General features: G+C 40.5%; 51 protein-coding genes, 4 tRNA genes and 1 pseudogene (1 of these 56 running past the window's edge). 31 read left to right on the top strand and 25 right to left on the bottom strand.

What is annotated here, in order from left to right; translation table 11 throughout:
* Positions 1-256 precede the first annotated feature (256 nt).
* Complete coding sequence (locus tag E4T92_RS07060; RefSeq protein WP_135094036.1) at positions 257-919, bottom strand: TfoX/Sxy family DNA transformation protein; 663 nt, start codon at positions 917-919, stop codon at positions 257-259.
* 488 nt (positions 920-1407) lie between these two features.
* Here E4T92_RS07060 and recA point away from each other — a divergent pair, with 488 nt between their 5' ends.
* Both recA and recX read left to right on the top strand, forming a co-directional pair.
* Entirely contained in the window at positions 1408-2463 is a 1056-nt protein-coding gene (gene recA / locus E4T92_RS07065; protein WP_077543109.1) for a recombinase RecA, read from the top strand.
* 69 nt (positions 2464-2532) lie between these two features.
* Positions 2533-2991, top strand: a complete 459-nt coding sequence (gene recX, locus E4T92_RS07070) for a recombination regulator RecX (RefSeq protein WP_135094038.1) — start codon at positions 2533-2535, stop codon at positions 2989-2991.
* Position 2992: 1 nt separating this feature from the next.
* Here the strand turns inward: recX and crcB are convergent.
* The 7 genes and pseudogenes from crcB to E4T92_RS07105 form a co-directional block, all read right to left on the bottom strand.
* Positions 2993-3371: pseudogene (crcB, locus tag E4T92_RS07075) on the bottom strand (fluoride efflux transporter CrcB).
* Positions 3371-4189 carry a Cof-type HAD-IIB family hydrolase gene (locus E4T92_RS07080; RefSeq protein WP_135094040.1) on the bottom strand — a complete coding sequence of 273 codons (819 nt, stop codon included), beginning with the start codon at positions 4187-4189 and terminating at the stop codon, positions 3371-3373. The pseudogene crcB and the gene E4T92_RS07080 overlap by 1 nt, the downstream one beginning before the upstream one ends.
* A 150-nt stretch (positions 4190-4339) precedes the next feature.
* Entirely contained in the window at positions 4340-5524 is a 1185-nt protein-coding gene (gene tuf / locus E4T92_RS07085; protein WP_135094042.1) for an elongation factor Tu, read from the bottom strand.
* A 106-nt stretch (positions 5525-5630) separates the two neighbouring features.
* Positions 5631-5706, bottom strand: a tRNA-Thr gene (locus E4T92_RS07090).
* A 3-nt stretch (positions 5707-5709) separates the two neighbouring features.
* Positions 5710-5784: transfer RNA gene (locus tag E4T92_RS07095), tRNA-Gly, on the bottom strand.
* Between the two features lie 42 nt (positions 5785-5826).
* Positions 5827-5911: transfer RNA gene (locus E4T92_RS07100), tRNA-Tyr, on the bottom strand.
* A gap of 30 nt (positions 5912-5941) precedes the next feature.
* A tRNA-Thr gene (locus E4T92_RS07105) sits at positions 5942-6017 on the bottom strand.
* Between the two features lie 212 nt (positions 6018-6229).
* Between E4T92_RS07105 and coaA the strand changes: the two genes are divergently transcribed.
* The 5 genes from coaA (at position 6230) to ilvA (ending at position 12961) form a co-directional block, all read left to right on the top strand.
* Positions 6230-7165, top strand: a complete 936-nt coding sequence (gene coaA / locus E4T92_RS07110; protein WP_077541436.1) for a type I pantothenate kinase — start codon at positions 6230-6232, stop codon at positions 7163-7165.
* 244 nt (positions 7166-7409) lie between these two features.
* Positions 7410-9065 (top strand): acetolactate synthase 2 catalytic subunit, encoded by a 1656-nt coding sequence (gene ilvG, locus E4T92_RS07115; protein ID WP_135094049.1) that lies wholly within the window; start codon positions 7410-7412, stop codon positions 9063-9065.
* Position 9066: 1 nt separating this feature from the next.
* On the top strand, positions 9067-9285 hold the full coding sequence (ilvM, locus tag E4T92_RS07120) for an acetolactate synthase 2 small subunit (protein WP_077541433.1): 219 nt from the start codon (positions 9067-9069) through the stop codon (positions 9283-9285).
* 85 nt (positions 9286-9370) lie between these two features.
* Positions 9371-11209: a dihydroxy-acid dehydratase gene (gene ilvD, locus E4T92_RS07125; RefSeq protein WP_135094051.1), complete on the top strand. Its 1839-nt coding sequence runs from the start codon at positions 9371-9373 to the stop codon at positions 11207-11209.
* A 210-nt stretch (positions 11210-11419) separates the two neighbouring features.
* A complete protein-coding gene (gene ilvA, locus E4T92_RS07130) occupies positions 11420-12961 on the top strand; it encodes a threonine ammonia-lyase, biosynthetic (RefSeq protein WP_135094052.1) in 1542 nt (513 codons plus the stop codon).
* Between the two features lie 227 nt (positions 12962-13188).
* Here the strand turns inward: ilvA and E4T92_RS07135 are convergent, their stop codons facing one another.
* From E4T92_RS07135 to ansB, 3 genes are all read right to left on the bottom strand, one after another.
* A complete protein-coding gene (locus tag E4T92_RS07135) occupies positions 13189-13824 on the bottom strand; it encodes a hypothetical protein (RefSeq protein WP_135094054.1) in 636 nt (211 codons plus the stop codon).
* A 113-nt stretch (positions 13825-13937) separates the two neighbouring features.
* The gene (locus E4T92_RS07140) at positions 13938-15260 is read right to left on the bottom strand and encodes an anaerobic C4-dicarboxylate transporter (RefSeq protein ID WP_135094056.1); all 1323 of its coding nucleotides are present in this window, start codon (positions 15258-15260) and stop codon (positions 13938-13940) included.
* Positions 15261-15412: 152 nt separating this feature from the next.
* Complete coding sequence (gene ansB / locus E4T92_RS07145; RefSeq protein ID WP_135094057.1) at positions 15413-16462, bottom strand: L-asparaginase 2; 1050 nt, start codon at positions 16460-16462, stop codon at positions 15413-15415.
* Between the two features lie 229 nt (positions 16463-16691).
* Between ansB and E4T92_RS07150 the strand changes: the two genes are divergently transcribed.
* Genes E4T92_RS07150 through E4T92_RS07170 form a run of 5 tightly spaced genes read left to right on the top strand, consistent with a single transcriptional unit; the run spans position 16692 to position 20350 of the window.
* Positions 16692-17138, top strand: a complete 447-nt coding sequence (locus E4T92_RS07150) for a rhodanese-like domain-containing protein (protein WP_077541421.1) — start codon at positions 16692-16694, stop codon at positions 17136-17138.
* 11 nt (positions 17139-17149) lie between these two features.
* Positions 17150-17662: a protein-export chaperone SecB gene (gene secB, locus E4T92_RS07155; RefSeq protein ID WP_135094059.1), complete on the top strand. Its 513-nt coding sequence runs from the start codon at positions 17150-17152 to the stop codon at positions 17660-17662.
* Between the two features lie 53 nt (positions 17663-17715).
* The gene (gene gpsA / locus E4T92_RS07160) at positions 17716-18720 is read left to right on the top strand and encodes an NAD(P)H-dependent glycerol-3-phosphate dehydrogenase (RefSeq protein ID WP_135094061.1); all 1005 of its coding nucleotides are present in this window, start codon (positions 17716-17718) and stop codon (positions 18718-18720) included.
* A gap of 9 nt (positions 18721-18729) precedes the next feature.
* Entirely contained in the window at positions 18730-19527 is a 798-nt protein-coding gene (cysE, locus tag E4T92_RS07165; protein ID WP_077541415.1) for a serine O-acetyltransferase, read from the top strand.
* Positions 19528-19534: 7 nt separating this feature from the next.
* Entirely contained in the window at positions 19535-20350 is an 816-nt protein-coding gene (locus E4T92_RS07170; RefSeq protein WP_135094063.1) for a shikimate 5-dehydrogenase, read from the top strand.
* Between the two features lie 56 nt (positions 20351-20406).
* Here E4T92_RS07170 and udp read toward each other — a convergent pair whose 3' ends face one another.
* Positions 20407-21165 (bottom strand): uridine phosphorylase, encoded by a 759-nt coding sequence (gene udp / locus E4T92_RS07175; protein ID WP_077550280.1) that lies wholly within the window; start codon positions 21163-21165, stop codon positions 20407-20409.
* A gap of 51 nt (positions 21166-21216) precedes the next feature.
* Positions 21217-22716 (bottom strand): helicase HerA-like C-terminal domain-containing protein, encoded by a 1500-nt coding sequence (locus tag E4T92_RS07180; RefSeq protein WP_135094065.1) that lies wholly within the window; start codon positions 22714-22716, stop codon positions 21217-21219.
* Between the two features lie 119 nt (positions 22717-22835).
* On the opposite strand from E4T92_RS07180, the gene E4T92_RS07185 reads away from it, so the two are divergent.
* The 5 genes from E4T92_RS07185 to citC are packed head-to-tail and all read left to right on the top strand — an operon-like array spanning position 22836 to position 26295.
* Entirely contained in the window at positions 22836-23510 is a 675-nt protein-coding gene (locus tag E4T92_RS07185) for an MOSC domain-containing protein (protein WP_135094067.1), read from the top strand.
* On the top strand, positions 23500-23973 hold the full coding sequence (locus E4T92_RS07190; protein ID WP_135094068.1) for a YchJ family protein: 474 nt from the start codon (positions 23500-23502) through the stop codon (positions 23971-23973). Before E4T92_RS07185 ends, E4T92_RS07190 begins: the two co-directional genes overlap by 11 nt.
* Positions 23970-24785: a virulence factor BrkB family protein gene (locus tag E4T92_RS07195; RefSeq protein ID WP_228063575.1), complete on the top strand. Its 816-nt coding sequence runs from the start codon at positions 23970-23972 to the stop codon at positions 24783-24785. The genes E4T92_RS07190 and E4T92_RS07195 overlap by 4 nt, the downstream gene beginning before the upstream one ends.
* 9 nt (positions 24786-24794) lie before the next feature.
* Entirely contained in the window at positions 24795-25229 is a 435-nt protein-coding gene (dtd, locus tag E4T92_RS07200) for a D-aminoacyl-tRNA deacylase (RefSeq protein ID WP_135094072.1), read from the top strand.
* A gap of 4 nt (positions 25230-25233) precedes the next feature.
* Positions 25234-26295 carry a [citrate (pro-3S)-lyase] ligase gene (gene citC / locus E4T92_RS07205; protein WP_135094073.1) on the top strand — a complete coding sequence of 354 codons (1062 nt, stop codon included), beginning with the start codon at positions 25234-25236 and terminating at the stop codon, positions 26293-26295.
* An 81-nt stretch (positions 26296-26376) separates the two neighbouring features.
* On the opposite strand, the gene E4T92_RS07210 is transcribed toward citC, so the two are convergent.
* Positions 26377-27012: a tellurite resistance TerB family protein gene (locus E4T92_RS07210; RefSeq protein ID WP_135094074.1), complete on the bottom strand. Its 636-nt coding sequence runs from the start codon at positions 27010-27012 to the stop codon at positions 26377-26379.
* Between the two features lie 152 nt (positions 27013-27164).
* Between E4T92_RS07210 and E4T92_RS07215 the strand changes: the two genes are divergently transcribed.
* The 3 genes from E4T92_RS07215 (at position 27165) to E4T92_RS07225 (ending at position 29315) form a co-directional block, all read left to right on the top strand.
* A complete protein-coding gene (locus tag E4T92_RS07215; RefSeq protein WP_135094075.1) occupies positions 27165-28682 on the top strand; it encodes a sodium-dependent transporter in 1518 nt (505 codons plus the stop codon).
* A 1-nt stretch (position 28683) separates the two neighbouring features.
* A complete protein-coding gene (locus E4T92_RS07220) occupies positions 28684-28782 on the top strand; it encodes a methionine/alanine import family NSS transporter small subunit (protein ID WP_077541387.1) in 99 nt (32 codons plus the stop codon).
* Between the two features lie 98 nt (positions 28783-28880).
* Positions 28881-29315, top strand: a complete 435-nt coding sequence (locus E4T92_RS07225) for a hypothetical protein (RefSeq protein WP_135094076.1) — start codon at positions 28881-28883, stop codon at positions 29313-29315.
* Positions 29316-29388: 73 nt separating this feature from the next.
* On the opposite strand, the gene cpdB is transcribed toward E4T92_RS07225, so the two are convergent.
* From cpdB to pepE, 4 genes are all read right to left on the bottom strand, one after another.
* A complete protein-coding gene (gene cpdB / locus E4T92_RS07230; protein ID WP_135094077.1) occupies positions 29389-31362 on the bottom strand; it encodes a 2',3'-cyclic-nucleotide 2'-phosphodiesterase in 1974 nt (657 codons plus the stop codon).
* Positions 31363-31615: 253 nt separating this feature from the next.
* The gene (locus E4T92_RS07235; protein ID WP_135094078.1) at positions 31616-32902 is read right to left on the bottom strand and encodes a M20 family metallo-hydrolase; all 1287 of its coding nucleotides are present in this window, start codon (positions 32900-32902) and stop codon (positions 31616-31618) included.
* A 68-nt stretch (positions 32903-32970) separates the two neighbouring features.
* Positions 32971-34266 carry a C4-dicarboxylate transporter DcuC gene (gene dcuC / locus E4T92_RS07240; protein ID WP_135094079.1) on the bottom strand — a complete coding sequence of 432 codons (1296 nt, stop codon included), beginning with the start codon at positions 34264-34266 and terminating at the stop codon, positions 32971-32973.
* 19 nt (positions 34267-34285) lie between these two features.
* Positions 34286-34990 (bottom strand): dipeptidase PepE, encoded by a 705-nt coding sequence (gene pepE, locus E4T92_RS07245; RefSeq protein WP_135094080.1) that lies wholly within the window; start codon positions 34988-34990, stop codon positions 34286-34288.
* A 244-nt stretch (positions 34991-35234) separates the two neighbouring features.
* Here pepE and speFL point away from each other — a divergent pair, with 244 nt between their 5' ends.
* The 3 genes from speFL to potE all read left to right on the top strand — a co-directional run bounded on the left by speFL (position 35235) and on the right by potE (position 39214).
* Positions 35235-35447, top strand: a complete 213-nt coding sequence (speFL, locus tag E4T92_RS11330) for a leader peptide SpeFL (RefSeq protein ID WP_135094165.1) — start codon at positions 35235-35237, stop codon at positions 35445-35447.
* Between the two features lie 224 nt (positions 35448-35671).
* Positions 35672-37834: an ornithine decarboxylase SpeF gene (gene speF, locus E4T92_RS07255; RefSeq protein WP_135094081.1), complete on the top strand. Its 2163-nt coding sequence runs from the start codon at positions 35672-35674 to the stop codon at positions 37832-37834.
* 60 nt (positions 37835-37894) lie between these two features.
* The gene (gene potE, locus E4T92_RS07260; protein ID WP_077541373.1) at positions 37895-39214 is read left to right on the top strand and encodes a putrescine-ornithine antiporter; all 1320 of its coding nucleotides are present in this window, start codon (positions 37895-37897) and stop codon (positions 39212-39214) included.
* 148 nt (positions 39215-39362) lie between these two features.
* Here potE and E4T92_RS07265 read toward each other — a convergent pair whose 3' ends face one another.
* The 6 genes from E4T92_RS07265 to E4T92_RS07290 all read right to left on the bottom strand — a co-directional run bounded on the left by E4T92_RS07265 (position 39363) and on the right by E4T92_RS07290 (position 48360).
* Complete coding sequence (locus tag E4T92_RS07265; RefSeq protein ID WP_135094082.1) at positions 39363-41876, bottom strand: GIY-YIG nuclease family protein; 2514 nt, start codon at positions 41874-41876, stop codon at positions 39363-39365.
* Positions 41877-41982: 106 nt separating this feature from the next.
* Positions 41983-42705 (bottom strand): hypothetical protein, encoded by a 723-nt coding sequence (locus E4T92_RS07270; RefSeq protein ID WP_135094083.1) that lies wholly within the window; start codon positions 42703-42705, stop codon positions 41983-41985.
* Positions 42698-44299: an Eco57I restriction-modification methylase domain-containing protein gene (locus E4T92_RS07275; protein WP_135094084.1), complete on the bottom strand. Its 1602-nt coding sequence runs from the start codon at positions 44297-44299 to the stop codon at positions 42698-42700. The genes E4T92_RS07270 and E4T92_RS07275 overlap by 8 nt, the downstream gene beginning before the upstream one ends.
* Positions 44296-44952 carry an SAM-dependent DNA methyltransferase gene (locus tag E4T92_RS07280; protein WP_135094085.1) on the bottom strand — a complete coding sequence of 219 codons (657 nt, stop codon included), beginning with the start codon at positions 44950-44952 and terminating at the stop codon, positions 44296-44298. The genes E4T92_RS07275 and E4T92_RS07280 overlap by 4 nt, the downstream gene beginning before the upstream one ends.
* Positions 44953-45271: 319 nt before the next feature.
* Positions 45272-47509 (bottom strand): TonB-dependent hemoglobin/transferrin/lactoferrin family receptor, encoded by a 2238-nt coding sequence (locus tag E4T92_RS07285; protein WP_135094086.1) that lies wholly within the window; start codon positions 47507-47509, stop codon positions 45272-45274.
* Positions 47510-47637: 128 nt separating this feature from the next.
* Entirely contained in the window at positions 47638-48360 is a 723-nt protein-coding gene (locus E4T92_RS07290) for a lysine/arginine/ornithine ABC transporter substrate-binding protein (protein ID WP_135094087.1), read from the bottom strand.
* Positions 48361-48584: 224 nt separating this feature from the next.
* Between E4T92_RS07290 and rbsD the strand changes: the two genes are divergently transcribed.
* From rbsD to E4T92_RS07335, 8 genes are all read left to right on the top strand, one after another.
* Positions 48585-49004 (top strand): D-ribose pyranase, encoded by a 420-nt coding sequence (rbsD, locus tag E4T92_RS07295; RefSeq protein WP_135094088.1) that lies wholly within the window; start codon positions 48585-48587, stop codon positions 49002-49004.
* 13 nt (positions 49005-49017) lie between these two features.
* Positions 49018-50499: a ribose ABC transporter ATP-binding protein RbsA gene (gene rbsA / locus E4T92_RS07300; protein ID WP_135094089.1), complete on the top strand. Its 1482-nt coding sequence runs from the start codon at positions 49018-49020 to the stop codon at positions 50497-50499.
* Between the two features lie 60 nt (positions 50500-50559).
* Entirely contained in the window at positions 50560-51528 is a 969-nt protein-coding gene (gene rbsC / locus E4T92_RS07305; RefSeq protein ID WP_135094090.1) for a ribose ABC transporter permease, read from the top strand.
* A 19-nt stretch (positions 51529-51547) separates the two neighbouring features.
* Positions 51548-52426, top strand: coding sequence for a ribose ABC transporter substrate-binding protein RbsB (gene rbsB / locus E4T92_RS07310; RefSeq protein WP_135094091.1), 879 nt, complete (start codon positions 51548-51550; stop codon positions 52424-52426).
* Between the two features lie 74 nt (positions 52427-52500).
* Positions 52501-53421, top strand: coding sequence for a ribokinase (gene rbsK, locus E4T92_RS07315; RefSeq protein ID WP_135094092.1), 921 nt, complete (start codon positions 52501-52503; stop codon positions 53419-53421).
* A 28-nt stretch (positions 53422-53449) separates the two neighbouring features.
* Positions 53450-54451: a substrate-binding domain-containing protein gene (locus E4T92_RS07320; RefSeq protein ID WP_135094093.1), complete on the top strand. Its 1002-nt coding sequence runs from the start codon at positions 53450-53452 to the stop codon at positions 54449-54451.
* Between the two features lie 339 nt (positions 54452-54790).
* The gene (tnaA, locus tag E4T92_RS07330; protein ID WP_135094094.1) at positions 54791-56212 is read left to right on the top strand and encodes a tryptophanase; all 1422 of its coding nucleotides are present in this window, start codon (positions 54791-54793) and stop codon (positions 56210-56212) included.
* An 88-nt stretch (positions 56213-56300) separates the two neighbouring features.
* Positions 56301-57533 (top strand): aromatic amino acid transporter, encoded by a 1233-nt coding sequence (locus E4T92_RS07335; RefSeq protein WP_135094095.1) that lies wholly within the window; start codon positions 56301-56303, stop codon positions 57531-57533.
* Positions 57534-57575: 42 nt separating this feature from the next.
* Here the strand turns inward: E4T92_RS07335 and E4T92_RS07340 are convergent, their stop codons facing one another.
* Positions 57576-57671: the final stretch of an ABC transporter ATP-binding protein gene (locus E4T92_RS07340; protein WP_135094096.1), read on the bottom strand. It continues 1563 nt past the right edge of the window; 96 of the gene's 1659 nt are visible here — the last part of the coding sequence; its start codon lies off the right edge, out of view; its stop codon occupies positions 57576-57578.

The following is a 57671-nucleotide window of genomic DNA, read 5'->3' on the forward strand; positions in this document are numbered from 1 at the left end:
ATAATAATACATCACTTAAAGTAATATGAATTTCTAGTTTCAGCACCTATTAAGACTTCAAAATTAAAATATTTTAATAAGTCAATCAACAAGTGCCCACACAGATTGTCTGATTCGTTGTTAAAGAACAAAAAATAACGACGCACTGCAAAATTCATATCTTTCACAACAGCGCGTCGTTGTGTGAGGTGCATTATAGGAATTTTTTAATTCTTTGCAACTCTTTTTTTTTAAACATCATCTAAAAGGTCAATTTTTACTCATCATCGAGCTTTCTGTACTTCCTGAAACCAGCCTCATACAAGGCATTATTTAATTTCTTTAGCAAAATCTCTTTTTGTTGTTTATTTAAAAACTCACTCTTTTTATTAGACAATGCACAAGATAGTTTCCAATACGTATCTAGCGTAGCCGGAACACCGGATTTCCTAAGCCTAACAATCGCATTTTCAGCGCCCACAATCTTTAGAGTTTTCACATCATGGATATCAATTTTCTTTAACATTCTTTCATACTTTATCGAAAGATTGGGAAGATCTTTTAGACGATTTGCTTTTGATAATGCAATTTCATTCTTTCTCTCTTGGATTTGTTTAATGGAAAGCATAAGCAATTTACGCAATAAATTTTTGTCACTTAATACATCATTAGGAAGACAATAATAATCAGATAGCAAAAACTTAGCATCAGTCTCATTTTTTGCAAAGGGTATACTCCCCTTACTTATCAACTGATTAGCCAACTCAGCTTTTGCTTGAAGATAAAACTTTCCATTTAACCAAAGAGCAAACATAAGTTCTTTTTTATAGAACAGTCCGTAGCCAGTAAAAAGATTTTTTGATGTTACATGACCAATCAGCTCATTTATAGAATTGCGAATACCATCAATATATTCATCTTTAATATTTAGTGCTACCATAAGACCTCCTTATCAAAGTAAAAATAAGAGCGTTTTCTGTTATAGCACCATTCTCACAACAATAAAACAATCCATTTACAAAATTGTGACATAGATCGTAAATTTATAACTTATCTTCTTAAAAAACTAATGAAGTAAAGTTTTGTAATACCACAAAAACTCATTCTCTTATACGCAAATACAGATTTAGGAGACTTTATCACCTCAATATTCCCCTATACTAGAGTCTAGCTATAAAAAAGTGTTATACCCGCCTATTAAGCTAATAAACTAAAAATTAGTAAACTCATCCTTAACCCAATACCCAAACTAAGAAACAGTAAATTAAATAATCTTAAGAACTATCTTACCCACGAATTTCTAATTGGAACTCTTTCGATTTTACGTCCCGAATCACATTTTTTATATAAAAATAAAATTTCACTTGATACTGTATATCAATACAGATAAAATCTAGAAAAGTCATAACATATAAGTAAGGTTAAAAAATGGCAACTCAAGAAGAAAAACAAAAAGCACTTGCTGCGGCATTAGGACAAATCGAAAAACAATTTGGTAAAGGTTCTATTATGAAACTAGGTGATACCAAAACCTTAGATGTAGAATCAGTTTCAACAGGTTCAATCGGCTTGGATGTTGCATTAGGTATTGGTGGCTTACCCATGGGGCGTATTGTTGAAATCTTTGGCCCAGAATCTTCCGGCAAAACAACGCTCACTTTATCTGTCATTGCACAAGCACAGAAAGCCGGTAAGACCTGTGCATTCATTGATGCGGAACATGCTCTTGATCCTATCTATGCTGCAAAATTAGGTGTGGATGTAAAAGAATTATTAGTTTCCCAACCAGACAATGGTGAACAAGCACTAGAAATCTGTGATGCTCTTGTACGTTCAGGAGCGGTAGATGTTATCATTGTTGACTCTGTCGCCGCCCTTACGCCAAAAGCTGAGATTGAAGGCGATATGGGAGACTCCCATATGGGCTTACAAGCACGCCTAATGTCTCAAGCACTACGTAAACTTACCGGTCAAATTAAAACCGCTAACTGCCTAGTAATCTTTATCAACCAAATTCGTATGAAAATTGGAGTAATGTTTGGTAACCCAGAAACAACAACTGGAGGTAATGCACTTAAATTCTATTCTTCCGTTCGCTTAGACATTCGTCGAACCGGCTCTGTAAAAGATGGCGAGGAAATCATTGGCAATGAAACAAAAGTAAAAGTGGTAAAAAATAAACTTGCCGCCCCATTCCGCCAAGTTGATTTCCAAATTCTTTACGGGGAAGGAATTTCCAAAATGGGCGAATTAATCGAATTAGGTGTAAAACATAAGCTAGTAGATAAATCTGGCGCTTGGTATGCTTACAACGGTGAAAAAATCGGTCAAGGTAAGGCAAATGCCATGAAATGGCTACGTGAAAACACAGAAAAAGCGGAAGAGTTAGAAACTAAACTTCGTGCTGAATTAGTTGCAAATCCTGAGCAATCATTAATGGCCGATATTGAACAATCTGAGGATAAATCTTCAGATGAAGAATAAACATTAAAGTGAACAAAATGCGGTCAAATTTCTCTTTAAATTTTGACCGCACTTTTAAGGGAAGTAAACATGTCTTCAATTGCGTTAAATTATGTTTTGAGTTTATTGGCTCGCAGGGACTATAGCGAATTTGAACTTCGTAATAAAATGCAAGAAAAAACATTTTCAGAAGAGCAAATTGACAATACACTGGCGTATTGTCAAAAGAAGAACTGGCAAAATGACAAGCGTTTTGCAGAAAACTATATCTATGCACGATCACAACGAGGCTACGGCGTTAATAGAATTAAACAAGAGCTTCGACAATTAAAAGGTGTATCAAATGAAACTATTGATGAGGTTCTATGGGAAATAAGTATTGATTGGCAATCATTAGCACTTACTGTATTAAGAAAAAAATTTCCAGACTATATGGAAAGACAGTCTCCTAAAATGAAACAAAAAATCTGGCAATATATGCTTTCACATGGATTTTATAGCGAAGATTTTGCTAATCTTATCGGCTCAACTTCTGAAGAAAATTTCTAGTCTAAGGTAATAATTTACATAATAAAATACCCAATGTCGTACTGATTAATCCACCGATTAAATGAAAGGCAATAACACTAAGGGCATTAAACCATTTGTCTGACATTAGAAGCTCAATCACTTCAATTGAAAAAAGATGAGAATGTAGTAAACGCACCAAGAAAACCTGTCACGAGAAACAATTTCCATAAATCATTAACTTGTGGATGTTGCCAAAAAAATGCCATCAATACACCGACTAAAAAGCAACCTATAAGATTAGCAAGTAATGTTCCTAAGGCAAAAGTAGAGAAAAACAAGTTAAAGCTAGAAGCGAGTCCCCATCTTCCTAAAGCACCGAATACAGCACCACAACTAATACATAATATGGCTTGGAGCATTACTTCATTCCGAATTGAAGTTGAAGATATTTTGCGACAGATTCATTTTGATTTGAGCCTATTTGCTCTAATTGTGGGCAGGCTTGTTTTAAGCGTTCATCCGCATTCTCCATAATACAACCTTTTCCAACACTGGAAAGCATCTCTACATCATTCATCCCATCACCAAAAGCGATACAGTTTTCCAAACCGTAATCTCGTTGTGCTAATACATGTTTTAATGCCTCCCCTTTGGAGACATTCTTGTTCATCACTTCCAAACAAGATAATGCAGAATAAACAATGGTTGTTTTATCACCAAAATGTTCACGTAAATATTTTTCCACTTCGATTAAATCTTCAGGACTCTTTCCAATAAAAAAGATTTTCTCCACATTACGAGCGTGATGTTTAGAAAAATCAACTACTTTATACATAAAACCTGAATCTTGATGAAATTTTTGCAATGCCGGAACGTCTTTATTAATAAACCAGCCTTCATCTTGATAGCTATTCAAACAAACCTTAGTCTCATCAAATGGCGTTTTATAAAGATCAAATACAATATCCTCAGGTAAGCTATTGCTGTAAAGCAGATTTCCTGCCATATCCCGTACCCTTGCGCCATTTGAGGTAATCATTACTGCACGCTCTGCACCAATTTTTCCAAGAATAGAACCTACATCAGTATGGTTTCTTCCCGTAGCAAGGATAATATCAATGCCACTTTGTTCCAAGCGATTCAGCGTATCAATGGTAAAGTCTCCAATAACATGATTCGCATTTAATAATGTACCGTCTAGATCTGAAACGACAGCTCTATAAAGTTGTTTTGACATAAAAAGATTCTCTAAAAGTTTTCTGAACATATCAAAATTAAGGCATAAAATAGCCTCTCTTTTTGACTGAAATCTAAAATAGACTAAATTATAAAATAAAAAGGCAGATCTATCGATCTGCCTTTATACTCATTTAATTCATCAAATGAATTATTTAATAATTTTCGCAACAACACCCGCACCAACGGTACGACCACCCTCACGGATAGCAAAACGTAAACCTTGGTCCATCGCAATCGGGTGGATTAAGGATACAGTCATTTTGATGTTATCACCAGGCATTACCATTTCCACACCTTCCGGTAACTCGATAGTACCGGTTACGTCTGTTGTACGGAAATAGAATTGTGGACGGTAACCTTTGAAGAATGGCGTATGACGACCACCTTCATCTTTTGATAATACGTACACTTCTGATTCGAAGTCAGTGTGTGGCGTGATTGAACCCGGTTTCGCTAACACTTGACCACGTTCGATTTCTTCACGTTTGGTACCACGTAATAATGCACCGATGTTTTCACCTGCACGACCTTCGTCAAGTAATTTACGGAACATCTCAACACCGGTTACAGTTGTTTTCGCGGTATCTTTGATACCTACGATTTCAACTTCATCACCGGTACGGAGAATACCACGCTCTACACGACCGGTAACTACTGTACCACGACCTGAGATTGAGAACACGTCTTCAATTGGAAGAAGGAACGGTTGGTCAATCGCACGCTCAGGTTCTGGGATGTAAGTATCTAAGTGGTTAGCTAACTCAAGAATTTTCTCTTCCCATGCAGCATCGCCTTCTAACGCTTTTAATGCTGAACCACGTACGATTGGGGTATCATCACCAGGGAAGTCATATTGAGAAAGAAGTTCACGAACTTCCATTTCAACTAATTCTAATAACTCTTCATCATCCACCATATCGCATTTGTTTAAGAATACGATGATGTAAGGTACACCTACTTGGCGACCTAATAAGATGTGCTCACGAGTTTGTGGCATAGGACCGTCAGTTGCTGCTACAACAAGAATAGCACCATCCATTTGTGCCGCACCGGTAATCATGTTTTTAACATAGTCGGCGTGTCCCGGACAGTCAACGTGTGCGTAGTGACGGGTTGGGGTATCGTATTCTACGTGTGAAGTATTGATGGTAATACCACGCGCTTTTTCTTCCGGTGCGTTATCAATTTGGTCAAATGCACGAGCTGAACCACCGTAGTGTTTTGCTAATACTGTGGTGATTGCAGCTGTTAAAGTTGTTTTACCGTGGTCAACGTGGCCGATTGTACCCACGTTTACGTGCGGTTTTGTACGTTCAAATTTTTCTTTAGACATTTAAAGAGTCCCTCTAAATAGACACGGTTATCGATGGGTAAATAAACCACATTAACCAATAAAATTGTTTACTATTTAATTGAAGGAAGAGAATTTTAAGGCTGGCTGGTGCTGATAGGCGGATTTGAACCGCCGACCTCACCCTTACCAAGGGTGCGCTCTACCAACTGAGCTATATCAGCGTTTGGAGCGGGCAGCGGGAATCGAACCCGCATCATTAGCTTGGAAGGCTAAGGTAATAGCCATTATACGATGCCCGCAAGTCCTAAATTCATCTGTCCCATCAGAATTCATCTAAAAGATGGTGGAGGGAGAAGGATTCGAACCTTCGAAGGCTGAGCCAACAGATTTACAGTCTGCCCCCTTTGGCCGCTCGGGAACCCCTCCACGCTAAATGAATGCTTGTTTACGAAAGAATGGTGCCGACTATCGGAATCGAACTGATGACCTACTGATTACAAGTCAGTTGCTCTACCTACTGAGCTAAGTCGGCGTGTCGTAAGCAAGTGAGGCGTATTATATGGAAAAAAGCCTGCCTGACAAGTCTTTTTTCTAAAAAAATTTATTTTTTTATTTGTTCGTCTAATTTGCAAGCAAAATCGATTGTTTTTGCCGTAATTTTCATCAATTTTAAGAAAAACAATGCACAACAACACATTATAAGGTATATTTTTTGGTATTCTTCAATACCCTCTATATTAAATCGTGGAAATTTCTAATCAACTGACCCCATTTCTATACTTTGATCGAACACAATGGGCAAACTTACGAAAATCAGTTCCCCTAAAATTAACCGAACAAGATCTCAAACCTTTGCTTGGTTTTAATGAAGAACTTTCCCTTGAAGAAGTCAGCACTATTTATTTACCACTTACCCGTTTAATCAATTATTACATTGAGGAAAACCTTCGTCGACAAACCGTGTTAAACCGCTTTCTTGGCGGACAGAATCCTAAAGTTCCTTATATTATTGGCATTGCCGGCAGCGTTGCGGTAGGGAAAAGCACCTCAGCACGGATTTTACAATCTCTTCTCTCCCACTGGCCAAACGAAAGAAAAGTCGATCTTATCACTACCGACGGATTCCTCTATCCTCTTGAAAAACTTAAACAAGATAACCTTTTGCAAAAAAAAGGGTTTCCTATCTCTTATGACACAGCAAAATTAATTCGCTTTCTCGCCGAAGTGAAATCCGGTAATAAAAACGTCAAAGCACCGATTTATTCCCACTTAACTTACGACATTATTCCCAATCAGTTCAATATCGTAAATCAACCTGATGTATTAATTTTAGAAGGATTAAATGTACTACAAACTGGAGGAAATAAAAGCACTCAGACCTTCGTCTCTGATTTTGTAGATTTTTCGATCTATGTCGATGCAGAAGAACATCTATTAAAAGAATGGTATATCAAACGTTTCTTAAAATTTCGCCAAAGTGCATTTAAAGATCCCAATTCTTACTTTAAACACTATGCTGCCCTTTCAGAGCAAGAGGCAATTACCACTGCAACTCAAATTTGGGAAAATATTAATGGCTTAAACTTACGAGAAAATATCCTTCCAACCCGAGAACGAGCCAATCTCATTTTAACGAAAAGTGCAGATCATGCCGTTGAATTAATCAAATTAAGAAAATAATAAGTGCGGTTGAAAATCACTCTATTTTGTTGCGTACTTTGGAAAAGTGTATGAAAAATTTGACTCAATCAAAAAGATTATCCAAGGATACATTTACTACCCTCCCCGATAAAACCGGTTAGCCAAAAGTAATTTGCTGCGCTTTTTTTGTTTTTTTCACTTTTTGACCCTACCAATGCGACAAAATTTCGCTACAATGAAAACCTTATCAAAAAAACAACAATAAACATAGGATGCAAACACGATGACAGGCGCACAACTCATTATGGCGTGTTTGAAAGCACACCATGTCACCACCCTTTTCGGTTATCCCGGTGGCGCAATTATGCCCACCTATGATGCTCTTTATGATGCAGGACTCGATCATCTTCTTTGTCGCAATGAACAAGGCGCAGCAATGGCTGCCATTGGTTATGCACGTTCTACGGGGAAAGTGGGTGTCTGTATTGCCACTTCCGGCCCCGGGGCAACGAACTTAGTAACCGGACTTGGCGATGCCATGATGGATTCTATTCCTGTGGTGGCTATTACCGGTCAAGTGGCCTCGCCCTTAATCGGCACTGATGCTTTCCAAGAAGCAGATGTACTCGGGCTTTCGCTTGCTTGTACGAAACACAGTTTTATTGTGCAAAGTGCGGATGAATTAGCGGATGTTTTCGCACAAGCCTTTGAAATTGCACAGAGTGGTCGTCCCGGCCCGGTATTAATTGATGTGCCACGCGATATTCAAGTAGGCGAAGTGCCTGAGCATATCAAAGCTTATGTCAAAACTCCCGCAAAACCGACCGCACTTTGCAATGAGAATCTTGCGCAGGCAAAAGCGCTCTTAGCCGCCGCCAAAAAACCGGTACTTTATGTGGGGGGCGGCGTAGGTATGGCAAAAGCCGTGCCTGCATTGCGTGATTTTTTAGCACAAACCAATATGCCCTCAGTTTCCACTTTGAAAGGATTGGGCACGATTCATCCTGAAAATGACGTTTATATGGGAATGATTGGTATGCACGGTACAAAGGCAGCCAATTTTGCCGTGCAAGATTGCGATTTGTTGCTCGTTTGCGGCGCCCGTTTTGATGATCGGGTGACGGGAAAACTTGATACTTTCGCTCCGCATGCCAAAGTAATTCATTGCGATATTGATGCAGCTGAAATTGATAAACTGCGCCATGCGGATGTGGCTTTACAAGGTGATTTAATTCAGGCTTTGAATGCACTAAAACAACCGCTTGATATTGAACCTTGGCGTGAGTACATTCGAGAACTCAAAGCAAAATTAGATTTTACTTATATGGATAATGCGGGTGATCGCCCGATTGATCCTTGGGCGTTACTTAACACCCTATCCAAGCGTAAACCGCAAAATGCGGTTGTTTGTACCGATGTCGGGCAGCACCAAATGTGGTCGGCGCAACATATGCAACATTTTGCACCGGAAAATTACCTCACTTCCGCCGGCTTTGGCACCATGGGATTTGGTTTGCCGGCAGCGGTGGGGGCGAAAAAAGCCCGTCCGCAAGATGAGGTGATTTTAGTCACCGGTGATGGTTCTTTAATGATGAATATTCAAGAGTTAGGCAGCATTAAACGTGGCAATTTAGCAGTGAAAATTTTACTGTTGGATAACCAACGTTTAGGTATGGTGCGCCAATGGCAAGATTTATTTTGGAGAAGACGCCGTAGCGAAACGATTTTAGAAGACAACCCTGATTTTGTGATGCTTGCCAAAGCATTCAATATTCCTGCCGAACGTATTGAACGGGCGGATGAAGTGGATGCGGCACTCACAAGATTGCTTGAAAGTAACACTGCTTATTTATTGCAAGTGTGTATTCCGCCCGATGATTGTGTGTGGCCTTTAGTACCGCCGGGTGCCTGTAATGCGGATATGGTGGAGGAAATGTAATATGAACAACTATCAAATTGAATTGAACGCCCGCCATCGCCCTGAGGTATTGGAACGCATTTTACGTGTGATACGCCACCGTGGTTTTACCGTTACCACAATGCAAATGGAATTAATTGAAGATAAAGTGCGGTTAAAAATCACCGTAAAATCCGACCGCACTTTGAATTTGTTGGTGAATCAATTGGTGAAGTTGCCGGATGTGATGGAGATTAAATAAATGAATACGTGCGTGGATTGTCCCAATCCTAGCTCATACGAAGAATTTAAACGAACTTTAAAAAATTTACTTGGAGAGATTATTTATGCCAAAACTACGTTCGGCGACCAGTACACAGGGTCGTAATATGGCAGGTGCGCGCGCTTTGTGGCGTGCGACAGGAATGAAAGAAAATGACTTTGGAAAACCCATTATTGCGGTAGTTAATTCCTTTACCCAATTTGTACCGGGACATGTGCATTTAAAAGATATGGGACAGCTTGTCGCCAAAGAAATTGAAAAAGCGGGCGGTGTCGCAAAAGAATTTAATACGATTGCGGTGGATGACGGCATCGCCATGGGGCATGGTGGGATGTTGTATTCTTTGCCTTCCCGTGATTTGATTGCGGATTCTGTGGAGTATATGGTGAATGCTCACTGTGCTGACGCCATGGTGTGTATTTCCAACTGCGACAAAATTACTCCGGGAATGTTAATGGCGGCAATGCGTTTAAACATTCCGACCATTTTTGTTTCCGGCGGCCCAATGGAAGCGGGCAAAACCAAACTTTCCGATCAACTGATTCGTTTAGACTTAGTGGATGCGATGATCGAAGCGGCAGATCCGAAAGTGTCTGACGAGCGCATTGATGTTATTGAACGCAGTGCCTGTCCGACTTGCGGTTCTTGTTCGGGGATGTTCACAGCGAACTCAATGAATTGTCTAACAGAGGCTCTTGGGCTAAGTTTGCCGGGGAACGGCTCAATGCTTGCCACCCACGCTGACCGTAAAGAGCTCTTCTTAAAAGCCGGCCGTCAAATTGTGGAATTGTGCAAACGCTACTATGAACAAGATGACGAAAGCGTGTTGCCACGTTCAATCGGTACCTTTGAAGCCTTTGAAAATGCGATGAGTTTAGATATCGCCATGGGCGGATCAAGTAATACGGTTTTACACCTATTAGCCGCCGCACAAGAAGCCGGTGTGGATTTCAAAATGGCGGATATTGATCGCCTCTCCCGTGTGGTGCCTTGCTTAAGCAAAATTGCACCGAATACCAATAAATACCATATGGAAGACGTACACCGTGCGGGGGGCATTATGGGCTTATTGGGTGAACTCGATCGGGCAGGATTGATCCATAAAAATACCCAGACAGTCTTGGGAATGAGCATGGGGGAACAGCTTGAGCAATACGATATTATTCGTAACCAAGATGAAACATTGCACAAATTCTTCCGTGCCGGGCCTGCCGGTATTCGTACAACAGAGGCTTTTTCTCAAGATTGCCGCTGGGATAGCGTAGATAATGATCGTGTAAACGGCTGTATCCGCAATAAAGAAAATGCGATTTCCCAAGAAGGGGGATTAGCCGTGTTATTCGGTAATCTTGCTGAAGACGGTTGCATTGTGAAAACCGCAGGTGTAGATGAATCCATTTGGACATTTAGTGGTTCAGCCATTGTATTTGAAAGCCAAGAAGATGCCGTTGCAGGGATTTTGGGTGGAAAAGTGAAAGAAGGCAACGTGGTAGTGATTCGCTATGAAGGGCCGAAAGGCGGGCCGGGTATGCAAGAAATGTTGTATCCGACTAGCTATTTAAAATCTATGGGCTTGGGTAAAAAATGTGCCTTATTAACTGACGGGCGTTTTTCCGGCGGCACATCAGGACTTTCAATCGGCCACGCCTCACCGGAAGCCGCATCAGGCGGTGCAATTGGTTTGGTGCGTGATGGCGATATTATCAATATTGATATTCCAAATCGTGCTATTAATCTTCAAATTAGTGATGAAGAACTTGCTGCCCGCCGTGCGGAACAAGACGAAAAAGGTTGGATTCCGGCAAACCGCCAACGTGAGGTTTCTTTCGCCTTAAAAGTATTCGGGCATTTCGCTACCTCTGCGGATAAAGGCGCAGTGCGGGATAAAACCCTGTTAAAATAAAATCGTAGGGTGGGTGGATTGATGACATCCACCTCCCTCCTTTATGCGTGAACTTAGGTTCACACACCCTACAAAGTGCGGTTATTTTCCCACGACTTTTAAAAACATTAGAAATATTGACCGCACTTTCGTTAGATGGGGATTAACCCATCAATAATCATCTGACATTTATATTAATGATAGGCAAAAATCTATCCAACAAACAGTATTATGAAAAACCTACTTACTAACCCACAACCGAGCCAAAGCGATTATATCAATGCGATCGTCAAACTTGGCTCTCGAGTCTATGAAGCGGCAACGGTCACACCGTTACAAAAAATGGGCAAATTGTCCGAACGTCTTCACAATAATATTTGGATTAAACGAGAAGATCGCCAACCGGTAAACAGCTTTAAATTGCGTGGTGCTTATGCGATGATCTCAAGTCTTTCACCAGAACAAAAAACCGCAGGTGTGATCGCTGCTTCAGCTGGTAACCACGCACAAGGTGTCGCCTTATCCGCCAAAGAACTTGGCTTAAAAGCATTGATCGTGATGCCACAAAATACGCCAAGCATTAAAGTAGATGCGGTGCGTGGTTTCGGTGGCGAAGTGTTATTGCATGGTGCGAATTTTGATGAGGCGAAAGCCAAGGCAATTGCCCTTTCCAAAGAAAAAAATATGACTTTTATTCCGCCTTTTGATCATCCACTCGTGATCGCCGGACAGGGTACACTTGCGATGGAAATGTTACAGCAGGTGGCGGATTTGGATTATGTCTTCGTACAAGTGGGCGGCGGCGGTTTGGCTGCCGGTGTGGCGATTCTACTCAAACAATTTATGCCGGATATTAAAGTAATCGGTGTGGAATCCAAAGATTCAGCCTGCTTGAATGCCGCCCTCGAAAAAGGCGAACCCACCGATCTCGCCCATGTGGGATTATTTGCAGACGGTGTGGCAGTGAAACGTATTGGTGATGAAACTTTCCGATTATGTCGTCAATATCTTGATGATATGGTGCTTGTCGATAGTGACGAAGTGTGCGCAGCGATGAAAGATTTATTTGAAAATGTGCGTGCCGTCTCCGAACCCTCGGGGGCATTGGGTTTAGCCGGCTTGAAAAAATATGTGAAAAAACATCATATTGAAAATAAAAATATGGCGGCAATTTTATCCGGTGCGAACCTAAATTTCCACACGCTACGTTATGTGTCCGAGCGTTGCGAAATTGGTGAAAATCGTGAAGCCTTACTTGCCGTCACGATGCCGGAACAACCGGGAAGTTTCTTAAAATTCGTTCAAGTGTTGGGAAATCGGGCGGTGACAGAATTTAGTTATCGCTATGCCGATGACAAACGGGCTTGTATTTTTGTTGGCGTGCGTACCTTGAATGAAGCTGAGAAATCAGACATCATCACTGATCTCACACAAAATGGTTTTGATGTGGAAGATATGTCTGATGACGATATTGCAAAAACCCACGTGCGTTATTTAATGGGAGGACGAGCCGCTAACCCGAGCGAACGTCTATATTCCTTTGAATTTCCGGAACAAAAAGGGGCGTTACTAAAATTCTTAGAAACCCTACAAAATCGTTGGAATATCTCCCTTTTCCATTATCGTGCACATGGTGCAGACTACGGCAATATTCTCGCCGGTTTTCAATTGGGTGAAACGGCACAAGCCGAGTTTGAGGATACGTTGGAAAAACTCAATTATGTTTACGAAGATGTAACCGAAAGTAAATCTTATCGTTATTTCTTACGCTAAAAACAAGGTAAAAAAATACCGCACTTTATATCTAAAAGTGCGGTTATTTTTTCGGTATTATGCAGCAGTTGCACAAATCTGTTTTTTGGTTAGCTTGTAGGGGTACACTGAGTGTGTACAAATTTTAACATATTGAAATGATTTGATTTTATAACGGACACACGCAGTGTGTCCCTACATGTCGTTGAAATTTCTATTTTTGTGCATTTGCTACATAATACTCATTTTTATTTTACAAATTCACTAAATTCCAATTCATAGTCATCGCCATCTCGAGAATATTTAATATAGCGGGGGAATTGTTCTCCGGTAAATTTTTTCACCATAATATCTTTATTGCCGGTTTTGAACGTGTAAGTGATTTCTGTCACTTTTTGTTTATTGTATTCAACTTGTTTTTCACTTTTCTTCACCTTCACATTTTCCATCGGATAGAGTTTTTTTCCATTAGTAATTTGGAAACTGTTTGGTAGTTTATCGTAGTAACTTAGTTGGAAAGCCATAGTGAATAAATCGAAAGTCGGTAATTTTAGTGGCTCGGTTTTTAAGCTGTCTTTTATTTTGCCGTACTCAATCGTTGTGGGGGAGATTTTAGAAACCGAGTAAACTTTTCCATTACGGCTATCTTGATAATTTACCATGTTAAATTGATTGGTGGTTTGTGTACCACGTGAGTTGAATACGATATTGTACAGTGGGATATTAATTTTGGCGTTCACTGAATATTGCGTACCATCCGCTTTAAAATGTACATAAGCCGGCATTAAATAGTTAGAGCTGTATTTGATATTGTAATCCGCAGCAGACCAAGCATGGGGAATATAAGCTGCAAGTGCAATAAAAAGAATTTTAGCAAGTTTCATCAATGTTCCTTATAAAAAACAAATATGTTTACTTAGAGTGAGGTTTTATAGATAAGTTCGCGAAGATAAAAAACGGTGCAACACGCACCGTTTTTGTTCGCTAATATAGCTGGTTAGAGAAGAACATTAGCCAGTAATAAACCAATCACTAAGCTAAATACCATACTTAATAAGCCCGGTAACATAAAGCTATGGTTAAAAATATATTTACCGATTTTGGTTGTACCGGTGGTATCAAAGTCAATAGAGGCAATAATCGGACCGTAGTTTGGCACGAAGAAATAACCGTTTACCGCCACAAATACCCCGATTAATACCGGGGCAGGAATACCAAGTGCAATACCAAGTGGGAATAAGGTTGCCACGGTGGCGCCTTGGCTATTAACTAATACGGAAAGCACAAACAACGCCAAGGCAAATGTCCAAGGTGCGGTTTCCACTAAACCTTTCACCATATCTTTCACTTCCGTCATATGTGCCTGCATTAATGTATCGCCCAACCACGCAATACCAAAAATCGCAATAACCGCACGCATACCGGCATGGAACACAGAACCTTTAGTGATTTCCGTGCTATCCGGTTTACAGGTTAAGACGATTAATGCGCCGATTGATAACATAATAATTTCAATAGTATGTGCCATTCCCATCGGTTTTCCGTCAAACACAGGACGTAAAGAAGGTATCGCACCCATTAACACCACAAGTAAGGCACCGAATAAGAAGAGAGAAACAGAAATTTTTGCCGTTTTGCTGATTTCTAATTCTTTGACATCCGTTGTAGAATTAAAGGCATCAGCATATTTTGGATCTTTTAAACGACGTTGATATTCAGGATCATCTTTAAGTTCTTTACCTATTTTATTGACAAAAATACAAGCAAGGAAAATACCTAAAAGGGTTGCCGGAACTGTTACCATTAACACATCGCCAAGATGAATCCCTTGTGGTTCAAGATAAGCCACCACGGCAACAACGGCTGCGGCAATTGGGCTTGCAACAATAGCAAACTGTGAGGCGATGACGGCCATTGAAAGCGGACGCTCAGGGCGAATACCGTTTTGACGACTTACTTCCGCGATAACAGGTAATACTGAATAAGCCACGTGACCGGTACCGGCTAAGAAGGTGAATAACCAAGTTACAGCCGGTGCGATGAAAGTAATGTGTTTTGGATTACGACGTAGAATTTTCGTTGCGATTTTGATCATATAATCCAAACCACCGGCCGCTTGCATTGCCGCTGCGGCAGCCACCACCGCCATGATCATAAACATCACATCAATTGGTAAACCTGCGGGTTTCAAGCCAAAACCAAAGGAAAGAATAGCAAGACCTAAACCACCAAATACACCTAAACCTATGCCACCCACACGTGCACCCACAAGGATACACAATAGCACGATAGCAAATTGTAATAAGAACATTGCAGACATACTGCCCCCTAAGTTAATAAAAAATGATTTCTCTGTTATAAAAACGCCCGCTAATATAGCAGTAAATAGGTATGGGTTCTATAATTTAGATCAATAAAACTCAGCCCCTTTATGTAAAAAGAGCGGTTATTTTGACCGCTCTTTTTTCCCTATTAAAAATCTTCAAAATATTGTTGAATCACTTTTGGATCATTGGTTTGCGTTAACGCAAGTTGTAATAATACCCTTGCTTTTTGTGGATTTAAGGTACCGGAAGCCACAAAACCATATTGAGAATCATCCACCTCTGCATCACGCGTGGTATAACCTGTCGGCACTCGAGAAGAACGCACAACAGACACCCCGTCTTTTGCGGCTTTTTCTAGGCGTTCCAAATGAGCAGCATTTAAATTACCATTCCCAACCCCAGCCGTCACAATACCTTGGTAGCCCGCATCCAGCAATGCATTTAACGGCTCTATTGGTGCATTAGAATAGGCATAAACAATCCCTACTTTAGGTAAACGATCTAATTTTTCCACACTAAATGGTGTGTTTACCGTATGTTTGCTTTCCGGTGAACGTTCATAATCGACTTTACTGTTATGAATATAGCCTAATGCACCAAAATTCGGTGAATGGAATGTTTGCACGGCAGTTGTACTGGTTTTCGTGACATCACGTGCGCCAAGAACCTCATTATTCATCGCAACAAGCACACCACGACCGGCAGATTTTTTATCTGTCGCAACAACAACGGCGTTATATAAATTTAATGGACCGTCTGCACTCTTTTCTGTGGCAGGACGCATTGCCCCCACAAGGACAACAGGTTTTTCACATTTTACTGTGAGATCTAAGAAATAGGCGGTTTCTTCCATGGTATCGGTACCATGTGTAATCACAAAACCATCGGTATCTTTGCATTGTGCATTAATCGCTTTAGCAAGTTTTAACCAGACCTCATCATTCATATCTTGCGAACCGATTTTCACAATTTGTTCACCTTTGATATTGGCGATATTTTTCATTTCCGGTACCGCATCAATTAATGTATCAATATTAAGCTGTCCGGCTTTATAGGCAGAATTAACCGCACTTTGCCCACTACCAGCAATCGTGCCGCCTGTCGCAAAAATCGTAATATTCGGCAACGTGGCAGCATTTACGGCAGACACACTAAAACCGAGTATTAGAGAAAATGCCAGTTTGTTTAATTTCATAGAAAACTCCATAGGGTTGTAAATTTCCCGCTATCTTCCAATTAAATTAATTAAGAGGGAATCGAAAAAAGAGAAAATGATGATCACGATCACAAAAACAATTTATAACTGAATAACCTTTAAACAGCACACTACTCTTTTTAGAATTTTTTTGAAAGAAAACTAAAGTGCGGTTATACTTAAGCCCTATTTCAGCCTAAATTTAACTAACATTAATATTGAGACAACAATGCAAGAATTTCTGCCCGATGCAATTCAATTTGCACAAAAACACACCTTATTAACCGTTTCTTGGTTTGCCATTTTCGCTGCGGTAATTTACACCTTTTTCAAATCAGCAACAGAAAAATTCAAAGTGATCCCTCATCCTGAGGTGATTCGTTTAATCAATAATGAAGATGCGGTGGTAGTCGATCTTCGTACCTTAGATGAATTCCAACGCGGTCATATCATTAATAGCATCAATTTACTCCCAAGCGATATCAAAAATGCCAACCTCGGTAAAATTGAACAACACAAAGAAAAACCACTAGTTTTGGTGGATGTCAACGGCATATCGGCACCGGCATCTGCGGCACTACTGACAAAACAAGGTTTTGCTCGCGTTTATATTTTAAAAGAAGGGATTTCCGCTTGGATGGGTGCGAATTTACCTATTGTTAAAAAACACAAATAAGGAACAACATTATGTCAGAACAAAACCAACAACCTGAAGTAGCTGCAGAAGAATCACAAGCGGTATTACAAATTCAACGTATTTACGTCAAAGATGTTTCTTTTGAAGCGCCTAATCTTCCTCATATTTTTCATCAAGAATGGAAACCAAAATTAGGTTTTGATTTAAGTACAGAAACCGTGCAATTAGGTGATGATTTATATGAAGTTACCTTAAATATCACCGTTGAAACCACCATGGAAGACTCCGGTGATCTTGCTTTCCTCTGTGAGGTAAAACAGGCAGGCGTATTCACGATCAGCGGTTTGGAAGAGGTGCAAATGGCACATTGCCTAACCTCACAATGTCCGAATATGTTGTTCCCTTATGCCCGTGAACTCGTTTCAAGCCTAGTGAACCGTGGCACATTCCCAGCATTAAATCTTTCTCCGGTGAACTTTGATGCGTTATTCATTGAATATATGAACCGTCAGCAAGAAGCAGGAAATGCCCAAGCTGAAGAAACGAAAGAAACGCAACATTAATTCTTGATAAAAAAGGGTAAGTTTAGGCTTGCCCTTTATTTTTTGGGGAAAATATGCAACCTCAATCACCTATTACCGTACTTGGTGCCGGCTCCTATGGCACCGCATTGGCAATGTCGTTCTCACGTAACGGATCGCCAACTTATCTTTGGGGGCATAGTCCTACGCATATTGAGCAAATGCGACTTGAACGTCAAAATCGGCGTTTCTTGCCCGATATTGTATTTCCTGAAGAATTACATTTAGAAGATGATTTGGCACAATCACTCCATCGGTCACAAGATATTTTAATCGTTGTACCAAGTCATGCCTTTAACGAAATTCTCGCTAAAATCCGACCGCACTTAAAGCCTCATCATCGTCTTATTTGGGCAACCAAAGGGCTGGAACGAAACACCGGGCGGCTTTTACAAACCGTAGTGGAAGAACAACTGGGAACAAATTATCCCCTTGCCGTGCTTTCCGGCCCCACCTTTGCCAAAGAACTGGCACAAGGCCTCCCCACAGCGATCACCCTTGCTTCCAATAACGAACAATTTGCCCTTGAATTTCAAGCCCGCATTCATTGCAGCAAGCATTTTCGAGTGTATGTGAACTCCGATATGATCGGTGTGCAGCTTGGTGGGGCGATTAAAAATGTGATTGCCATTGGTGCAGGCATTTCCGATGGTATGGGGTTTGGCGCTAACGCACGAACCGCATTAATTACCCGAGGTATTGCAGAAATCAGCCGATTGGGCGTTTCGTTAGGGGCAAATCCCAATACTTTTATGGGTATGTCCGGTTTAGGTGATCTCGTTTTAACCTGCACCGATAATCAATCACGCAATCGCCGTTTTGGGCTTATGCTAGGCGAAGGATTGAATGCACAAACGGCAATGGGCAATATCGGACAGGTCGTGGAAGGTTTTTACAACACAAAAGAGGCGTACTTGCTCGCTCAACGTCAAGGCATTGAAATGCCCATCACAGAACAAATTTACCAAATTCTCTTTTGTGGTAAAAATGCACAAGATGTGGTTCGTAGTTTACTTGGGCGTGAACGAAAAGGCGAATAAGGAGGAAAAATGACATTAGAAGTATGGCAACATATTCGTCAAGAGGCAAAAACATTGGCAGAGCACGAGCCTATGCTTGCGAGCTTTTTTCATTCCACGATATTAAAACATCAAAATTTGGGCAATGCGTTAAGTTATTTGCTCGCCAATAAATTAGCTAACCCGATTATGCCGGCAATCTCTTTGCGTGAAATTATTGAAGAAGCCTATTTAGCCGAACCGGCGATTATTGATTATGCCGCTTGTGATATTAAAGCAGTGCGCCAACGAGATCCTGCCGTGGAATTATGGTCCACCCCATTGCTTTACTTGAAAGGATTTCACGCCATTCAAAGCTATCGAATTACCCATTATTTATGGCAACAAGATCGAAAAGCACTCGCCCTCTATTTACAAAATCAAATTTCTGTGGCTTTTGATGTGGATATCCACCCCGCCGCCAAAATTGGTCACGGCATTATGTTCGACCACGCTACAGGTATTGTGGTAGGGGAAACATCCGTTATTGAAAATGATGTATCCATTCTACAAGGCGTTACCTTAGGTGGAACGGGTAAAGAATCCGGTGATCGCCACCCGAAAGTGAGAGAAGGCGTGATGATTGGTGCCGGAGCAAAAATACTCGGTAATATTGAAGTAGGCAAATACGCCAAAATCGGTGCAAATTCCGTCGTACTTCAACCCGTTCCCGAATACGCCACCGCCGCCGGTGTACCTGCACGAATTATCGGCAAAGACAAAGCCGCTAAACCGGCATTTGAAATGAACCAATATTTTATTGATGATGGGATGAATTTAAATATTTGAGGTAAAAATGATCAACAAAGACACTCAACTTTGTATGTCTCTTTCCGGCAGACCGGGCAATTTTGGCACAAGGTTTCATAATTATTTATATGAAAAACTTGGGCTTAACTTTATTTATAAAGCCTTTACCACACAAGATATTGAACACGCCGTGAAAGGTGTGCGTGCGCTAGGTATTCGGGGCTGTGCCGTGTCTATGCCTTTTAAAGAAAGCTGTATGCCGTTTGTCGATGAAATTCACCCCTCTGCACAAGCTATTGAATCGGTGAATACCATTGTGAATGACAACGGTGTTCTACGTGCCTATAACACCGATTACATTGCAATTGTGAAATTAATTGAGAAATATCAATTAGATAAAAATGCACGGGTGATTGTACATGGTAGTGGTGGAATGGCAAAAGCCGTTGTCGCAGCCTTTAAAAATAGCGGTTTTGGTGATTTAAAAGTGTATGCCCGAAATGAAAAAACCGGTAAATATTTGAGCGCACTTTACGGTTATGAATATATCAATTGCTTAGAAAATCAGCAGGCGGATATTTTAGTCAATGTCACCCCAATAGGGATGAAAGGGGGAAAAGAGGCGTCTGATCTCGCCTTTCCTAAAGCAACGATTGATGCGGCAAATGTTGCCTTTGATGTGGTGGCAATCCCGGCAGAAACACCATTCATTCAATATGCGGAAAGCCAAGGAAAACAAACTATTTCAGGTGCAGAAGTGATCGTTTTACAGGCGGTGGAACAATTTGAACTCTATACCCACCAACGCTCAAGCGATGAATTGATTGATGAGGCGGCCGCCTTTGCGAGAGCGAACAGTTAAAAGTGCGGTTAAAAATAAAGGCGTTTTTGGATTTCCAAAAACGCCTTTATATCATATTAGGCTAATAATTTTCTCACGCCTTCCACCACTACGGAAATCGCTTTTTCTTCGCTGGCTTTTATGGTGGATTCATTTGGAATTTCTTGTTGTGTGCGATTTACGATCACCCCTGAAACCATACCGGCACGTAAACCTAAGGCACTACACATAGTAAACAAGGTGGCGGATTCCATCTCAAAATTCATCACATTGAGATCTTGCCATTGTTTCAATAAGCCTTGGTAATCACGGTAAACTTTCCCACTGTAGGTATCGTAACGTTCTTGTCCCGGATAGAAGGTATCTGAGGAGGCAGTAATGCCAACAAAAGGTTCAGCGCCTTTCTCTTTTGCCGCATTAACCAATGCAGTGGTACAAGCAAAATCTGCCACCGCAGGATATTCAAGCGGTGCAAAATGTTTACTTGCTCCATCTAAACGTACTGCACCGGTGGTAACAAGAATATCGCCAACATTAATATGGGGTTGAATCGCTCCCGTTGTACCAATACGAATAAACGTACGCACGCCAAGTTGGGCTAATTCTTCCACACAAATGGAAACGGACGGACCACCAATCCCCGTAGAACAAACCACCACAGGCTGACCATTGATATAGCCAAGCCAAGAAGTAAATTCTCGGGTGCTGGTAAGAAACTCAGGGTTATCAAGGTGCTTAGCAATACGTTCGCTACGTGCCGGATCACCGGGAACAATAGCAATGGTTGCGCCTTTTAATTGAGCCTTGGTGAGGTTTAAATGAAATACATCTGACATAATTCTCTCCTTGTTTAAATTTGGCGGTAAAAATGACCGCACTTTGGTTTATTATTTTTTCAATGCGCCTAAAATACCACGCATAATTTGTTTAGTGACTTGATTACGAATATTTCGCCCGACAGATTTCGCCACGCTATTGACAATCTGTTCTGTTGGGCTAAGTTTTTCCCCTCGTTTTTTCGTGCCAAAAATCATACGGCTGAGACTACCTAAAATACCATTTTCTTCTTCCTCTTGTGCTTGTTCCGCTTGTTTTTGTTGAACAGCAGCAAGGTCAGCCTGTGCACTTAACACTTCAAATGCCGATTCATTATCCACATAATCTTTATAGAAGGAATAAAGCTCGTCATCTTTCACCCACATAGCACGATCTTCAGCAGAAAGTGGCGAAAGTTGACTTTTCGGTGGGTAAATATAAGCAATTTCAACAGGGGTTGGCATTCCTTTTTCATCTAAGAATGACACTAACGCTTGCCCCACGCCAAGAGTAGAAATACTTTCTACTACATTTACCGTTGGATTAGCGCGGAAGGTTTCAGCGGCAGATTTGACGGCTTTTTGATCCCTTGGTGTAAAGGCACGTAAGGCGTGTTGTACACGGTTACCTAGCTGACCAAGTACCGTATCCGGCAAATCTAACGGGTTTTGCGTAACAAAATAAATCCCCACACCTTTAGAGCGAATTAAGCGAACCACCTGCTCTACTTTTTCCACCAACACACTTGGCGCACCATCAAATAATAAATGTGCCTCATCAAAAAACATCACAAATTTAGGTTTATCGGGATCGCCTACTTCCGGTAATTGCTCAAACAATTCAGACATCAACCACAACAAGAAAGCACTATACATTCTTGGCGAATTAATCAGTTTTTCCGAATTAAGTATATTGATCACACCACGCCCATCACGGGTTTGTAGCCAGTCTTCAAGATTCAGTGCCGGTTCACCAAATAAATTTGTCGCCCCTTCATTTTCAAGGGTGAGCAATGCACGCTGAATCGCCCCTACACTTGCTGCGGAGACATTGCCATATTCCACTTGGAAGGTTTTGGCATTTTCTGCTACGTATTTCAGCATCGCACGGAGATCTTTTAAATCAATAAGCAATAAGCCTTTATCATCTGCTACACGGAAAACCAGATTTAACAAACCTTCTTGTGTAGCATTGAGGTTTAGCAGACGGGAAAGCAATAAAGGCCCCATCTCAGAAATGGTGGTGCGTAGCGGAATGCCTGTTTCACCAAACACATCCCAAAAAGAAACAGGATAGCCGTTCAAATAGTGTTCACCGCCTAAATTAAATTGTTCAATACGCTCGGCGATTTTACCGCTAAATTGTCCGTGATTAACCAAGCCTGAAAGATCGCCTTTCACATCCACTAAAAAAACCGGCACACCATCATCACTAAACGCCTCCGCAATTTTACGTAGGGTGACGGTTTTTCCCGTACCGGTCGCACCGGCAATTAATCCGTGCCGGTTTGCCATTTTGGCGGTAATACCCAGTGTTTTTCCCTGTTCTGTTCGGGCGAGATCATATCGCATAAATGTTCCTTTTTATTGTGTATTGATTGAACGAAATGATAAGGAAAAAACAAAGTGCGGTCAAAATTTAAGTGATTTTACGGTATAATTTTGCGTATTTTTATAAAAAGGGAAAGAAAATGTCAAAAGCGGAAATTTTGGTGATCAAAATAGGTGAGGTTAAATCCCTCACTTTTGCGGACGGTTCAACCTATGAAAGTGCAATTCGCAAACAACCGGTACAATCCGTTAAAATCCACAAACTTGGCGCATACGGCAACGATGTGGGATTAAAAAAGCACCATTGCGGGGTGGATAAAGCGCTCTTTTTTATGTCTGATACATCATTTTCCGCTTTAAATGAATTATTAGGCGAGTGTTTCTCTTATAGCGGAACCGCAATATACGGTGAAAACTTTGTGGTATCAGGATTTGATGAAGATTCTGTTTGTGTGGGTGATCGTTTTAAAATCGGCTCAACCCTTTTGGAAGTCTCCCAACCCCGTAAACCCTGTGAACGTTTATCGAAAAACACCAACAATTCCGAAACCCAAAAAACCGTTTATCTTTCAGGTTGGAGCGGGTGGTATGTGCGGGTGCTCGAAGAAGGGGAAATTGCACAAGGTGATGAATTAATATTACAAAGCAGACCTTACCCGCAATTCACCATTCGTCACTTAAATCGTTTGTTATCAGGCAAACCAACAACAGAAGAATTAGAACAAGCGTTGGCCATTGAAGAATTAGCCGTGGCGTTTAAACGTTCGTTGAACTCGCAATTAGGTAAAATCAAGGCATACAAAAATGACCGCTAAAACAACCGCACTTTGCCCTTGTCAATCCACAAAAAATTATGCTGATTGTTGTGGTATATTTCATCATCAGCAAGCCTTACCAGAAACTGCAGAACAACTAATGCGTTCTCGCTATTCCGCCTATGTACTGAAAAACATTCCCTATATTGTGGAAACCACGGTGCCCAATCAACAATCCCTTTTAAATGTTCAAGCATTACAAGATTGGGCGGACAACACACAATGGCTTGGCCTGCACATTCTAAAAACGGAAACATTAACGAAAATCCAAAGTGCGGTGGAATTTAATGCGCTTTTTCAAAGCGAAGAAGGGGAACAGTCCCACCAAGAGCGGTCCATTTTTGTCAAAATTGAAGGACGTTGGTATTTTGTTGATCCCACAGTCCCTTTACCGACAATGAAACAACCTTGCGTTTGCAATTCCGGTAAAAAATTTAAACATTGTTGTGGAGCATGGCTATGACAGATTTTTTGAAACAATTTTGGTTACGTTTTAATGAAAATAAATTGACGCAGGCTGCCGGCTCGCTCACTTATAGCACGATGTTAGCGATTGTGCCGCTAATTATGGTGATTTTTTCTATTTTTTCGGCATTCCCTGTATTTAACGAGGTCACCGGTGCATTAAAAGAATTTATTTTCACCAATTTTGCACCTTCTGCCGGTGATGTTGTCGGGCAATATATTGATGAATTTGTCAATAATTCTAAGCAGATGAGTGCGGTAGGGATCGTGAGTTTAATTGCGGTGGCATTAGTGTTGATTAACTCCATTGATCGCACGCTAAATAGCATGTGGCAAGATACCAGTACCCGCCCAATTTTTACCTCTTTTGCCATTTATTGGCTGATTTTAACCCTTGGGCCATTGCTTATTGGCACCAGTATTGCCGCCAGCACTTATGTGAAAGCAATGTTTGAGGCTTCAGAACACCTCTCATTTGGTTTAAAACTCCTCAGTTTTGTGCCTTTTCTTTCTACTTGGTTTATTTTCACTGTACTTTATATGGTGGTACCAAATAAGAAAGTCAGTATCAAACATTCTGCCGCAGGGGCATTAATTGCTGCGATATTTTTTACTTTGGGAAAACAAGCCTTTGCTTGGTATATCGTTACCTTTCCTTCTTATCAATTAATTTATGGTGCGATGGCAACCCTACCAATTATGTTGCTGTGGATTCAATTAAGCTGGACGGTTGTGTTACTTGGTGCGCAGCTCGCTGCTGTATTGGAAGAAATCAGACAAAAAAGTGCGGTTGAAAATCAAACAAATTAAGGAATAACAATGATTGCATTAATACAACGTGTGACACAGGCTCGTGTCGATGTGAGCGGAGAAACAGTCGGACAAATAGGCAAAGGGCTTTTGGTGCTACTTGGCGTAGAGCAAGATGATGATCGTATAAAAGCCGATAAACTGGCGGAAAAGGTATTGAATTACCGCATTTTTAGTGATGAAAATGACAAAATGAATTTGAATGTGCAACAAGCAGGCGGCGCGTTATTAGTCGTTTCTCAATTCACCTTAGCTGCCGATACGCAAAAAGGCTTACGCCCAAGTTTTTCCAAAGGCGCAGCCCCCACCTTGGCAAAGGAACTTTATGACTACTTTTCACAAAGATGTGCAGAAAAAATTCAAGTAGAAAATGGTCGTTTTGCTGCCGATATGCAAGTTACCCTGACAAATGATGGGCCGGTGACTTTTTGGTTGAATGTGTAAGCGTATGAATAATTATTCCATTGGAAAAATTGCTTTTTCAGATCAACACAGCCTTACGCAAATTGACCATTTACTTGCACAAGAAGGTATTCAGCGTGATCCAAATTTAGATTACCTTTGTGCGATGTTTGATGAAGATTTTAATATCATTGCAACGGGGGCGTGTTTTGGCAATACCTTGCGTTGCTTAGCGGTGGCTAAAAATCATCAAGGTGAAGGATTAATAAACCAAATCATCACACATTTGATTAATATTCAAATCGAACGAGGACATTCCCATTTATTTCTCTACACAAAATGTGAATCCGCAAAATTTTTCCACGATCTCGGCTTTTGGGAAATCGTGCAAATCCCCGAGCAAATTGTGTTTATGGAAAACAAACGCAAAGGCTTTGAAAATTATGTGAACCAGCTGAAAAGTGCGGTCGAAATCTCACCTGTTTTTGACAATAAAAAGATTTCCGCATTGGTGATGAATTGCAACCCTTTTACCCTTGGACATCAATACTTAGTGGAAAAAGCGGCGACTGAAAATGATCTTGTTCATCTTTTTATGGTGAGTGAAGACAGTAGCCTATTTCCTTATGAAGTACGTAAAAAATTGATTCAAGCGGGTATCGCACATTTGCCCAATGTGATCCTGCACGACAGCTGCTCCTACATAATCAGTCAAGCCACTTTCCCAAGCTATTTCCAAAAAAATGATGATGCGGTAATCAAAAGCAATATAGAAATTGATTTACAGATTTTTGTACGGATTGCTCAAGCATTGGGAATTCAACGCCGTTACATGGGTAATGAACCCTTTAGCCACGTAACAAATCTTTACAACCAAGCCATGCAACAGAAACTACCGGAATATGGTATAAAATGTGTTGTGGTAGAGCGTAAAGAAAAAAATGGCACTGCGATTAGTGCCTCAGCGGTTCGCCAAGCGATTAAAGACGAGAGTTGGCATCAAGTCAAACAACTTGTCCCCCAAACAACTTTTGATTTTCTCATAAGTGATGAAGCCGCCCCCATTATTAAAAAAATTAGACAATCAGATGAAGTGAAACATTACTAGATTACCCCACACAAAAACGGAACTCATCAGTTGATAGTTCCGTTTTGCTTATTCTCTCGTTATGAGCTACTCCTCTAAAACTTAAAATCCTGCTTGTTTTTCGAGTTGTTCGACTAAGGCATCATCTAAACCCAGCGCTTCTGCAAGATTAGCAAGGAAAATTATTTCTTTACGGGATAAATCTTTGCTCACTAAACGTGCTGCAAGATATACATTTGCCGCCAATGCCGTGTCATTCCCCACTTGGCGGGCAATTTCATTCACACTAATCGGGTTTTGCATTTCCTGCTCAACCCATTGCGCTAATTCTGCATTATCGCCAATTTCATTCGCAATGGTTTGTTTTTCATCTTCTGTAATTTCACCGTCTGCCGCAGCCGCCGCAATCATAGTACGTAAAATCAACGCACTCGCCTCTTGCTGAGAAGTCGAATTTAATACGTCAAATTCATTGGCGGACATCACAGGTTGTGCCTGTTGGGATTTTTGGTAGTTTTGATATGCCTGATAAGCCAGATTCCCCAACACCGCTAAAGAGCCCAACTTGGCTAAACTCGCCCCGCCGGAACGCCCTAAAATCATGGATAAAATCCCTGTAATTGCAGCACCACCGCCTACTTTGGTGATGTTATCCAATGTCGGATTACCGGTTTGTAAATGACTCGCTGAGTTTTTAGCGATATTGACGACTTGATTTAAAATTTGATTAAAATTCATAATTTGTTCCTTTTTGTTAGAAAAATCACATTATAGACTGATTTTTTATTAAAAGATTCCAGAAAAATAACCGCTCTTTTATCAATTTTATTGACTAGATAGAAGATTTCATTATATTTGAATTCTTTTTCATTTTTACAAGGAACTATTTTATGACGCAATCAACTCAAAAGCGTGAAACTTTCTCGGGTCGCAAGGCGTTCATTCTTGCTGCAATAGGCTCCGCAGTGGGCTTAGGCAATATTTGGCGTTTTCCTTATACCACCTATGAAAATGGCGGTGGTGCATTTATTATTCCCTACCTTATCGCACTATTAACCGCAGGAATTCCACTTTTATTCTTAGACTATGCTATCGGACATCGTCACCGTGGTGGTGCGCCTTTGTCCTATCGCCGTTTCAGCCCACACTTTGAAGTGTTTGGTTGGTGGCAAGTGATGGTGAACGTGATTATTGGGCTATATTACGCCGTAGTATTAGGTTGGGCAGCGAGCTATACCTACTTTTCCATCAATGGTGCATGGGGTGATAAACCCATTGATTTCTTTATCGGTGAATTTTTAAAAATGGGCGATATTACTAACGGTGTCAGTTTTGAATTTGTTGGTATGGTAACCGGTCCATTAATTGCCGTATGGGTAATTGCATTAGGTGTGCTTTCCATGGGGATTCAAAAAGGGATTGCAAAATCCTCATCTATTTTAATGCCTGTGCTTGTCGTGATGTTTGTTGCCTTGGTGATCTATTCTCTCTTTTTACCGGGTGCGGAAAAAGGGTTAAATGCACTGTTCACACCGGATTGGTCAAAACTTTCCAACCCAAGTGTATGGATCGCAGCGTATGGTCAAATTTTCTTCTCTCTTTCAATCTGTTTCGGGATTATGGTGACTTACGCCTCTTACTTGAAAAAGGAATCCGATCTCACCGGCAGCGGTTTAGTCGTGGGATTTGCAAACAGTAGCTTTGAAGTGTTAGCCGGTATCGGGGTTTTTGCCGCATTAGGTTTCATCGCTACCGCACAAGGACAAGAAGTCAGCGAAGTGGCAAAAGGCGGTATTGGTTTAGCATTCTTTGCGTTTCCAACCATTATCAACAAAGCACCGTTCGGTGAAGTGCTTGGCGTATTGTTCTTCGGTTCACTGACTTTTGCGGCATTAACATCCTTTATTTCGGTGATTGAAGTTATCATCTCTGCTATTCAGGACAAACTTCGTATTCGCCGTGTAAAAGTGACCTTTATTGTCGGTATTCCAATGATGTTCGTTTCCGTAATTTTATTCGGTACCACAACCGGCTTACCAATGCTTGATGTGTTTGATAAATTCGTCAACTATTTTGGTATTGTTGCCGTGGCGTTTGTCTCCTTAGTTGCTATTGTAGCAAACGAGAAACTGGGCTTATTAGGCTATCATTTAAACGAAACCTCCTCTTTCAAAGTGGGCTTTTTCTGGCGCCTATGTATTGTACTTACCACCGGTATCCTCGCCTTTATGCTATTTAGTGAAGGGGCAAAAGTTTTCTCCGAAGGCTACGAAGGCTATCCAAGCTGGTTTGTCAATATCTTCGGTTGGGGTATGGCTGTGAGCTTGCTTGTGGTGTCGTTTATTCTTTCCCGCTTAAAATGGAAAAGTGAAACCAAACTCACAATAGAAGAATCAAAAGGAGAATAAAATGAGTTCCAGCGCAATTATTATGATGATCATTGCTCTTGGCGTGATTTGGGGTGGCTTCTTTTTTGCTCTCCTTCGCCTGCCAAAAGAAAATAACTAAATTTTAACCGCACTTTAAAGTGCGGTTATTTTTTCCTCTTTTTAAGTAAATCACATTTAGTACAATTCAATCATATTGAAAACAACCAATATTTATCTATGGATATTTTAATCATACTTCTTACTCTTGCCCTCTTTTCAACGTTTACAATCATTCCTCTCATCCGCTTTTTGCAGACAAGAAATAACAGGGAATTTGAAGGTGAAGAACTTATTCCATTTAGCAGTGGGAAAGTATTTAGCCCAGAGCGTTATTATTTTAATTCCAAGGGTATTTTTATCTTCCGCGCAAACCAATTAATTCATCATTATCAATTCGATGATTTAATCGCTTTGGAAAAAATGAGTGTGACAGTCAATAACCGAAAATATTGGTTTATGCGTATTCATACTCCAAACGGGCAACGCCATTATCAATTTATCCCGAAAGATACGATTTTTAATGACAATTTCACCCGTTTTTATCAGTTCTTAAAAACAAACTATCCCAACAAAGTGAAAGGAAAATGGTATAGATGGTTTGCGGGAATTTGAAAACAGAAAGGAAATTGACCGCACTTATAACATTCCAATTAAAAAGGTGGGAAAATAACCCACCTTATTTTTATCATTTAGACAAATCAATCTGATACACCGCAAAACCGACTTCGTCAGTGCCTACCAGTTTTGTCGGATATTGTGCTTTTTCTTTGACAAATTGTGCCGCTTGTTCTGTCGGTGAAGTTTCAAAACGAACGTCTAATTTATCATTGCCTGTGATAGGAACAAAACGCCAGTTTTTGTCCGCGCTTGGATTGACCGCCCCGTCTTTCTCACTGGTTGCTTTGATGTAATCCGCAAGAATTTGGCGATTTTCATCCGGTGAGGCATAGACAATATGTTGATCGCCAGTGCCGGGGAATTTATTACTGTAAGCCCGATAATTATTGGTAGCGATTAAAAATTCTGCTTTTGGATCAACCGGCTTACCTTGATAAGTGAGGTTCACCACACGTTGCGAGTCCGGATTAATGAGCTTACATTCACCGTCATAACGTGCCGGTTTGGTGATATCGAATTCATAATTCACGCCATCAATCACATCAAAATTATAGGTACGGAAACCTTCCCAGTTAATCAGTGATTGCGGTTTATCGCTGGTTGGATCGATTTGATTGAACATTCCTGCGCTACATTCAAGCCATTCTTTGAGCTGTTCACCCGTTACTTTCACTACCACAAGAGTATTTGGGTAAAGGTAAAGATCCGCTGCATTGCGGAATGTCAATTCACCTTTGTTCACTTCCGTGTAGCCGATCGGGTCGTTTTTACGCCCACCCGCTTTAAACGGCGCCCCCGCACTTAAAATCGGCAAGCCTGCCATTGCCGCCACACTTGGTGCGACTTTTTCTACATAGGCTTTTTGGGCTTGGTTCACAATTTGAATGGTCGGATCATCTTGCACTAAGGCTAAGTAGCTGTACATATTGTCGGTGGCTTTACCAATCGGCTGCGACACAAATTTGCGGGTCGCTTCGTGAACCGGTTGTAAAAGTGCGGTCAATTCCGGATCATTTTCTACAAGGGCTTTTTTGTTTTCCGCATCAAAAATAGGGCGAAGGGCTGCCCGTCCTTCCGTAACAATCCATTTCCCTTGATGCTCAGTTAAGCCTAAATCTACCACGCTGATATTATTCGCCCAATAACCCGCCATACTTTCCGGCACACCTTTTACCGTGCCTTTCTCAATATCCGCATTCGGAGATTTGGCGAACTCTTTGTTCGGGAATAGGCGGTGTGAATGACCAAAAATTACCGCATCAATATGCGGCACATCCGCTAAGTAGAATGCGGAGTTTTCCGCCCCTTCTTTATAAGGTTCGTCCGATGGACCTGTGTGTGCTAACGCAATCACAATATCCGCCCCTTTTTTCTTCATTTCAGGCACATATTTTTGTGCGGTTTTAACAATATCACGAGCCTCCACCTTGCCATGCAAATTTGCCTTATCCCACACCATAATTTGTGGTGGTACAAAGCCGATATAACCGATTTTCAATTTATGAGTTTTACCTTGATTATCCACTACTGATTTTTCTTGGATCACATAAGGCGTGAAATAAGGTTCATCACTGCCTGCCTTTACCACATTGGCATTAACTATCGGGAATGTCGCCTGTTTCATTGAATCCGCCAGATAATCTAAGCCGTAGTTAAATTCGTGGTTGCCAACCGTACCTACGTCATAATGCATAGCATTCAAACAGGCGATTGCCGGATTCGGTTTGCCTTCCTTATAACCCTGTGCGGCTTGGTAGTCTGCAATTGGGTTACCTTGAATTAAATCACCGTTATCCACTAATACCGCATTTTTTACTTCGGCTCTAGCCTGACGAATTAAACTCGCCGCACGGGTAAAGCCGAATTTATCCGTTGGCGCATCTTTGTAGTAATCAAAATCCGTTAAAAAACTGTGAATATCGGTGGTTGCCACAATGCGTAAATCAATATCAGGCTTGCCTTTTGCCAGCGTGAAACGGCTTGCACTTAATGCAAGGATACTGCTTGCACCGATTTGAATAAAATGTCGTCTATTAATCATAAAAATGTCCTTACCTGAGGGATAAAAATTAATGCTATTCTAAGAAAAACACCCTGTTTTTGAAAGAAAGTGCGGTCGATTTTGGGAAAAATTTCCACATTATGTGACAAATGTACAAAACAGAAAATTTAACAAATTGTAGGGACACACTACGTGTGTCCGAATTTTAAAAAATTAAAATAATTTGATTTTTATAACGGACACACGCAGTGTGTCCCTACCAATAACCTTAAGAAAGTCGGTATAAACCGCCTTAGAAAATAGGGGAGTCCCCCAATAGACGTTGTAATAATCCGCTATAAATATTCACGCCTGTAATCAATTGATTTTCATCAAAATCAAATTCGGCTTCATGATGACCTGCCATGCGATCGGCGCCAAGGATAAAATAAATAGCTTTTCCCCCGTGATCCTGCACCCGTCTGCCTAACACCGTGGCATCTTCACTGGCATTAAAAGCATAATCGGCATTAATACTGTGGATTTGAGGTTGCTGTAAGGCAATTTCTTCCACTAACTGCACCAGTTCTGCATCATTGTTCATATCCACTGCTTCGCCTACAATTTCTGTTTCATAATCTACATTGAAACCGATAGCAATCCCTTTGGCAATTTGCATCACTTGCTCAACCATATATTCATTGATCTTTTTATTTTCGCCACGGACTTCAAGTTGTAATTCAGCCTCTGTTGGGATCACATTACGGCCTTCCCCCGCTTTTAATACGCCCACATTAATACGTGTCATTCCTTCACCATGACGGGCAATACCATGTAATTGTGTAACAGCATGTGCTGCCGCAAGTAACGCATTATGTCCTAAATGAGGCGCTGCGCCGGCATGTGCCGGTTTACCGTGGTAGCGAATATCAATTTTGCTTGTTGAGAGAAAATTTCTTGGATTGGAAATTACCGTGCCGGAATTTGCACAAAAACTGATGTGGGAACTCGCAAAATAATCCGCATCATCAATCACCCCACTGGCTGCAATAGCCGCCGCACCTCGCACGCCTTCCTCTGCAGGTTGAAAAACAATTTTTACTTTACCTGTGAGTTTTTCACGATTTTGACTGATCCACAATGCCGTCCCCAAACCGATGGTAATATGTGCATCGTGACCGCAAGCGTGCATAAAGCCATCATTAACTGAGGCAAAACCCTCTTTATTCGGGATATGGTTCGGATCGCTGGTTTCAGTGACATTCACACAATCAATATCAAAACGTAACGCCACGGTTTTACCCGCTTTACCGGAATCAAACACCGCGACACAGCCGGTATAGCCACCCATTTTGTCGAGCCATTTTTCATTCATGCCATAGACTTTGGCATTGGCTAAACCTTTATCCACCACGGCTTGTTTGCGTCCACGGACAAAATCAGGGTTAATTATTTGCTTGCCCATTAAAATTTCAAAACAACCAAGGCTTTCTAGATAATCGGCAATACGTGCCGTTGTCCAAAATTCGCTCCAGCCCGTTTCAGGAAAGCGATGAAATTCACGACGCCAATGAGTGAGTTGGGATAAATCTAAGTTCATTTTTTCTCCTTAAAAAACTTAATGAAAAAACACCGCACTTTGTATTTTGTGCGGTGAAATTTGAGGGGTTATAACATAAATAATGCCAAGAATAAGACGGCAAGCACCATTCCCGGCGCAGTCCGTTTCACCATTTCAACCGGACTTACCATAGCAAGACCGGCACAAACAATTGTCACTCCTGCAATCGGTGAGGCAGTACGACCTAATGCACCGGCAATCGCGGCAGCCATACCAAGATTAACATGGGTATAGCCCAGTTCTACCGCATGTGGCGTAACCGCACTATTAAAGGCAATGGCAGCGGCATCGCCGGAACCGGTGATTAATCCCATTAAAAACGGCCCGATAGTCGCCCCCCAACGGACAAATTCATTGGATTCTTTTAAGAAAGCGATAGCCACATCGACTGCACCGGTTGATTTTAATCCTGCGACAAATACGCTTGCGGCAATAATAATGCCGAGTACATTGGCGTAAGAATTGCCCATTCCGTTAAAAAATTCTTCCGTGATTTTAACCGGTGAAATACGGGTAACGATAATGCCGTAAATCGCACCGATCAGCATGGCTTGTGGTACGCCCATTTTTGTCCATTCAAGCCCCGGAATTTGTTGTAAAGATGTGCCACCGATTACCAAAATAATTAATGGCAATAATGGCGCAATAGAATACAGAACATTGACCCCTTGTACCGTTTTGGTTTCGCTTTCTTTTTGCTCGGCAAGATAGGCTTGGCGATGTTCTTCGCCATAATCTTTAAAAACAAGGGCTAAAATCGTCAATACAATCGCGCCAATCGCACCCGCAATCATATTGTAGGGGGCGTGGGAAAGGTTCACTTGGGTGATGGTTAAACGGGACATTTCACTAATCATGGCAGAGTGGGAAGAGCCCGGACTCATCATCGAACCAAAGGTTCCGGCTAGAATAGCCGCACCCGCAGTAGCCGGGCAAACTCCCGCACTTTTTAATACAGGGATTAATGTTGCGCCCACCGCCGCCGCACAACCGGCTGCGGAAGGGATCGCAATATTAATAAAGAAAGTAATGATAGTGGCGATGGGAATTAAGAAAAATTTTAAGCCGCTTAAGGGTTTCGTCAGCAAATGTACCAAATGCGTATCGCATTGGGTGTATTTCATCACATAGGCAAAGCCCATACTGGAACAGATCGCCATAATCAACCCGCCAGATGTCATACTCTTTGCAAAGGCATCAAGTGCGCCCATTGGGTTTAGAGTAACAACTGACATCAATAAACCAATACCGATTAATACGGTTCTTGTTTCCGCCTTTTTAATCAAAAAATAAATGGTGGCAAAAATACCCACAATTGCCACCAAAGATTTAAACATTTCCATAATAGTGTTCCTTTATAAGTTAATAAGAAAAGCGGTGATTCACAGTAAAGGTTTCACATTGCATACCTTTACTGAAACGTAAAATAGGATTTTCACCCAGCACTGTTGCCTGTTCTCCTCGAATATGCAATGCCGATCCTTCCGGTAACGCATAGACAAGTGCGGTTGGATTGACGAGTAAAAATTCAGCCAACCGCTCTTCGCGACTTTCACCGTTGTGACCTTGCATTTTGCCGGAAATAAAGTGAGGATTAATTTGATGAGGAAATAATTGCAATGCAGAAAAAGAAGGGGGATAAGTGATGGGCATATCGTTGGTCGTCATAATCGAACGTCCTGCTACATTCGCCCCGGCGCTCCAACCAAAATACGGCGTTCCGCTCTTTACTTTTTCATGAATGGCTTCAATCAAATAATGTTCATAAAGCTGTTTCAATAAACAAAATGTATTGCCACCACCAATGGCTATTACATCTGCCCGTTCAATAATATCTCGATGTGGTTTACCGTGATGAACGGAAACAATTTCCATCTCCACATCAGATAATGCCTCTTGCACGATTTTCTCATATTCATCGAAAGTACGGCGTACTCCCGCATAAGGAACAAACGCGATTTTTTTACCACGATAATCCGATAAAAATTGCTGTAACCAAGGCAGTGCGTGTTCTAAGTACCCCGTTTCCTTGTATTTTGAACTGCTCAGAAGAAGTATATTTTTCACATTCATTTCATCCTATTATAATTAATAAATATCATCATTATACTTATAGCAAGTTAAAATAAACATAAAATTTTATTTATATTAAACATTAGAATAAATAAAACCATGGTTAAATAAATGTTATAAAAAAATTAAAAATAATATTTATTTTGACAATGATCACATTTTTAAATATTTATTATTGATTCTACTTTTAGGAAAGCGCAGAATAACAATCAAGATAGGTCTGTTGAATTGTATAGATATGAGGAGGATTCTATGCAAGCACATACATACATACATACATACATACATACATACAAGAATTCTACGCCTTTTAAGTCTTAATCCAATAAAAGGGCGCTCTTTAATGGCGCATATCCGCCGTACAAGACACATTATGATGCCATCGTATCGTTCTTGTTTTTCCTATTCTGTTTTTGCCTCTCAAAATAAACCATCCCATTTCGCTCTCTAGTCGTGTCTTCACTATTCAGAGAGATTTTAGCTTTAAAAAACATGACTCACTAACAGTCATTATCTCTTAATTAAAGCTGATCTTCCTATTTTAAATTAATAAGAACCAATCACTAATATTATTAAATTAGTGACAGCTATCTTATTGTTTAAAAAACAAAGAATGCATTATTTTTATAATGTAAGAGACCTTTTTATCTCAAAAATATAAATAAGGAGTTAATTATGCCTAAATTAAAAATAGCATATAGTCCGGCTGTTACCCAATATTTCTTCACCGAAAGAGACATGGTAGAAATCAAACAAACTGATTTTACCGATGTGGCGGCTATTGTATTAAGTTCTTCCGACATAGATCAATTTATTGATTCCATTAAAGAAACTGAATTTAATATTCCTGTTTTTGTTGTACAAACCGCCGAACAACCGCTTTCACCTGAATTTTATGATTCTGTTTACCATATCCAGGATCTCAATGGTTATGATATTCAGCTTTATAGTCGTCAAATTGAAACGGCCGCTAAGCTTTATGAAGAAAAAATGCTTCCGCCATTCTTCAAAATGCTTAGCGAATATGTGGAAATGGGAAATATAGCCTTTGACTGTCCGGGACATCAAGGCGGTCAATATTATCGCAAACATCCGGCTGGGCGTTTCCTTTATGATTTCTACGGAGAAAACATTTTCCGTTCGGACATTTGTAATGCCGATGTCAAACTAGGCGATTTGCTTATTCATGAAGGTGCCGCCTGCGATGCACAAAAATATGCGGCACAAGTATTTAATGCCGATAAAACTTACTTCGTATTAAACGGTACATCTTCTGCCAATAAAGTGGCATTAAACGCCATTCTAGCACCGGGTGATCTTGTTTTATTTGATCGAAACAACCATAAATCCAACCATCACGGTGCGTTGGTTCAAGCAGGTGCAACCCCTATTTATCTTGAAACTGCACGTAATCCGTTCGGGTTTATCGGCGGCATTGACAGCCACTGCTTTGAGGAAAGCTACTTAAGAGGCTTAATTAAAGAAGTCGCGCCAGAAAGTGCGGATAAACAACGTCCGTTCCGTTTAGCCGTTATTCAATTAGGTACTTATGACGGCACGATCTATAACGCACGTCAAGTGGTAGATAAAATTGGTCATCTTTGCGACTATATTTTATTTGACTCCGCTTGGGTAGGTTACGAACAATTCATTCCAATGATGAAAGATTGTTCTCCTCTCTTGTTAGAACTTAATGAAAACGATCCCGGCATTATCGTGACACAATCCGTTCATAAACAACAAGCCGGTTTCTCACAAGCCTCCCAAATCCACAAAAAAGACAAACATATTAAAGGTCAAAGTCGTTATGTTAATCACAAACGCTTTAATAATGCCTTTATGTTGCATGCTTCTACCAGCCCATTCTATCCATTATTCGCAACACTTGATGTGAATGCAAAAATTCAAGGTAGCGCAGCAGGTCGCCGTTTATGGCATGATTGTGTAAAAGTAGGGATCGAAGCACGTAAATTAGTCTTAAATCATTGTGACCTTATTCGTCCGTTTATTCCAACGACGATAAAAGGCAAAAAATGGCAGGATTACGATACTGAAGAAATCGCAACAAACCTTGAATTCTTCAAATTCCATCCAACCGACACATGGCATAAATTTGAAGGTTATGAAGATGAACAATACTTCGTTGATCCTTGCAAATTCTTGCTCACCACACCGGGTATTAGCTTAGAAAGCGGTGAATATGAATCTTTCGGTATTCCGGCTACCATCTTAACAAACTACTTACGCGAAAACGGTATTATCCCAGAAAAATGCGACTTGAACTCCATCTTATTTTTGTTAACGCCTGCTGAAACCTTAACAAAAATGCAAACCTTAGTCGCCCAAATCGCATTGTTTGAAAAACATATCAAACAAGATTCGTTATTACAAGATGTATTACCAACCGTTTACAAAAATAATGAGGAACGTTACAAAGGTTATACCATTCGTCAATTATGCCAAGAGATGCATGATCTTTACGTCAGTCGCAATGTAAAACAATTACAGAAAGACTTATTCCGTAAAGCAACCTTACCTGAATATGCGATGAATCCTCACGATGCCAATATTGAATTAATTCGCAACAATGTGGAGCTCGTCTCACTCACCGACATTGTAGGCAAAATTGCGGCAGAAGGTGCGCTTCCTTATCCTCCGGGTGTCTTATGCGTAGTACCGGGAGAAAGATGGAGTACAACCGCTCAACAATATTTCTTAGCGCTAGAAGAAGGCATTAATACCTTACCCGGCTTTGCACCGGAAATCCAAGGGGTCTATCTACAAAAAGATCCCGACGGACGGACTCGTGCCTATGGTTATGTATTAAACGAACATTAATCGCTAAAAAAGTGCGGTCATTTTTCAATAAGAATATTGACCGCACTTGAGGAATAAATTATGAGTACAAAAAGTAATAAAATCGGTGTGGTGCAACTTACTATCCTCACTATGGTAAACATGATGGGCTCCGGTATTATCATGCTACCAACAAAACTAGCGGAAATTGGAACTATTTCTATCGTATCTTGGTTAGTTACTGCTGTTGGTTCCACCGCTCTCGCTTACGCATTCGCACAATGCGGGATGTTCAGTAAAAAATCCGGTGGTATGGGCGGCTATGCCGAGTATTCTTTCGGTAAAGCGGGTAACTTCATGGCAAATTACACCTACGGTGTCTCTTTAGTTATCGCTAATACGGCAATTGCAATTTCTGCCGTAGGCTATGGTTCCGAACTGTTAGGCACAACGCTTTCACCGTTATCCATTGCATTATGGACAATTTTTACATTATGGCTTGCCACTGTCCTTAACTTCGGCGGTGCAAGAATTACAGGAAATATTAGTTCATTCACTATTTGGGGTGTCATCATTCCGGTTGTTGGTCTTTGTATCATCGGTTGGTATTGGTTCGATGGTTCACTCTATATTAACTCTTGGAACCCTCACAATGTGCCAACTTTTGAAGCAATTGGTGTCTCCATTTCTATGACCTTATGGGCATTCTTAGGATTAGAATCCGCTTGTGCCAATGCTGATGCCGTTGAAAATCCGGAGAAAAACGTGCCTATTGCCGTATTGGGAGGAACACTGGGAGCGGCGGTAATTTATATTGTCTCAACCAATGTGATTGCCGGTATCGTACCAAATATGGATTTAGCACAATCTACTGCACCATTCGGATTAGCATTTGCCCATATGTTTAATGAAACCGTCGGTAAAGTCATTATGGGCTTAATGGTTATGTCTTGTTTTGGTTCTTTACTAGGCTGGCAGTTTACCATTGCACAAGTATTCAAATCTTCCGCAGAAGAAGGTTATTTCCCGGCATTTTTCAAAAAAGTCACCAGCAAAGACGCACCGATTATCGGTATGGTAACCATTACAGCAATTCAAACCCTATTATCTTTATTAACCATCAGTCCATCATTAAATAAACAATTTAATGTATTGGTTGATTTAGCTGTAGTCACCAATGTCATTCCATACTTACTTTCCATGGCTGCATTAGCTGTTCTGCTAAAAGTGGAAAATGTGCCAGCGCGAAAATATAAAACCACCGTATTTGTTGCATTTATCGGTTCGATATACAGCATATATGCCCTTTACGCGGCGGGTGAGCAAGCAATGTTATATGGTTCCATTGCTACCTTTATCGGTTGGACATTGTATGGCTTCGTGTCTTATAAATTTGATCTCTATCGGTCAATAAAAGAATAGTTTACATACCCAAGCCCACGTTATCGTGGGCTTTTTAGGTAGAAATATTCATTCAACCTTATGTATCTGCTACACAACGAACTATCTGGAACTAAGAAGTCGGGATAATACTCGAATTTTTGAGAAATCTACTTTTTAAACTCACCTACTACAACCCCCTCTCTTTACGTCGGTCAAACTCTTCCCTTGACATCGTTGTGCTAAATAAACCCACTCTGTCGGTATGCTTCACATATTCCAAACTACTGTCTTCATAGCGTTTGAATTTATACACCGCATCATTCATCAAACTTTCATTAAAGACGTTCAAATTCACTAACAATTCAAAATCTTTTTGAGTTAGGCCGGTTACTTTGTAGAACAATCTCGGTTCAAGTTGGGTAATGACATCCCGCAGGCAATGCTCTCGGTAGTCGGTCAGATACATAAATACGGGAATGCGTGTGGCGAATTTAATCAGTTTTTCCTGCACCTGTTTACGCAGAGATTTATACTCTTTTTCCTCCGCTGTTAGCTCTTTTTTCTCTTTTTCGGTTAAATTTTCTCCCTTCTCTTTTTTAGTCTTTTTCACCGCTTCCGATTTATTGATAATGGTTTCAATATCGTTATTTAAAGAACGAAATCCCTCAATATTCATTAGTGCTTTCATCGCCTTTTCATCGTCCATTAGGCGTTTTAAGGTGTCGTTATCCACGTTCACCAACAACGCACTTTCCCAACGGCGTGCCAGCATGGTGGAGGTGGTGCCGCTCATTGCAATATCCAACACGCCTGCCGCATCAATTTGTTTCATTGAACTGCCGTCATATGCCAACACGGGTAAGAAATGGATAAACTCTGCGACTTTCTGTTCAGGGTTGCTATTCACCGTATCCAAACGGCAACTGTATTCGGCAATTTGTCGCAAAGCACGGTTGGGGGCGAAGTCAAACACATAGCATTGTTGCTTCAAAATTTCTTCATTATTGGGGTCGGTATTATCATAGCCTCGCAGCACCCACGGCGTTTGCACTCGGAAAGCTGCCTGAAAATAGGTTTCAGGACTACTCGCATTTCGCAACATTAAAATTCCTGTCCACGGCGACACGGATACCCCTGTCGTTAATTTGCCGCACGAAAGGGTGATGGTTTTAGTGGCAAGCGGGTTATTGCTCATCGCTTTTTGCACGGGCGGCAAGGCGTCTAAGCCGATCCCAGCCTCACTGCCTGCCGCCACAATAATGCGGTATTGATGAAAAAATTGATTTTGCTTTTCCGCCAATAAATTCCGCATTGCATAACAGCTGGCGACATTCGGTAAAAACCAAAAAGTATGCAATAAACTGCCCAACAACCTCATATCAGAAAAAGGCATCGGTGGCTTTTCCGTGCCTAATTTTAAGCTATCCACCGTTAATTCAGGCAACTTATTTTGAATAAAATCCAACCATTTTTGCACTTCATTTTTATAGGTAAACGCTGCCTTCTCGCCCTGCCCTTTTGCCTCAAAAAATAAGTTTAAATCAAATTCATTAAATTCGCCTTTGCGTGCCACATCTCTAATGGAATCAGGCAGTTGATAGGTCATCATAACCATTTTTGGTAGTGATAAATAGGGATTTTTTCCTTGTGTTTCTTGCCACTGGGCTTTGGCTTTTTGTTCATCGGAATACGTCCAGTTAAAAATCTGTTCCTCAATAAATTCCCCAGAGGCAATGGCACGAAACGGCGTACCGGAAAGGTAGAGATAATGATGGGTGGTAATCGGCAATAATTCCTCATCAAAGTCTTTTAACGCCGCACTTTCGGCAAATTCCTGCTCTTTTTTATCTTCTTCGCCGTCAAACAAATCTTTGGCATTTTCCCGCCACGCCCCATAATGGTATTCATCAAAAATCACACAATCCCAATTGGTAGCATGAACCCATTCATTTTTGGCTTTAATCCCGCCGTTTTTGGTTCGCCCCAAATAATCTTGAAACGAACCAAAGCACACAAGCGGTCGGTTTTCGTCTATTTTTTGCAACTCACTGTCTCTTGCCACAAACTGCCAGCCCTCAAAGTCCCGATGATTGCGTAAATCCGCCTGCCACGCATCTTGCACTGCCGGTTTAAAAGTTAAAATCAACAGCTTCCGCCAGCCCATTTGCTTCGCCAACTGATACGCTGCAAAGGTTTTGCCAAATCGCATTTTAGCATTCCACAAAAAACGGGGTGCTTTACCCTGATTAAGTTTATCCCGTTTAAAACTCTCAAAATAAGCCTGTGTTTTCGCCACCGCTTGTGCCTGTTCAGGACGCATTGCAAAATTCAGCGTGCGTTTTTCCCTGTTTTTCACCCCTGTTTTCACTTCAATTAAGGCGGCTTTTAAGGTTGCCAAATCACATTCAAACCATTCGCCGTTAATCTGTCGTACGCCTTGCTTTTTCAACATCTTATGCACATCAAAATCTTTAAACAGCGAACCATTGTCCCGAATTGCCGCCTCTTCCAACTCAATTTTCCAGGTTTGTTCAGGCATTTTGACAGGATACTGTTCCTGCACCCGCTCCGCCGCCGTGCGAGTGGTGTAGCCAATTTTCAAACAATTTGGAAAAGTGCGGTCGGAATAAGCGTAGATTTTGGGTGAAGAAATTTCATCAAAGGCAATTTTGGGGGATTGAGGTTTGATTTGGTCGTTCATTTTGGGATCTCTTTATTTGAAAATTTGTAAGGACGCTATGCTCCCGTCCGTGTTAAAAAACAATAAATTTCAATGGGTTAATATTCAGGACACCAGCGTGGTATCCCTACCGATCACGTTGTTTTAAATTCGGTGGATTTTGCTGATCTTTACCAATATTTTCAGAAAGATACTGTTTATCTAAAATTAGTTTTAAATCATATTGAATTTCTTTTATTGATACTTTATTAATATAAAAATCTAGAAATTCTTTTTCCAAATATAAATAATCAGTCATTAAAAATGCAGCATTATTACCCAATCCATTAGGTGAAATTACTTTTTCTAACTTATCATCTAAACAATGTAAACTCACAAATTCCTTTACTATTTCTTTGGTTGTTGGTTCTTTATGCCACAAATTAACAGAATTAGAATTAGCACCACATTGTTTTGCTTTAAGTATCCTAATATTTCTTTTAAATTTCTCTATAATGCAATTACAACACTCATAGAAATTTTGAAATGAGCTAGGTGCTACTAATCCATTTCTTGACGTTGCAAAATGTATTGCTGTTTTTTTATCTCTAACCCATAAACATTTATATTTTTTATATTTAGGCGGATAAGCTACATAAAACTCACAATTATCAAGATCAATAGAGTTCACAATTCTGTCGCTATCTATATAATAAGTAAGTAAAAAATACTTTAAATCTTCAATATGTTTCACATTTACCACTTTACCATTATTAGTTTCTGCTTCATCTCGAATATTTCTTAGGTAATCTAGTAACGTTTTCTGGTTTATACTTTTTTCCATAGTCGGTAAATAGTAAAATTTAGCCATTTTCCACCTCCATCGGTCTTATCATTTTTTCAATAAATTCAATTTCATTTTGTGTTAATCCATATTTTTTATAGAGTTCTTCATCCGTCCAGGGTTTAGAAAAATCTTGTATAGGGACTAATTCATAAACACCTCTCGGTCCATTCTGAGTTTTTTTCTTAATAGATACTAAGTATCTAAAAAATTTAGTTCTGATATAAGTAATGATATTTAAACATTCTTCTTTAGAAAATTTATGCTTATCTGGATCATAGCCAATAACAAGATATGTTTGTGAACAAACACTATTCGGCTCCCCATAAAATGGAAATCCTAATACTTGTTCCATTCCACCATAAGCTGCTGGGATATAAACCTTATGCAATTCTTTTGTCTTAATATTTTTAGGAATTTGAAAATCATTAACCCAACCATAATTGACTTTATGATTCTGTTTATTTAAATAATATTTAATACTATATATAGAATCTTTATCCAACTTAAATTCTTTCCAAGATGATGTTAAATATGTTTTATTTGTAAAGAAATCCTTTGGACTAACTAGCGTTGAGAAATTGCGTTCTTCTTTTATGTAGTTCCCATCTATTTTATTTATTTTCTTCAAAATAGATGATAAATACCTATCTCTGATAACGATACCTAATCCTATTTCATTTAGATATCTACTTTCCAAGAAAGGCTCTACATCATCTGAATTTTTATATAAAAAATAATTAACTTTCCCTACATAGTTTTTACTCCAAATAAAATAATTAACTCCTCCTTCTGGAGGAGTACCTGTAAATATTCCTTTTGCACTAAGAAAATCATGTATTTCAATAAATTTATTAGAATTTAACATATCGTCTATCCAAACATCAGATATTCCCTCAGTTTGTCTTGTCATCCATCTACTAGGAACAATCATTACTAAATATTCAGGATTTAATTTTATTGCTTGCTCAATAAATTGATGATAAATAGCTTTTGCTTTAGAACTATTACCACCACTATTTCCTACACCAAGCTGATAGGGAGGATTACCTATAATTACATTAAATTTCATTTTATTTATATCTAATATATTATTTATTTGAGATGGATGAATAAAAGCATAAGCATGTGTTTCTAAATCACTACCGCGATCTAATTCACTTTGGTTAGCTCCACATTCACTACATCTACCATTTTGCCAATTATGTTCAATTCTTTTATAAAAAATATTTCCGTTTTCATCACTAAAGCTGTGGCAAATGGAATTTTCACTGTTGGCTTTTTTGGAACAATACAAGCTACGGCGTGAAATTAGGGCGGTGAGTTCGGTAATCGCAATGCCGTAAAGTTGTTGGGTGTAAATATGGTCTAATCTTTCTTGCAAATCAGGAATTTGCGTTTTTAAACCTTCAATTAACCGCTTGGCTATTTCACGCAAAAACACACCGGATTTGCACACGGGGTCAAGAAATTTGGCGTTGGGGTTCGTCCACAAATGTTCAGGCAGCCTATCCAGCATTTGATTAACCAATTCAGGTGGCGTAAACACTTCATCATTGGATAAATTCGCTAGGCAATTTAACACATCGGGGTTGTAGTTGAGTTGGGATAAATCGGTCATTTGCCTCGCTCCTCTTCTTGCTCAGGGATCTTTCCAAGTTCCAAAAAGTGAATTGGGGAATAGTCGCGGATAGGTTCAGGAATAAAGGCTTGCTCGCCCTTATCAGAAAACAGGGGCAGATCGCTTAGGTTTTCTACCAAATCACGGTACACAAAATCACGCCGTTTGATTTCGTTACCAAAGGGCAATTTCCATTCGCTGAAAATTATCGGCTGTCCACTTGAAGTTTTGAGAGAAAGAGCATCACCGCAGAGAATATTTTTGTTTAAAATAAATTCCACCGAGCGGATACAATCGGCTTTGTAGGTTTTGGGAAAGAGGCGTTGATAATTCTCAGTAAAGCATTCGAACAGCCGCTGGCGGCATTCCTTAACATTGTCTTCTTGGATATCAATGCCGTATAAACTGCCAACGGCAATCACGGCATAGCGTTCGTAGTCAAATTGAAGTTTTTTGTATTTTCGCGAAAGTGCGGTCAATTTTCGGCGTAAAATTTCAACTAAAAAATTACCCGTTCCGCAGGCAGGTTCTAAGAAAGTTTTGTCCGGATTAGTGGTTTGCTCGTTCACCAAATCAAGCATTGCATTGACTTCACGCTCGTTGGTGTAAACTTCACCGAAATCGGCAACCCGTTGTTTGGATTTAACTTGCATTGGGTTCCCCTTTTGAGTGGAAACCCCCTTTGTAATAGAAGAAAGGAAAGATTAGGTTAGGCGTGCGTGCGTGCGTGCGTGCGTGCGTGCGTGCGTGCGTGCGTGCGTGCGTGCGTGCGTGCGTGCGTGCGTGCGTGCGTGCGTGCGTGCGTGTTTATCATTGTTAAATGTACCATTTTGTTGTCAATAAATTACGGGTGGGAATTATAATTTTTAAAGAAATATCAATCAATATTCTTGATATTGACAATTGGGGGGGGTAAATATTTTTTCTATAAAAAAACCGCACTTTCATACTCAAAGTGCGGTCATTTTTTATTTAGAATTCGTAACGAACTCCTATGTTAAAGTTACGTCCCGGTCCGCTGTAGCGATCAGCATTTGCCGAAGTTATTGCAAGTGGGATACTGGCTGCCGGGCGACCTTGATCCTGTGTCGCTTTACTCAATAAAGCAAGATAGGAAATATCGTTCCAATTCCAATATTTTTTGTCGAATAAGTTATTGACATTAGCCGTAAAAGTGAGATTTCCGGTCGGTTTCCAATAAATCCCTAAATCAAATAGCGAGTAACCTCCGGTTGGGTTATAGAGATAAGCGGAAGATTGCTCAATATCTTTATCGGATTTACCACGACTATAAGTCCATTGGATATTTGCACCAAATTTTTCACCTTCGTAACCCAATCCTAGTTTGGTTTTGAGTGGTTGAATGCTGTTAATTGGGGTGGTTACGCCATTATTGGTTGCTTTACCACGTGAATAGGAAATCCCCGCCGTAGTATAGAAATCCTCATAGAAATTCCATTTAGCATCCGCTGTTATCCCGTAAACTTTGGCTTTATCCAAATTATCGTATTGGATAAAGCTGGTATAACCGGCTGTTGGTTTCGCAACCCAATCAATAAAGTTGTGGTAACGGTTGTAATAACCGGTCACTAAATATTGTAAGGCACTACTTTCACCTTTAAATCCAATTTCAAAATTATCCGCTGTTTCTGAGCTTAAATTCGGATTCCCCACCACGGCGACATTTGCAGTTTGAGGGCCCAGTCTTGGAATAAAATAACTCACACTTTCGAAGAAATATGAGGTTAATTGTTGTGGCGATGGTGTTCTCACCCCACGAGAGTATTGCATATAAGGGGTAAATTCCGGAATGGCACGATATTCAATACTTAATTTAGGGGCAAATTTTGTTTCAGAACGTTTCTCCGGTCTAAATTCAGCAATGACGCTATCATTAGAAGTGGGCTTCACTCGGTAGTGAATAAAACCCACTTGCGGTGTCACCACCAATTTACCGAAGGCAATTTCATCTTCGATATAGGCACTAAATTTATCCTGTTTGGTATCCGAAGTCGGTTTTCCATCAAAATAAGCCTGTCTGGAATTGCCATAAGCCGGGCGTTCATAATGCAGATAATTCGATCCTTTGGTATGGTGATAACTAAATCCATAACGCAGCACTTGTGGAATATTGCCGTCGATATAAGTCATTAAATTGCTCGTAATCCCATAGCTTTTATGTTTCACTTCTGACTGTTCTTGGCGGTAATTTCTCTCACCTAAGCGATAACGCTCATTTTCAGTTGAGGCATCTTGATAGTAAATTTGGGTTTTCGCATTTTGTAGCCAACCATGTTCATTATTATAATCGTGGCTAATAGAAAAACGGCTACGTTTTATGCGATCTACTGCATTACCTTGTGTTTGTACACCGGTTCTTGCATCAATATTGGTATCCGTAAGGGTTAATAAATTGGTTTTAGTTTTCTTACCTTGGTGTTCAAACGTCAAACCTAAGCGATTTTGTTCATTGAGTTGATAATAATGCTTGGTCAGCACATAGTTATTGTGAATATCCGCAGGATTTGGCTCTGTACGATCAATTCCCGTTCCGCCATTACTCCCTTTATTTTTAGTTTCATCGCCATTTCGATAGGTTGTCATCACCATCCCCTGATAATCACCCACTTTTACCGCTCCACCAATAGAACCATAAACGGAATTATCCACGCTGTTATAACCGGTTCCGACAAAACCACCTATATTTTTACCTTTTAATAAATCAAATGGTTCAAGCGTTGCAAAATTAACTTGACCGGAAAGGCTATTTGCTGAACCAGCATATTGTACATCTGCACTACGCAACCCACTTACATCAATATAATCAGTACGACCAAATTCCACACCATAAGAGATAAAGTGCTTGCTTTCCTGTGCTTCCGGAAGCGGAATCCCATCAACCGTACTGGTTACACGATTCGCCTGTAAACCACGAATATTCACACCTTCCCCACCGGAACGTGTACCTTCTAATTGGCTTACATTCACATCCATTTTATCCTTAAACAAATCCTTAACATCACGAGATTGTTTTAAGAAAATTTGTTGGCGATAAAGATGAGTATTGACTAATGCATCGCTGATCTCTGTATCTGCCACAACGATTTCATCCAGTTTTTCAACAGCCTGCTCTTGTGCAAATACCGTTGGATAGGCACAGCAAAGTGCGACCAATGTTGCAATTTTCGTTTTTTTATTTACTTTTTTCATAAAACAACCTTTTTATTATTGATAACAATTATCATTATACTGAGTTTTAAAAAAATTTCAGGTTTTTTTAATAAAAAAACCGCACTTGAATACTCAAAGTGCGGTCAATTTTTTATCAGTTTTATTGATTATTTTGTCATCCACTTATCATAAATTTTTTGATATTCGCCATTTTCCTTAATGGTTTTCAAACCTTGGTTCAAACGTTCTTGCAAAGCTTTATTGGATTTGTGTAATGCAATCCCAACACCACGACCAAAATATTTTTCATTTGTCACTTTTTCTCCGACAAATTCAATATTTGGCTCTTTCTTCATTATATCTGCCAACAATGCCGTATCACTCAACACAATATCAATCCGCCCATTTTGCAAATCTAAAATCGCATCTTGTAAATTTACATAAGATTTCGGTGAATATTGAGGGGTTTCAGCAACGGTATATTGTTGGAAAGTCGAACCGTTTTGCACGCCAATATTTTTCGCTGTCGCTAAATTTTCTTTGCCTTTCAATGCAATATAGCTTGCGGAACTATCATAATAAGGCTCACTGAATAAAACCTGTTTTTCTCGGGCAGGCGTAATATCAATCGCTGACATCGCTGCATCAAAGCGTTTTGCTTTCAAACTAGGAATTAACGAATCAAACGGCATAGTTTTAAAATGGCAAGTAGCTTGAATTTCTTTACAAATTGCCTGTGCAACATCAATATCAAATCCCACCAGTTCACCTTTTTCTGTTGTCATTTCAAAAGGTGGATAACTGGGCTCTGTGCCGAAGGTTAATTCCTCTGCATGAGTAATAACACTCACTGCACCGATAAAAATACCAAGTAAAAGTTGCTTCTTCATTATCATCCCCCTATGTTTGCTTGATTCAATATGAATATATATTAATTAACACTGCATATTTATTCAATAAATATTCATAACAACTTATTTTAAGTTGGTGTGATTATGGCATAAAAATTCTGTGATCGCTGTCTCAAATTTAAAATTTGCTCATTGTTTTTTTACTCACATCTTCTATTATCCAATCATCGAAACGTTTCGATAAACCTAAAAAGGATTTTTCGATGAAAAAAACAATGTTATTAAATGCACCACTTTCTCATCGCATTGCGACTTTAGGTCATACCGACAGCATAACTATTTGTGATGCCGGACTCCCGATTCCGTTAAATGTGGAACGTATAGATTTAGCCCTTACCGCCGGTGTGCCAAGTTTTTTACAAACCTTTGATGTTGTCATAAATGAAATGTTTGTGGAACGTGCTTTGATCGCCGAGGAAATCAAACAAAAAAATCCTGAAATATTGACCGCACTTTTAGCGAAACTCCAACAACTGGAAACCACTCAGGACAATCAAATTCAGGTGGAATTTGTGCCACACGAAACCTTTAAACAATATTCTCAACATAGCAAAGCGATTGTACGCAGCGGCGAATGTTCGCCTTATGCCAATGTGATTTTATATTCCGGCGTGCCGTTTTAACGAAGGTAAAATAATGGAAACCCTACTCAAAATCAGCGGTGTAAATAAATCCTTTCCCGGTGTGAAAGCGTTGAATAACGCTTGTCTGTCAGTGTATGCCGGCCGCGTAATGGCATTGATGGGCGAAAACGGTGCGGGCAAATCAACCTTGATGAAAGTGCTAACCGGTATTTATTCCAAAGATACCGGGACGATTGAATATCTTGGCAACGAAGTATCGTTCAACGGGCCAAAAGCGTCTCAAGAAGCCGGTATTAGCATTATTCATCAAGAACTTAATTTAGTGGGCAATCTCAGCATTGCAGAAAATATTTTCCTTGGGCGTGAATTTAAAACAGGCTGGGGGGCGATTAATTGGCAAAAAATGCACGCCGAAGCAGACAAACTGTTAGCACGTTTAGGCGTAACCCATAGTAGCAAAAAATTATGTTCCGAACTTTCCATCGGCGAACAGCAAATGGTGGAAATCGCCAAAGCGTTAAGTTTTGAATCTAAGGTTATCATTATGGATGAACCGACGGACGCCTTAACCGATACGGAAACGGAGGCTTTATTCAACGTTATTGCTGAGCTTAAAGCGGAAAAACACGGCATTGTTTATATTTCTCACCGTTTAAAAGAAATTTTCCAAATTTGCGACGACGTTACCGTTTTACGTGACGGGCAATTTATCGGCGAACGGGCAGTGGCGGATCTGACCGAAGATGAGTTGATTGAAATGATGGTGGGTCGCCGCCTTGACGAACAATATCCGCACCTGCCACAAGAAAAAGGCGACTGCGTATTGAATGTCGAACATATCAGTGGCAGTGGTATTAATGATGTTTCTTTTAAACTTTATGCCGGCGAAATTGTGGGCGTATCCGGTTTAATGGGTGCAGGCAGAACAGAGCTTGGCAAATTACTTTACGGTGCGTTACCGAAAACCGCCGGCAAAGTGCGGTTAAAAAATCAAGAGATTGAAAATCGCACGCCGCAAGACGGCTTGAACAACGGCATTGTCTATATTTCTGAAGATCGCAAAGGCGACGGTCTCATTTTAGGAATGTCTGTAAAAGAAAATATGTCGCTTACCGCACTTGAGCATTTTTCTCAAAAAGGGTCAATTCACCACCAAGCGGAAAGCATGGCAGTGGATGATTTTATTGCGATGTTTAACATTAAAACCCCAAGCCGTGAACAACAAGTGGGCTTGCTTTCCGGCGGCAATCAGCAAAAAGTGGCGATTGCACGCGGTTTGATGACCCGCCCAAACGTATTGATTTTAGACGAACCGACTCGCGGTGTGGATGTGGGCGCACGAAAAGAAATTTATCAGCTAATCAACGAATTTAAAAAAGACGGCTTGAGTATTTTGATGATTTCATCCGATATGCCGGAAGTGCTTGGTATGAGCGACCGCATTTTGGTTATGCACGAAGGCAAAATCAGTGCAGAATTTTCTCGTGAAGCAGCAACACAAGAAAAATTACTCGCCGCCGCCATTGGCAAATAGACTTAAAGTCGGTTTCAAAAGTGCGGTCGATTTTACGGATAAATTTTTAAGGTAAACATAATGACAACCCAAACTTCTCGTTTCCAATTTGGAAAATTTTTGATTGAACAACGTTCTTTTATTGCACTGATTATTCTCATTGCCATTGTGTCGATGATTAATCCAAATTTTTTCAGTGTGGATAATATTCTGAATATTTTGCGTCAAACCTCCGTGAATGCCATCATCGCCGTGGGGATGACGTTCGTGATTTTAATTGCAGGGATTGATCTTTCTGTGGGATCGGTTTTGGCACTCACTGGCGCCATTGCCGCTTCAATGGTCAGCCTTGAACTACCGATTTTACTTGTCATTCCGGCAACCTTGCTACTCGGCACAATGCTTGGCGGCATCAGTGGGATGATTGTCGCCAAAGGGAAAGTGCAAGCTTTTATTGCCACTCTTGTTACGATGACGTTATTACGCGGCGTAACCATGGTTTATACGGAGGGTCGCCCGATTACAACAGGATTTTCTGACAGCGCCGATGTATTTGCCACCCTTGGTACGGGTTATCTGTTGGGAATTCCGGTGCCGATTTGGATTATGGCGGTGGTGTTCGCGGTGGCTTGGTATATTTTGAAACATACCCCGATTGGGCGCTATATTTATGCTCTTGGCGGTAACGAATCCGCCACCCAACTTTCCGGTATTAATGTTAATAAAATCAAAGTGTTTGTTTTCGGTGTGAGCGGTTTTTTATCCGCCCTAGCCGGTTTAATCGTCACTTCCCGTTTATCTTCCGCACAACCCACCGCCGGCGTATCCTATGAGCTTGATGCGATTGCGGCGGTCGTTGTAGGCGGAACCAGTTTAATGGGCGGTAAAGGCCGTGTAATGGGAACACTGATTGGTGCATTGATTATCGGGTTTTTAAATAATGCCCTGAATTTATTAGACATTTCATCTTACTATCAAATGATAGCAAAAGCGTTGGTTATTCTGGTTGCCGTTTTAGCCGATAACTATCTTGGTACAAAAAAACTGTAACTCATTTTAAGGAGAAATTATGAAAAAATTGACCGCACTTAGTTCCGCCCTATTATTGGGTCTAAGCCTGTCTGCTACCGCTTCAGCGCAAGATACCCTTGCCCTTGCGGTATCCACGTTGGATAATCCGTTCTTCGTCACATTAAAAGACGGCGCACAACAAAAAGCCAATGAATTAGGTTACAAACTTGTGGTGCTTGATTCACAAAATGACCCGGCAAAAGAATTGGCTAATGTGGAAGATTTAACTGTCCGCGGTGCAAAAGTGCTGTTAATCAACCCGACAGATTCTGAAGCAGTGGGGAATGCAGTTGCGATTGCAAACCGTAATAACATTCCGGTTATCACTTTAGATCGTGGTGCTACAAAAGGAAATGTCATGAGCCATATCGCTTCCGATAATGTCGCCGGCGGTAAAATGGCAGGGGATTTTATTGCCCAAAAATTAGGTAATGGTGCAAAAGTGATTCAACTTGAAGGCATTGCCGGTACATCTGCAGCACGTGAACGTGGGGAAGGTTTCAAACAAGCCATTGAAACCCATAAATTCAATGTTCTTGCCAGCCAACCGGCTGATTTTGATCGAACCAAAGGGTTAAACGTAACAGAAAATCTCCTCGCCAGCAAAGCAGAGGTAAAAGCGATTTTCGCCCAAAATGACGAAATGGCATTAGGTGCATTGCGAGCAGTGAATGCCGCCAATAAAAAAGTGCTTATTGTGGGTTTTGATGGCACAGATGATGGCATAAAAGCAGTAAAAAGCGGTAAACTCGCCGCCACTATTGCACAACAACCGGATTTGATTGGCTCATTGGGTGTGATTACCGCTGATAAAATCTTAAAAGGCGAAAAAGTGGACGCTAAAATTCCGGTAGATTTAAAAGTAATTAGTGAATAATTACGTCATCACATACAATAACTGCCACAAACCTTTGTGGCAGTAAATTTACAACAATCAATAAGGGTTTCAACATGAATAAAAAACTTACCGTTCTTGGCAGTATAAATGCCGATCATGTCATATCCGTGCCTTATTTCGCCAAACCGGGGGAAACCCTCACCGGAAAAAATTATCACATCGCCTACGGTGGTAAAGGGGCAAATCAAGCCGTTGCAGCAGCACGTTTGGGGGCTAACGTGGCATTTATTGGTTGCATTGGAAACGATGGTATAGGTACATCAATGAAAAATGCTTTTACGCAGGACGGCATTGATACCGCCCATATCAATACGGTTTCGCAAGAAATGACTGGAATGGCGTTTATTCAAGTGGCTCAAACTGGCGAAAACAGCATTGTGTTAGCCCCTGGTGCAAATGCGTTTTTAGACGAACAAATCGTATGTAACGCTGAAGAACGGATTGCCCAATCAGATTGTTTACTGATGCAATTGGAAACCCCGATTTCCGGTGTAGAACTTGCCGCACAAATCGCGAAAAAACATAACGTACAAGTGGTGTTAAACCCTGCACCTGCCCAACCGTTATCCGATCACTTATTGGGCTTAATCGACATTATCACGCCAAATGAAACTGAAGCGGAAATCTTGACCGGCGTACGCGTAACGGATGAACAAAGTGCGGTCAAATCTGCGGAAGTTTTTCATCAAAAAGGGATAAGCTGTGTGATGATTACTCTCGGCGAAAAAGGCGTATTTATCAGCAGAGAGGGAGAACATCGCATTATCAAAGGTTTTTCCGTGCAAGCGGTGGATACCACGGCGGCGGGCGATACCTTCAACGGTGGTTTCATTACCGCTTTATTGGAAGGGCAATCCCTTGATGAAGCGATTCGTTTCGGACAAGCCGCGGCGGCGATTAGCGTAACACGCAAAGGCGCACAACCCTCTATTCCAAGCCGTCAAGAAACCTTAGAATTTCTCACGAACAACTAAAAGTGCGGTTAAAAATACGGGTGTTTTTATGGCAACGATGAAAGATATTGCCCGATTGGCAAAGGTTTCGACTTCGACGGTTTCTCATGTTATTAACGGTTCTCGATTTGTCAGTGATGAAATTCGAGAAAAAGTGATGAGCGTGGTAGCGGAACTGAATTACACCCCATCTGCCGTGGCACGTAGCCTGAAAGTACGCGAAACCAAAACCATCGGGTTGCTTGTTACTGCAACCAATAATCCTTTCTTTGCCGAAGTCATGGCAGGCGTAGAACAATATTGCCAACAACATCAATACAATCTCATTATTGCCACCACTGGGGGCGATGCCGGACGATTACAACAAAATTTACGGACATTACTTCATAAACAGGTGGACGGTTTATTATTGATGTGTGGCGACAGCCGTTTTAATGCGGATACGGAACTAACGATTTCTGTACCTTTAGTGATTATGGATTGGTGGTTCAAAGAGCTTAATGCCGATAAAATCCTTGAAAACTCAATACTTGGTGGCTATTTGGCAACAAAAACATTAATTGAAGCCGGACATAAAGACATTGGCATTATTACAGGCAATCTTAAAAAATCAGTGGCGAAAAACCGTTTAGAAGGGTACAAAAAAGCCTTGTCGGAAGCCGAAATCCCACTGAATGATGATTGGATCATTGAAAGCCATTTTGATTTTGAAGGGGGAAGTATAGGAATGCAAAAATTACTCGCTACACCACACCGCCCAACTGCAGTGTTTTGTTGTAGCGATACCATTGCTATGGGAGCATACTACATCATTCAGCAACAAGGTTTAAACATTCCACAGGATATTTCCGTCATTGGTTATGATGATATTGAACTTTCTCAATATCTTTTCCCTCCTCTTTCAACCATCAGTCAACCCAAAGCCGAATTAGGAAAACTTGCCGTAGAACTATTGCTCCAACGGATAAAAAACCCAAAGGAGCCTTACCAAACACTAACCCTAAGCCCAACCCTAAAATTACGGAAGTCTATTAAAAAATATAGAGGATAAAACTGAAACCATTTAAAATTTTTCGTGACAAGTATTATGTGACAAGCTTCACAAATTAAGAAAATAACAGATGACAGATTTTATTTTTGTATTATTCTGATCTAACTTCGCAGTCAGAAGTAAGTCGTTAGTAGTATTAAGTTTCTATTTTCTTACAAAGGATTTTAATATGCTTAACTTGCTTTCACCGAACCAAACTTGGGTGCTTATCGATCCAAGATTATCCTTCTATTTTCCATAGTCCGCCATCCTTTCTTTTTCTATTTACTACCATTCTATTTTCATTTTAGAAAATAATTTTTACTTAACTTAATCAAATTAATTTTTGAGGATTTTGCTATGGAAAATTTTAAACATTTACCCGAACCTTTCCGCATTCGTGTTATTGAACCGGTGAAAAGAACCACCCGAGAATACCGTGAAGAGGCAATATTAAAATCCGGAATGAACCCGTTTTTATTAGATAGTAAAGATGTTTTCATTGATCTTTTAACCGATAGTGGTACCGGTGCGGTGACACAAGATATGCAGGCTGCCATGTTGCGTGGTGATGAAGCTTACAGTGGCAGCCGTAGTTATTATGCGTTAGCAAATGCCGTGAAAGAAATTTTTGGCTATGAATACACCATTCCGACCCACCAAGGTCGTGGGGCGGAACAAATTTATATTCCCGTATTAATTGCCAAACGTGAGCGTGAAAAAGGCTTAGATCGCCGCAAAATGGTGGTGTTTTCCAACTATTTCTTTGATACCACACAAGGTCATAGCCAAATTAACGGCGCAACAGTGCGTAATGTGTATATCAAAGAAGCCTTTGATACTTCAGTAAAATATCCGTTCAAAGGTAATTTTGATTTAGAAAAATTGGAACAAGGCATTCAAGAAGTCGGTGCGAATAATGTGCCTTATATCGTTTGTACCATCACTTGTAACTCCGCCGGGGGACAACCTGTTTCCATCGCTAATTTAAAAGGTATGTATGAAATTGCACGGAAATACGATATTCCGGTAATTATGGATTCCGCCCGATTCGCTGAAAATGCCTATTTTATTCAGCAACGTGAAGACGCTTATAAAGATTGGACAATCGAACAAATCACTTACGAAAGCTATCGCTATGCCGATTGTTTGGCAATGTCTGCCAAAAAAGATGCCATGGTGCCAATGGGGGGTATTTTAGCCTTCAAAGATCAATCAATGGAAGAGGTTTATCATGAATGTCGAACCCTTTGCGTTGCACAAGAAGGTTTCCCGACTTATGGCGGTTTAGAAGGCGGAGCAATGGAACGTTTGGCAATCGGTTTACGTGACGGAATGCGCCAAGAATGGTTAGCTTATCGCATCGCACAAATTGAATATTTGGTTGCAGGGCTTGAACGCATTGGTGTAGCCTGCCAACAACCCGGCGGACATGCCGCTTTCGTGGATGCCGGTAAATTATTACCGCATATTCCGCCGGAACAATTCCCTGCTCAAGCCCTTTCTTGTGAACTTTATAAAGTTGCCGGTATAAGAGCGGTCGAAATTGGTTCATTTTTATTAGGGCGTGACCCAAAAACAGGTGAACAATTACCTTGTCCTGCCGAGTTATTACGCCTTACCATTCCGCGTGCGACCTACACCCAAACCCACATGGATTTCATTATTGAAGCCTTCCAAAAAGTGAAAGAAAACGCGGCAAATATTAAAGGATTAACCTTTACTTATGAGCCGAAAGTTTTACGTCATTTCACCGCACGATTGAAAGAAGTGGAATCATAAAAAATTATTCTAGAAAATGCAGTTCATTTTGAGCTGCATTTTTTATCAAAGACTTATTTCAATACATTGTTATTGATAAGGATTCAATATGAAAAAACAACCTTCCATTTTCGGTGGTTCCTGTATTATTGCCAGCGTTTGCGTGGGTGCCGGAATGCTTGGATTACCGACCTCGGGTGCAGGCGCATGGACAATATGGTCTGCTGTCGCAATTTGTTTAACGATGATACTCATGACATTATCTGGCTGGTTATTGCTTGAAGCCTACTCCACCTATGATTTAAGAGCGTCATTTAGTACCGTCACGAAAGATATGTTGGGTTCCACCATTAATGCGATTAATAATCTTGCCGTCTATTTCGTAGGAGGGATCTTACTTTATGCTTATACCACCGCCTCCGGCGGCATCATAGAAAACTTAATTAAACCATGGATTAACTTAGGTTCTTTCGGATTAGCCATTTGTTCGACCGTATTCGTATTAATCTTTTCGTATTTTGTCTGGCATTCCACCCGTATTGTAGATCGCATTTCCGTCTTGCTGATTGTCTTTATGGGGCTCACTTTTGTTATTAGTATCTCTGGGTTAGCCGTCAATATTTCTTTGGATAATCTTTTTGATATTAGCGGAAAAGAAGGCGATTATGCAAAATATGCGATTGGGATGTTTCCGGTTGCCTTAACTTCCTTTGGTTATCATCACTCCGTTTGTAGTATGCGGGCATATTATGGCGAAGAACGGAAAGCAAAATATGCCATTTTAGGAGGAACAGGGATTGCCCTAACACTTTATCTCATTTGGGTTTTTGTTATTTTTGGCAATCTTCCGCGCAATCAATTTGCGCCGATTCTGGAGAGTGGCGGAAATTTAGATGTATTACTGAATACCCTCGGTAATGTTATTGAATCAAATACGGTTAAACAAATGATCAATGCGTTTTCCATCGCTGCCATTTTATCTTCCTTTATTGGCGTAGGATTAGGCGTATTTGATTATCTTGCCGATTTCTTTAAATTTGATAACAGCAAAAGCGGGCGCACAAAATCTTGGATTGCGACCTTCTTTCCACCCCTCATTATGTCGATCCTATTTCCATTGGGCTTCTTGAAAGCCATTGGTTATGCCGGTGCGGTAGCAACGATTTGGACTTGCATTATTCCGGCACTTTTGGTTTACAAATCAAGAAAACACCACCATACGGCGGGATTTCGTGTTGGCGGAGGGAACGGGTTAATTATTTTCACGGCTTTATTCGGTATATTTGTTGCCATCGCCCATTTTTTAGTGATGTTTAATTATCTGCCTCACTTTCAAGGTTAATGTTACAACAAAAAAGTGCGGTCATTTTCAACCGCACTTTTTTTACGACATCCGCCCGCTTTCTATTCTAATAACCTGATCGCAAATTGCCATTGTGGATTGGCGATGGCTGACAAGAATAATCAGTTTATCCGCCTT

This window comes from Pasteurella sp. WM03, assembly GCF_004570945.1.
Lineage (GTDB): Bacteria > Pseudomonadota > Gammaproteobacteria > Enterobacterales > Pasteurellaceae > Rodentibacter.

Bases quoted from the DNA above. Each gene is read 5' to 3' on its own strand.
- dtd (WP_135094072.1), top strand. From the start codon at position 24,795: ATGATTGCATTAATACAACGTGTGACACAGGCTCGTGTCGATGTGAGC.
- E4T92_RS07220 (WP_077541387.1), top strand. From the start codon at position 28,684: ATGAGTTCCAGCGCAATTATTATGATGATCATTGCTCTTGGCGTGATT.
- tuf (WP_135094042.1), bottom strand. From the start codon at position 5,524: ATGTCTAAAGAAAAATTTGAACGTACAAAACCGCACGTAAACGTGGGT.
- E4T92_RS07215 (WP_135094075.1), top strand. From the start codon at position 27,165: ATGACGCAATCAACTCAAAAGCGTGAAACTTTCTCGGGTCGCAAGGCG.
- E4T92_RS07265 (WP_135094082.1), bottom strand. From the start codon at position 41,876: ATGAACGACCAAATCAAACCTCAATCCCCCAAAATTGCCTTTGATGAA.
- rbsB (WP_135094091.1), top strand. From the start codon at position 51,548: ATGAAAAAATTGACCGCACTTAGTTCCGCCCTATTATTGGGTCTAAGC.
- tnaA (WP_135094094.1), top strand. From the start codon at position 54,791: ATGGAAAATTTTAAACATTTACCCGAACCTTTCCGCATTCGTGTTATT.
- recX (WP_135094038.1), top strand. From the start codon at position 2,533: ATGTCTTCAATTGCGTTAAATTATGTTTTGAGTTTATTGGCTCGCAGG.
- speF (WP_135094081.1), top strand. From the start codon at position 35,672: ATGCCTAAATTAAAAATAGCATATAGTCCGGCTGTTACCCAATATTTC.
- potE (WP_077541373.1), top strand. From the start codon at position 37,895: ATGAGTACAAAAAGTAATAAAATCGGTGTGGTGCAACTTACTATCCTC.
- ilvD (WP_135094051.1), top strand. From the start codon at position 9,371: ATGCCAAAACTACGTTCGGCGACCAGTACACAGGGTCGTAATATGGCA.
- E4T92_RS07080 (WP_135094040.1), bottom strand. From the start codon at position 4,189: ATGTCAAAACAACTTTATAGAGCTGTCGTTTCAGATCTAGACGGTACA.
- E4T92_RS07335 (WP_135094095.1), top strand. From the start codon at position 56,301: ATGAAAAAACAACCTTCCATTTTCGGTGGTTCCTGTATTATTGCCAGC.
- gpsA (WP_135094061.1), top strand. From the start codon at position 17,716: ATGCAACCTCAATCACCTATTACCGTACTTGGTGCCGGCTCCTATGGC.
- E4T92_RS07185 (WP_135094067.1), top strand. From the start codon at position 22,836: ATGTCAAAAGCGGAAATTTTGGTGATCAAAATAGGTGAGGTTAAATCC.
- E4T92_RS07285 (WP_135094086.1), bottom strand. From the start codon at position 47,509: ATGAAAAAAGTAAATAAAAAAACGAAAATTGCAACATTGGTCGCACTT.
- E4T92_RS07140 (WP_135094056.1), bottom strand. From the start codon at position 15,260: ATGTCTGCAATGTTCTTATTACAATTTGCTATCGTGCTATTGTGTATC.
- E4T92_RS07235 (WP_135094078.1), bottom strand. From the start codon at position 32,902: ATGAACTTAGATTTATCCCAACTCACTCATTGGCGTCGTGAATTTCAT.
- secB (WP_135094059.1), top strand. From the start codon at position 17,150: ATGTCAGAACAAAACCAACAACCTGAAGTAGCTGCAGAAGAATCACAA.
- ansB (WP_135094057.1), bottom strand. From the start codon at position 16,462: ATGAAATTAAACAAACTGGCATTTTCTCTAATACTCGGTTTTAGTGTG.
- dcuC (WP_135094079.1), bottom strand. From the start codon at position 34,266: ATGGAAATGTTTAAATCTTTGGTGGCAATTGTGGGTATTTTTGCCACC.
- E4T92_RS07275 (WP_135094084.1), bottom strand. From the start codon at position 44,299: ATGACCGATTTATCCCAACTCAACTACAACCCCGATGTGTTAAATTGC.
- E4T92_RS07150 (WP_077541421.1), top strand. From the start codon at position 16,692: ATGCAAGAATTTCTGCCCGATGCAATTCAATTTGCACAAAAACACACC.
- E4T92_RS07320 (WP_135094093.1), top strand. From the start codon at position 53,450: ATGGCAACGATGAAAGATATTGCCCGATTGGCAAAGGTTTCGACTTCG.
- citC (WP_135094073.1), top strand. From the start codon at position 25,234: ATGAATAATTATTCCATTGGAAAAATTGCTTTTTCAGATCAACACAGC.
- rbsA (WP_135094089.1), top strand. From the start codon at position 49,018: ATGGAAACCCTACTCAAAATCAGCGGTGTAAATAAATCCTTTCCCGGT.
- cpdB (WP_135094077.1), bottom strand. From the start codon at position 31,362: ATGATTAATAGACGACATTTTATTCAAATCGGTGCAAGCAGTATCCTT.
- E4T92_RS07180 (WP_135094065.1), bottom strand. From the start codon at position 22,716: ATGCGATATGATCTCGCCCGAACAGAACAGGGAAAAACACTGGGTATT.
- cysE (WP_077541415.1), top strand. From the start codon at position 18,730: ATGACATTAGAAGTATGGCAACATATTCGTCAAGAGGCAAAAACATTG.
- rbsK (WP_135094092.1), top strand. From the start codon at position 52,501: ATGAATAAAAAACTTACCGTTCTTGGCAGTATAAATGCCGATCATGTC.
- speFL (WP_135094165.1), top strand. From the start codon at position 35,235: ATGAGGAGGATTCTATGCAAGCACATACATACATACATACATACATAC.
- udp (WP_077550280.1), bottom strand. From the start codon at position 21,165: ATGTCAGATGTATTTCATTTAAACCTCACCAAGGCTCAATTAAAAGGC.
- E4T92_RS07225 (WP_135094076.1), top strand. From the start codon at position 28,881: ATGGATATTTTAATCATACTTCTTACTCTTGCCCTCTTTTCAACGTTT.
- E4T92_RS07135 (WP_135094054.1), bottom strand. From the start codon at position 13,824: ATGAAACTTGCTAAAATTCTTTTTATTGCACTTGCAGCTTATATTCCC.
- recA (WP_077543109.1), top strand. From the start codon at position 1,408: ATGGCAACTCAAGAAGAAAAACAAAAAGCACTTGCTGCGGCATTAGGA.
- E4T92_RS07270 (WP_135094083.1), bottom strand. From the start codon at position 42,705: ATGGCTAAATTTTACTATTTACCGACTATGGAAAAAAGTATAAACCAG.
- E4T92_RS07290 (WP_135094087.1), bottom strand. From the start codon at position 48,360: ATGAAGAAGCAACTTTTACTTGGTATTTTTATCGGTGCAGTGAGTGTT.
- ilvM (WP_077541433.1), top strand. From the start codon at position 9,067: ATGAACAACTATCAAATTGAATTGAACGCCCGCCATCGCCCTGAGGTA.
- E4T92_RS07190 (WP_135094068.1), top strand. From the start codon at position 23,500: ATGACCGCTAAAACAACCGCACTTTGCCCTTGTCAATCCACAAAAAAT.
- ilvG (WP_135094049.1), top strand. From the start codon at position 7,410: ATGACAGGCGCACAACTCATTATGGCGTGTTTGAAAGCACACCATGTC.
- E4T92_RS07060 (WP_135094036.1), bottom strand. From the start codon at position 919: ATGGTAGCACTAAATATTAAAGATGAATATATTGATGGTATTCGCAAT.
- ilvA (WP_135094052.1), top strand. From the start codon at position 11,420: ATGAAAAACCTACTTACTAACCCACAACCGAGCCAAAGCGATTATATC.
- rbsC (WP_135094090.1), top strand. From the start codon at position 50,560: ATGACAACCCAAACTTCTCGTTTCCAATTTGGAAAATTTTTGATTGAA.
- E4T92_RS07280 (WP_135094085.1), bottom strand. From the start codon at position 44,952: ATGCAAGTTAAATCCAAACAACGGGTTGCCGATTTCGGTGAAGTTTAC.
- rbsD (WP_135094088.1), top strand. From the start codon at position 48,585: ATGAAAAAAACAATGTTATTAAATGCACCACTTTCTCATCGCATTGCG.
- E4T92_RS07170 (WP_135094063.1), top strand. From the start codon at position 19,535: ATGATCAACAAAGACACTCAACTTTGTATGTCTCTTTCCGGCAGACCG.
- E4T92_RS07195 (WP_228063575.1), top strand. From the start codon at position 23,970: ATGACAGATTTTTTGAAACAATTTTGGTTACGTTTTAATGAAAATAAA.
- E4T92_RS07210 (WP_135094074.1), bottom strand. From the start codon at position 27,012: ATGAATTTTAATCAAATTTTAAATCAAGTCGTCAATATCGCTAAAAAC.